The 56,876-nt window shown below is 65.2% G+C and carries 51 protein-coding genes and 2 pseudogenes (1 of these 53 running past the window's edge); 38 read left to right on the forward strand and 15 right to left on the reverse strand.

The genetic code is table 11. From position 1 onward, the window contains the following. The 5 genes and pseudogenes from ASD87_RS27470 to mnmE all read right to left on the reverse strand — a co-directional run. On the reverse strand, nt 1-464 hold a 464-nt coding region (locus tag ASD87_RS27470), incomplete at both ends, for a hypothetical protein (RefSeq protein WP_235512818.1). A gap of 1 nt (nt 465) precedes the next feature. After that, nucleotides 466-917: pseudogene (locus tag ASD87_RS27700) on the reverse strand (toxin VasX); the annotation flags it as partial. A 95-nt stretch (nt 918-1,012) separates the two neighbouring features. Further along, nucleotides 1,013-1,960 carry a hypothetical protein gene (locus ASD87_RS24895; RefSeq protein WP_056327631.1) on the reverse strand — a complete coding sequence of 316 codons (948 nt, stop codon included), beginning with the start codon at nt 1,958-1,960 and terminating at the stop codon, nt 1,013-1,015. Then, nucleotides 1,957-4,029, reverse strand: a pseudogene (locus ASD87_RS24900) (type VI secretion system Vgr family protein). The gene ASD87_RS24895 and the pseudogene ASD87_RS24900 overlap by 4 nt, the downstream one beginning before the upstream one ends. 153 nt (nt 4,030-4,182) lie before the next feature. Continuing rightward, nucleotides 4,183-5,535 (reverse strand): tRNA uridine-5-carboxymethylaminomethyl(34) synthesis GTPase MnmE, encoded by a 1,353-nt coding sequence (gene mnmE / locus ASD87_RS24905; protein ID WP_056327776.1) that lies wholly within the window; start codon nt 5,533-5,535, stop codon nt 4,183-4,185. A gap of 115 nt (nt 5,536-5,650) precedes the next feature. Here mnmE and ASD87_RS24910 point away from each other — a divergent pair, with 115 nt between their 5' ends. The 10 genes from ASD87_RS24910 (at nt 5,651) to ASD87_RS24955 (ending at nt 16,393) form a co-directional block, all read left to right on the forward strand. Continuing rightward, a complete protein-coding gene (locus ASD87_RS24910; RefSeq protein WP_056327632.1) occupies nt 5,651-7,237 on the forward strand; it encodes an ABC transporter substrate-binding protein in 1,587 nt (528 codons plus the stop codon). 19 nt (nt 7,238-7,256) lie between these two features. Next, entirely contained in the window at nt 7,257-8,231 is a 975-nt protein-coding gene (locus ASD87_RS24915; RefSeq protein WP_056327633.1) for an ABC transporter permease, read from the forward strand. After that, nucleotides 8,231-9,151, forward strand: a complete 921-nt coding sequence (locus tag ASD87_RS24920) for an ABC transporter permease (protein ID WP_056327777.1) — start codon at nt 8,231-8,233, stop codon at nt 9,149-9,151. The genes ASD87_RS24915 and ASD87_RS24920 overlap by 1 nt, the downstream gene beginning before the upstream one ends. 11 nt (nt 9,152-9,162) lie before the next feature. Continuing rightward, complete coding sequence (locus ASD87_RS24925; protein ID WP_056327634.1) at nt 9,163-10,173, forward strand: ABC transporter ATP-binding protein; 1,011 nt, start codon at nt 9,163-9,165, stop codon at nt 10,171-10,173. After that, entirely contained in the window at nt 10,170-11,186 is a 1,017-nt protein-coding gene (locus ASD87_RS24930; RefSeq protein ID WP_082586426.1) for an ABC transporter ATP-binding protein, read from the forward strand. The genes ASD87_RS24925 and ASD87_RS24930 overlap by 4 nt, the downstream gene beginning before the upstream one ends. 111 nt (nt 11,187-11,297) lie before the next feature. Then, nucleotides 11,298-12,497 carry a M20 aminoacylase family protein gene (locus ASD87_RS24935; protein WP_056327635.1) on the forward strand — a complete coding sequence of 400 codons (1,200 nt, stop codon included), beginning with the start codon at nt 11,298-11,300 and terminating at the stop codon, nt 12,495-12,497. A 178-nt stretch (nt 12,498-12,675) separates the two neighbouring features. Continuing rightward, complete coding sequence (locus tag ASD87_RS24940; RefSeq protein ID WP_056327636.1) at nt 12,676-13,584, forward strand: TauD/TfdA family dioxygenase; 909 nt, start codon at nt 12,676-12,678, stop codon at nt 13,582-13,584. Nucleotides 13,585-13,627: 43 nt separating this feature from the next. After that, nucleotides 13,628-14,671, forward strand: coding sequence for an ABC transporter substrate-binding protein (locus ASD87_RS24945; protein ID WP_056327637.1), 1,044 nt, complete (start codon nt 13,628-13,630; stop codon nt 14,669-14,671). Between the two features lies 1 nt (nt 14,672). After that, the gene (locus ASD87_RS24950; protein ID WP_056327638.1) at nt 14,673-15,503 is read left to right on the forward strand and encodes an ABC transporter ATP-binding protein; all 831 of its coding nucleotides are present in this window, start codon (nt 14,673-14,675) and stop codon (nt 15,501-15,503) included. Nucleotides 15,504-15,514: 11 nt separating this feature from the next. Continuing rightward, the gene (locus ASD87_RS24955; RefSeq protein WP_056327639.1) at nt 15,515-16,393 is read left to right on the forward strand and encodes an ABC transporter permease; all 879 of its coding nucleotides are present in this window, start codon (nt 15,515-15,517) and stop codon (nt 16,391-16,393) included. Between the two features lie 82 nt (nt 16,394-16,475). Here the strand turns inward: ASD87_RS24955 and ASD87_RS24960 are convergent, their stop codons facing one another. The 5 genes from ASD87_RS24960 to rpmH all read right to left on the reverse strand — a co-directional run bounded on the left by ASD87_RS24960 (nt 16,476) and on the right by rpmH (nt 20,812). After that, nucleotides 16,476-17,921, reverse strand: coding sequence for a catalase (locus ASD87_RS24960; protein ID WP_056327640.1), 1,446 nt, complete (start codon nt 17,919-17,921; stop codon nt 16,476-16,478). 283 nt (nt 17,922-18,204) lie between these two features. Continuing rightward, entirely contained in the window at nt 18,205-19,881 is a 1,677-nt protein-coding gene (yidC, locus tag ASD87_RS24965) for a membrane protein insertase YidC (RefSeq protein ID WP_056327641.1), read from the reverse strand. A gap of 48 nt (nt 19,882-19,929) precedes the next feature. Continuing rightward, on the reverse strand, nt 19,930-20,202 hold the full coding sequence (gene yidD / locus ASD87_RS24970) for a membrane protein insertion efficiency factor YidD (RefSeq protein WP_056327642.1): 273 nt from the start codon (nt 20,200-20,202) through the stop codon (nt 19,930-19,932). Beyond that, nucleotides 20,199-20,570 (reverse strand): ribonuclease P protein component, encoded by a 372-nt coding sequence (locus ASD87_RS24975; RefSeq protein WP_056327643.1) that lies wholly within the window; start codon nt 20,568-20,570, stop codon nt 20,199-20,201. The genes yidD and ASD87_RS24975 overlap by 4 nt, the downstream gene beginning before the upstream one ends. 107 nt (nt 20,571-20,677) lie before the next feature. Beyond that, nucleotides 20,678-20,812, reverse strand: a complete 135-nt coding sequence (gene rpmH / locus ASD87_RS24980) for a 50S ribosomal protein L34 (RefSeq protein WP_006228069.1) — start codon at nt 20,810-20,812, stop codon at nt 20,678-20,680. 390 nt (nt 20,813-21,202) lie between these two features. Between rpmH and dnaA the strand changes: the two genes are divergently transcribed. From dnaA to gyrB, 3 genes are all read left to right on the forward strand, one after another. Then, complete coding sequence (gene dnaA / locus ASD87_RS24985) at nt 21,203-22,663, forward strand: chromosomal replication initiator protein DnaA (RefSeq protein ID WP_056327644.1); 1,461 nt, start codon at nt 21,203-21,205, stop codon at nt 22,661-22,663. 2 nt (nt 22,664-22,665) lie between these two features. Continuing rightward, the gene (gene dnaN / locus ASD87_RS24990; RefSeq protein WP_056327779.1) at nt 22,666-23,775 is read left to right on the forward strand and encodes a DNA polymerase III subunit beta; all 1,110 of its coding nucleotides are present in this window, start codon (nt 22,666-22,668) and stop codon (nt 23,773-23,775) included. Nucleotides 23,776-23,872: 97 nt separating this feature from the next. After that, the gene (gene gyrB, locus ASD87_RS24995) at nt 23,873-26,320 is read left to right on the forward strand and encodes a DNA topoisomerase (ATP-hydrolyzing) subunit B (protein WP_056327645.1); all 2,448 of its coding nucleotides are present in this window, start codon (nt 23,873-23,875) and stop codon (nt 26,318-26,320) included. A gap of 208 nt (nt 26,321-26,528) precedes the next feature. On the opposite strand, the gene ASD87_RS25000 is transcribed toward gyrB, so the two are convergent. Continuing rightward, the gene (locus ASD87_RS25000) at nt 26,529-27,461 is read right to left on the reverse strand and encodes a LysR substrate-binding domain-containing protein (RefSeq protein WP_056327646.1); all 933 of its coding nucleotides are present in this window, start codon (nt 27,459-27,461) and stop codon (nt 26,529-26,531) included. Nucleotides 27,462-27,632: 171 nt separating this feature from the next. Between ASD87_RS25000 and ASD87_RS25005 the strand changes: the two genes are divergently transcribed. The 6 genes from ASD87_RS25005 (at nt 27,633) to ASD87_RS25030 (ending at nt 32,890) form a co-directional block, all read left to right on the forward strand. Continuing rightward, a complete protein-coding gene (locus ASD87_RS25005) occupies nt 27,633-28,544 on the forward strand; it encodes an amino acid ABC transporter substrate-binding protein (RefSeq protein WP_056327647.1) in 912 nt (303 codons plus the stop codon). A gap of 90 nt (nt 28,545-28,634) precedes the next feature. Then, on the forward strand, nt 28,635-29,399 hold the full coding sequence (locus ASD87_RS25010) for an amino acid ABC transporter permease (RefSeq protein ID WP_056327648.1): 765 nt from the start codon (nt 28,635-28,637) through the stop codon (nt 29,397-29,399). A 1-nt stretch (nt 29,400) separates the two neighbouring features. After that, nucleotides 29,401-30,090 carry an amino acid ABC transporter permease gene (locus ASD87_RS25015; RefSeq protein WP_056327649.1) on the forward strand — a complete coding sequence of 230 codons (690 nt, stop codon included), beginning with the start codon at nt 29,401-29,403 and terminating at the stop codon, nt 30,088-30,090. A gap of 52 nt (nt 30,091-30,142) precedes the next feature. Further along, a complete protein-coding gene (locus ASD87_RS25020; protein ID WP_056327650.1) occupies nt 30,143-30,877 on the forward strand; it encodes an amino acid ABC transporter ATP-binding protein in 735 nt (244 codons plus the stop codon). A 5-nt stretch (nt 30,878-30,882) separates the two neighbouring features. Continuing rightward, the gene (locus ASD87_RS25025; RefSeq protein WP_056327651.1) at nt 30,883-31,941 is read left to right on the forward strand and encodes a low specificity L-threonine aldolase; all 1,059 of its coding nucleotides are present in this window, start codon (nt 30,883-30,885) and stop codon (nt 31,939-31,941) included. Between the two features lie 40 nt (nt 31,942-31,981). Continuing rightward, nucleotides 31,982-32,890 (forward strand): EamA family transporter, encoded by a 909-nt coding sequence (locus ASD87_RS25030; RefSeq protein ID WP_056327652.1) that lies wholly within the window; start codon nt 31,982-31,984, stop codon nt 32,888-32,890. A 70-nt stretch (nt 32,891-32,960) separates the two neighbouring features. Here the strand turns inward: ASD87_RS25030 and ASD87_RS25035 are convergent, their stop codons facing one another. Next, nucleotides 32,961-33,257, reverse strand: a complete 297-nt coding sequence (locus tag ASD87_RS25035; RefSeq protein ID WP_056327653.1) for an acylphosphatase — start codon at nt 33,255-33,257, stop codon at nt 32,961-32,963. Nucleotides 33,258-33,421: 164 nt separating this feature from the next. Between ASD87_RS25035 and ASD87_RS25040 the strand changes: the two genes are divergently transcribed. Both ASD87_RS25040 and ASD87_RS25045 read left to right on the forward strand, forming a co-directional pair. Further along, nucleotides 33,422-34,318 (forward strand): phytanoyl-CoA dioxygenase family protein, encoded by an 897-nt coding sequence (locus ASD87_RS25040; RefSeq protein WP_056327654.1) that lies wholly within the window; start codon nt 33,422-33,424, stop codon nt 34,316-34,318. A 125-nt stretch (nt 34,319-34,443) separates the two neighbouring features. After that, on the forward strand, nt 34,444-35,607 hold the full coding sequence (locus ASD87_RS25045) for an alpha-hydroxy acid oxidase (RefSeq protein ID WP_056327655.1): 1,164 nt from the start codon (nt 34,444-34,446) through the stop codon (nt 35,605-35,607). 72 nt (nt 35,608-35,679) lie between these two features. On the opposite strand, the gene ASD87_RS25050 is transcribed toward ASD87_RS25045, so the two are convergent. Further along, nucleotides 35,680-36,522 carry an IclR family transcriptional regulator gene (locus ASD87_RS25050; protein WP_056327656.1) on the reverse strand — a complete coding sequence of 281 codons (843 nt, stop codon included), beginning with the start codon at nt 36,520-36,522 and terminating at the stop codon, nt 35,680-35,682. A gap of 209 nt (nt 36,523-36,731) precedes the next feature. Between ASD87_RS25050 and ASD87_RS25055 the strand changes: the two genes are divergently transcribed. From ASD87_RS25055 to ASD87_RS25095, 9 genes are all read left to right on the forward strand, one after another. Beyond that, the gene (locus ASD87_RS25055; protein WP_056327657.1) at nt 36,732-37,805 is read left to right on the forward strand and encodes an ABC transporter ATP-binding protein; all 1,074 of its coding nucleotides are present in this window, start codon (nt 36,732-36,734) and stop codon (nt 37,803-37,805) included. 1 nt (nt 37,806) lies between these two features. After that, a complete protein-coding gene (locus ASD87_RS25060; protein ID WP_056327658.1) occupies nt 37,807-38,697 on the forward strand; it encodes an ABC transporter permease in 891 nt (296 codons plus the stop codon). 19 nt (nt 38,698-38,716) lie between these two features. After that, a complete protein-coding gene (locus tag ASD87_RS25065; protein ID WP_056327659.1) occupies nt 38,717-39,511 on the forward strand; it encodes an ABC transporter permease in 795 nt (264 codons plus the stop codon). Nucleotides 39,512-39,548: 37 nt separating this feature from the next. Then, on the forward strand, nt 39,549-39,890 hold the full coding sequence (locus ASD87_RS25070) for a (2Fe-2S)-binding protein (RefSeq protein ID WP_056327660.1): 342 nt from the start codon (nt 39,549-39,551) through the stop codon (nt 39,888-39,890). Beyond that, nucleotides 39,887-41,272, forward strand: coding sequence for an NAD(P)/FAD-dependent oxidoreductase (locus ASD87_RS25075; RefSeq protein WP_056327661.1), 1,386 nt, complete (start codon nt 39,887-39,889; stop codon nt 41,270-41,272). Before ASD87_RS25070 ends, ASD87_RS25075 begins: the two co-directional genes overlap by 4 nt. A gap of 10 nt (nt 41,273-41,282) precedes the next feature. Beyond that, on the forward strand, nt 41,283-42,455 hold the full coding sequence (locus ASD87_RS25080) for an FAD-binding oxidoreductase (protein WP_056327662.1): 1,173 nt from the start codon (nt 41,283-41,285) through the stop codon (nt 42,453-42,455). Further along, nucleotides 42,452-43,522 carry an ABC transporter substrate-binding protein gene (locus ASD87_RS25085; protein WP_056327663.1) on the forward strand — a complete coding sequence of 357 codons (1,071 nt, stop codon included), beginning with the start codon at nt 42,452-42,454 and terminating at the stop codon, nt 43,520-43,522. The genes ASD87_RS25080 and ASD87_RS25085 overlap by 4 nt, the downstream gene beginning before the upstream one ends. Before the next feature lie 70 nt (nt 43,523-43,592). Next, complete coding sequence (locus ASD87_RS25090) at nt 43,593-44,528, forward strand: glyoxylate/hydroxypyruvate reductase A (protein WP_056327664.1); 936 nt, start codon at nt 43,593-43,595, stop codon at nt 44,526-44,528. Between the two features lie 505 nt (nt 44,529-45,033). Continuing rightward, nucleotides 45,034-45,867 (forward strand): GyrI-like domain-containing protein, encoded by an 834-nt coding sequence (locus ASD87_RS25095; RefSeq protein ID WP_056327665.1) that lies wholly within the window; start codon nt 45,034-45,036, stop codon nt 45,865-45,867. A gap of 16 nt (nt 45,868-45,883) precedes the next feature. On the opposite strand, the gene ASD87_RS25100 is transcribed toward ASD87_RS25095, so the two are convergent. Continuing rightward, nucleotides 45,884-46,780 (reverse strand): LysR family transcriptional regulator, encoded by an 897-nt coding sequence (locus ASD87_RS25100; protein WP_174245405.1) that lies wholly within the window; start codon nt 46,778-46,780, stop codon nt 45,884-45,886. 159 nt (nt 46,781-46,939) lie between these two features. Here ASD87_RS25100 and ASD87_RS25105 point away from each other — a divergent pair, with 159 nt between their 5' ends. Genes ASD87_RS25105 through ASD87_RS25115 form a run of 3 tightly spaced genes read left to right on the forward strand, consistent with a single transcriptional unit; the run spans nt 46,940 to nt 51,719 of the window. Continuing rightward, the gene (locus tag ASD87_RS25105) at nt 46,940-47,920 is read left to right on the forward strand and encodes a tripartite tricarboxylate transporter substrate binding protein (RefSeq protein WP_056327666.1); all 981 of its coding nucleotides are present in this window, start codon (nt 46,940-46,942) and stop codon (nt 47,918-47,920) included. Between the two features lie 24 nt (nt 47,921-47,944). Continuing rightward, nucleotides 47,945-50,008, forward strand: coding sequence for a hydantoinase/oxoprolinase family protein (locus tag ASD87_RS25110; RefSeq protein WP_056327667.1), 2,064 nt, complete (start codon nt 47,945-47,947; stop codon nt 50,006-50,008). After that, nucleotides 49,995-51,719 (forward strand): hydantoinase B/oxoprolinase family protein, encoded by a 1,725-nt coding sequence (locus tag ASD87_RS25115; RefSeq protein WP_056327668.1) that lies wholly within the window; start codon nt 49,995-49,997, stop codon nt 51,717-51,719. Before ASD87_RS25110 ends, ASD87_RS25115 begins: the two co-directional genes overlap by 14 nt. A 13-nt stretch (nt 51,720-51,732) precedes the next feature. Here ASD87_RS25115 and ASD87_RS25120 read toward each other — a convergent pair whose 3' ends face one another. Then, nucleotides 51,733-52,536, reverse strand: coding sequence for a GntR family transcriptional regulator (locus ASD87_RS25120; RefSeq protein ID WP_056327669.1), 804 nt, complete (start codon nt 52,534-52,536; stop codon nt 51,733-51,735). A gap of 183 nt (nt 52,537-52,719) precedes the next feature. On the opposite strand from ASD87_RS25120, the gene ASD87_RS25125 reads away from it, so the two are divergent. The 5 genes in view from ASD87_RS25125 to ASD87_RS25145 are tightly spaced (at most 46 nt apart) and all read left to right on the forward strand, a layout consistent with a single transcriptional unit that may run on beyond the window. After that, nucleotides 52,720-53,751: an ABC transporter substrate-binding protein gene (locus ASD87_RS25125; protein WP_056327670.1), complete on the forward strand. Its 1,032-nt coding sequence runs from the start codon at nt 52,720-52,722 to the stop codon at nt 53,749-53,751. Between the two features lie 46 nt (nt 53,752-53,797). Continuing rightward, the gene (locus ASD87_RS25130) at nt 53,798-54,865 is read left to right on the forward strand and encodes an ABC transporter ATP-binding protein (protein ID WP_056327671.1); all 1,068 of its coding nucleotides are present in this window, start codon (nt 53,798-53,800) and stop codon (nt 54,863-54,865) included. Then, the gene (locus tag ASD87_RS25135; protein ID WP_056327672.1) at nt 54,862-55,728 is read left to right on the forward strand and encodes an ABC transporter permease; all 867 of its coding nucleotides are present in this window, start codon (nt 54,862-54,864) and stop codon (nt 55,726-55,728) included. Before ASD87_RS25130 ends, ASD87_RS25135 begins: the two co-directional genes overlap by 4 nt. Nucleotide 55,729: 1 nt before the next feature. After that, entirely contained in the window at nt 55,730-56,530 is an 801-nt protein-coding gene (locus ASD87_RS25140) for an ABC transporter permease (RefSeq protein ID WP_056327673.1), read from the forward strand. Beyond that, nucleotides 56,530-56,876, forward strand: the 5' end (the start) of a protein-coding gene (locus ASD87_RS25145) for an FAD-binding oxidoreductase (RefSeq protein WP_056327674.1). The gene runs 811 nt beyond the window's last position; the window shows 347 of its 1,158 coding nt (coding positions 1-347); the start codon lies at nt 56,530-56,532; the stop codon falls past the right edge of the window. Before ASD87_RS25140 ends, ASD87_RS25145 begins: the two co-directional genes overlap by 1 nt.

Genomic DNA, 56,876 nt, shown 5'->3' on the forward strand with positions numbered 1-56,876 from the left:
GCTTCACGCCACCGCTGGCGCATCGTGTTGACAGAAAGACGCAGGCTGTTGAGCTCTGCGGCCATGCCCACCGGATCGGGCAGGATGAGTCCTGCCACCCCCTTCGCAAGCCCATGCTGCTTTTCGAGCATGCGCAATTGCGCCTGCATGGCTTCAAGGCGGGCATGACGGGGATGCCAGTCATGAACGCTACCGAAGTCGCGCGTGCCGATGGCGTACTCGGCGACATGCTGCGCAAGATCATCACCGTGCTCAAGGGCAAGCGCCTGGTCGCCACCTGTCGGATCCTGTTTGAGCGTGATCAGATTGATCACCCTGAACCGCTGCCGATAATCAGCGGGCAGTGCCTTTCCATCAGCGTGCTTGCCGGTGCGGTAGGCATCGAGTGTCGCCTTCGGCCAAGGGTCCTGTGAAAACGCGATCCAGGCCTGCTTGTGCGCTGCGGTGTCGATGTTGATGAATGCNCCGGTGCGGTAGGCATCGAGTGTCGCCTTCGGCCAAGGGTCCTGTGAAAACGCGATCCAGGCCTGCTTGTGCGCTGCGGTGTCGATGTTGATGAATGCMGAGCGCAGATCGTGTCCGGCGTCCAGGCAAGCTTTGGCTAGGGGCTCGGGCGCCGCCCGTGGCATGGAGAACGGATTGAACTGGCGCAGATAGCCTTCCGCGGTGACCTGATAGGCATGCCAGATTTCTTTGTCCAGCAGTACATAGGCATACCCCTGCCGCAGTACACGCAAAGCAGTCTGAATGGATTCGTGACTGAGTGCGCCATGTTGCTTGAGTCCGTCTGTCACCGGCATGATGGCAAGCCGTAGCGGCAGGATCGGTAAGCCGGTACGTTCACACGCGCTGCACGTGCCGGTGGGATTGGGCGCCGCCTGGCGCCGGGCCTGGGTCAGGGTCTTGCTGATGCTCATGTGTAGTTCGCGGCGGGAGGTAATGACGCAACGATGCGNGCCGGTGGGATTGGGCGCCGCCTGGCGCCGGGCCTGGGTCAGGGTCTTGCTGATGCTCATGTGTAGTTCGCGGCGGGAGGTAATGACGCAACGATGCGCTGCCACGCAAAGTCGTCGTAGTTGTCAAAACGCGCTTGCAATGTGGACTGCCCTGCGACGGCGGCTTGGATGTCGTCCTGTATTTCTGGATGCCGTGGCAGATGGGGATGAATGAAGACGCGATGCATGCACAGGTCGATGATGTCGGCGCTCAGGCGCAAGCGTGAGTTCTGTGCGTCACGGATCATCCGGAAAGCGTGCACGGCGGCCTGGGGCGGAAGAATCGTGGGGCCACGCCAGCGCATTGGGGCATACGTCACGGGGAATCGGAGCGCGGCGCGCCAGACATCCAGGAAATCGCTGACGAGCGGTGCAAGTTGCAGTGCCTGTCGAACGAGTGGAGGGGCATTCGAGCCGGCTTCGGTGGGGGAGCCGCGAAGTAAGGTGAAGGCGCCCCAGCTGGTCGGGCAAAGCCAACGTTTGACGGGCCACAGCAGAGCAGGAAAGGCGTGTTCCATTGATGCCGCGAGCAGTTCGAGCCGCAACGGCTCGAACCACGGCGTCATGCGTTTCCCAGCTATGGGCACGACGACATCCAGGCAGCGCGCAGCCAAGTGATCGGCGAGCGCAGCGAGGGATTGATCACTGGTCAGCCATCCGCACACATAGCGCTTTTTATAGCTGGCATCATCACGCGCGGAACGTTCGGCGGCTGCGAGCAGAGAAATGTCCGCGGCACCTTCTGGCGCGGCCAGCTGTATAAGCGCCGGGCACGCGTCGGGCGTATGGGCAAGGTCTGGCCGGATGACGCGTGCGATCGCCTGTTCGCCCAACGCGTGGGTTAGCGACCGAATGCTAAGGGGATCTTGTGGCTCGCACGGCGCGAGCGGGTCCAGCAAGAGGTAAAGATAGTCGCTGGGGGCGCGTTCGAGACGGGCAAACGCTTGTACGGCGTTCTGCATCATCTGGCGCGCTCCAGACAATCAGAAAGTGCGCCTTCCAGAACCTCGCAGCCCAGAGCCAGTTCATTTCCGCCGCCGCCCCCCTGCATCCTGAGCGGACCTTTAACCTGGATGGAGATAGCGTCAAGGGTTATGCCGGTGCTATCTATTCGAATGGTTCCGCCCGGCCCTTTAATGATGAGATCTTCTCCAGCATGCAGAGAGTAGTCCCTTGTCCGACGACGGATGGCCTGGCCCGCCCGCAGTTCCGCTCGCCCCTCCACGCTCTGCTCCTGGTGCCCGCCAATACTCACCCAGTGATTGGCCGCCGTCTTGTCGCGGCGGTTGTTGCCCACTTCCTCGGTGCGGTCCTTGCCGGTGTAGATGGTGTGATTACGTCCCACCGTCAGGAAGTCGTCCCGCCCAATGTCGTGCCGCCGGTCCTGGCCGATGTTCACCTGTTCGTCATTGCCCACGGTCTCCCTGCGGTCGTGGCCAATGGTGATGGTTTCGTCGTTCTCGACCTGCTCGCTGCGGTCGTGACCCACGAACGTCGACTCGTCGTGGTTAACGTGGATGTTCTGATCCTTCTGAGCGTGGACGTAGATTTCTTCCTGATCCTTCTCGTCCTCAAAGCGCAGTTCGTTGTATCCCTCGCCTTTGTGGGTCTTGGTCTTGATGGTCATCCGCGTCTTGTGGCGCGGCAGGTCGTAAGGCGGCAATTGCAGGCGGTTGTAGACGCGGCCGGTGATCACGGGCTGGTCGGGATCGCCGTCGAAGTACGAGACGATGACCTCTTGTCCGATGCGGGGAATGGCCATGTGGCCCCACGTGGCGCCAGCGATGTTCTGGGATACGCGTATCCAGCAGGAGCTGTGTTCGTCCTCCTTGCCTAGACGGTCCCAGGGGAACTGGACCTTCACGCGGCCGTATTCGTCGGTGTAGATCTCTTCATGGGGTGGGCCGACCACGACGGCGTTCTGCGGTCCGTCGATGCGGGGCCGGGGCAATGGCTCTGCGCGCCATTCGGCGTCGTCCGGTACCAATTCAGCCTCGTAGTGGTATCGAGTCCCTGACGCGGCATCGGCGCTTTCTTCGGCCTGGCTCGTGTGTTGGATGCCGCGGTGGACGATGCGGACCGGGCGCCATCCGCGATTCATGTCCTCGCGTGGGTGCCCGGCCAGCGTGAAGGAGATGCCAGGCTGCAAGCGCGGGTCATCGCCTTCGACCAAGGCGATGCGCGCGTCGCGCCGATGCCCGCGCAGGCGATTCTCGGCGAAGGGCTTGCCGGCCTCGTCGAACTTGGCGCGGGCGGGGTAGTCGTAGCGCTCGTAGCGGCGGCCTTGATGGTCCAGGTCGCGCCCATCGCGGCTGTGCTGATGGGTATAGCGCGGATGGTGAAAGGTGTAGTCGCGCTGCGTCTGGCGCGCGGTGCGAACGTTCTCGGTATAGGTGAAGCGACGCAGCGCAGGCTGCGGCTGATCGCCGCCGGGCATGGGGTTGTACTGCACCGGCCCGTCGCCGACGCGGCCGTGAATGAAGAGGCGATCGCTGTGGACAAGTTGATGTCCTTCGGCGCCATGACGGAAGGAATAGAAGAATCCTTCCTCACGCATGATGCGTTCGACGAAGTGGTAGTCCGTATCGCCGGCCTGCACGCAGTACTCGCGGGACTGGTGCTCGGTGGTGCTGCGCTGCTCCTAGTCCTGGGTGAGGCCATGCGCCTTGAGCACGGCCTCGGCGATCTGTGGAACGGTCAGCGCCTGGAAGATCCGCCAGTCAGAACTGAGCGCGAGCCGTGCCAGACGCGGTTCGACGACAGCCGAATAGCGCGTGCGCCGAAAGCCGGTTTCGCCCTGGACGAATGAAGACACCGCGCCGTGCACGTACCGGACAGGCGTGTCGCCGTGCCAGATGGTAAGCAGCGCAGCGCGGTCCAGCACCGCGCCGAAATCGATGGCGGGATTGGCGCTGGCCAGTTCCGCTTGCAGCACGAAAGGCTCGGACAAGCCTTCCTGGAGCGAGAACTCGACGACCTCGAAGGGCTCTTCGCCAATGGCGAACGTGAAGCGAAGATCGGATTGGGTAGGCATGGCGAGCTTCCGGTTGGGACAGACCGCTCGGGTCGTCCTTGGTGCCAAAGGGCACCACCGGTTGTAAAAGCCGCCGATATTTCGTGTAAATCAGAAGAGTCTTATTAATTAAGAAGATCGATGTGCGCAAGCATGTTGCGGGTGAAGACCTGACTACTTTCCGATGCAAAAACTGGAAAAAATCTCTCCCAGCAGGTCATCGCTGGTGAACTTGCCAGTGATACTCGACAAGCTGTCGTGCGCCAGCCGCAGTTCCTCGGCAAACAGGTCCAGCACCCGGTCATCCTGACTGGCATGCGCGGCGGCCAGTTCCAGATGTTCGGCAGCCTCCTGCAATGCATGCAGATGCCGTTCGCGCGCGAGCCATGGCGACTCGGCGCCAGGGTTCCATCCCGCGATTTGAAGCAGTTCGGCGCGAAGCGCGTCTAGCCCCGCGCCGCGTTTGGCCGAGATGCCTAGTTCGCCGGGACCGGGGACGAAAGGCTCGGGCAGCAGGTCGACCTTGTTGAATACCTTCAGCACCGGCGTGCGGGCGGGCAGGCGCGCGGTGATCTGCGCGTCGAGTTCGTCGCCCGGCTGGGTGGCATCCTGCAAATGGAGGATGACGTCGGCGCGTTCGATTTCCTGCCAGGTGCGCGCGATGCCGATGCTTTCGACAGTGTCTTCGGTTTCGCGCAGGCCGGCTGTGTCGACAATATGCAGCGGCACGCCATCAATATGGATTTCCTGCACCACTTTGTCGCGCGTGGTGCCGGCAATGGGGGTGACGATGGCGATGTCGTCGCCCGCCAGCGCGTTGAGCAGACTGGACTTGCCCACGTTGGGCTGGCCGGCCAACACCACATGCAGGCCTTCTCGCAGGATGACGCCCTGGCGTGCTTGCGCGATCAGCGCAGACAGGTCGCCGGCCAACGCGTCGAGGGTGGGACGCGCCTGATACTTTTCCAGGAAGTCGATCTCTTCTTCGGGAAAATCCAGCGTCGCTTCGACCAGCATGCGCAGGTGAATGATGCGGTCGGACAGGTCGTTGACGCGCGCCGAGAATTCGCCTGACAGCGACGCCATGGCGCCGCGCGCGGCCGCGACCGACGAGGCTTCGATCAGGTCTGCCACCGCTTCGGCCTGCGCCAGATCCATGCGGTCGTTCAGGAAGGCGCGGCGTGTGAATTCGCCGGGTTCGGCCAGTCGCACGCCCAGGTCGCGGCCGGCGGCAAGGCAGCTGTCCAGCACGCGGCGCAGCACGGCCGGACCGCCGTGGCCCTGCAGTTCCAGCACGTCTTCGCCGGTGTAGGAATGCGGCGCGCGAAAGTAGATGGCGATGCCTTCGTCCAGCAATTCGCCTTCGACGGTCTTGAAGGGAAGATAGTGCGCATGGCGGGGCGTGAGATCGCGCTGAAACAGGCGCCGCACCAATTCGGACAGGTCCGCACCAGAAATGCGCACGACGCCGATGCCGCCTCTTCCGGGAGCGGTGGCAATGGCGGCAATGGGGGCGTAAGCGGACATATCGGGGCAGATGACAAGGCGAAACAATAGGGGAATATAACTGTTGCGCGGCGCGTTGTTTGCTGGTTACTGTGGCCCCGAGGTTCAAAACCCGAAACAACTCTGGGAGATCACGATGGCATCTCGGTTTTCGCGTGTCTTGGCCTGCGGCGCTGCCGCGGTGGTGATGGCCTGTGGCACATTCAGTGCGGCCATGGCCCGCGACCTGGTGATAGGACTGAAGACCGAGCCGTCTTCGATGGATCCGCAATACCACGCGTTGACGCCGAACACGCAGATCTCCCAAACCATTTTCGATACGCTTGTCGCCACCGACGCGCAACTCAAGCCCCAGCCGTCGCTGGCGGAATCCTGGATGGTCGATGGCAAGGTCTGGACCTTCAAGCTGCGCCCGAACGTGAAGTTCTCCGATGGCACGCCATTCACCGCCGAGGACGTCGTCTTCACGTACGACCGCGTGCCGAAGGTGCCCAACAGCCCCTCGCCGTTCACGCTGTATCTGGGATCTGTCGCCAAGACCGAAGCGGTCGATCCGATGACGATCCGAATCACCACCAAGGACGTCGCGCCCAATCTGCTGGTGAACCTGGCGCAGTTGCCCATCATGTCGAAGAAGGCCGCGTCGGGTCCCGCCGCGGAAGGCAAGACGACGACTGAATTGAACAGCGGCGATGGCCTCATCGGGACGGGGCCCTACAAGTTCGTGTCCTGGAAGCGCGGCGCGGAGTTCGTGCTGGCGCGCAATGACAACTATTGGGGCAAGAAACCCGAATGGGATCGCGTAGTCTATCGTCCGATCAGTAACGCCGCCGCGCGCGTGGCCGCGCTGCTGGCGGGCGACGTGGACATGATCGAAGATCCTCCCACCGACGACCTGCCCAAGCTCAAGTCCGACAAGAAGCTCTTTGTCGAGGAAACGCCGTCGGTGCGCGTGGTGTACGTGGCGCTGGACCAGTATGCGGAGCCCTCGCCCGGCGTGCAGGGCACCGACAAGAATCCGATGAAGGACAAGCGCGTGCGCGAGGCCTTGTCGCTGGCGATCAATCGCGATGCGCTGGTCGAACGCGTGATGGGCGGCGTCGCCCTGCCCGCGGGCAACCTGCTGCCGTATCCGATGTTCGGCGCCAGCAAGGAACATTCGAAGGCCCCCAAGGCCGATGTCGAAAAGGCCAAGGCGCTGCTCAAGGAAGCGGGCTACCCCAACGGGTTTTCGATCACGTTGGGTTCGCCGTCCGGCCGCTATGTCAACGATTCGAAGGTGGCGCAGGCCATTGCTTCGATGTGGACGCGCATTGGCGTGAAGACCAGCGTGGATGCGATGGCGCCCCCGGTGTTCTTCAAGAACCGCGACAGCTACTCGTTCTCGGCTTATCTGGCGGGCTGGTCGGTGACCAGCGGTGAAATGTCGAACGCGCTGACGTCGCTGCTGATGACGCGCAACCCGGAAGCGGGCCAGGGCACGACGAACCGCAGCCGCTACTCCAACCCCAAGATGGATGAACTGGTGAAGCAGGCCTCGTCCACGATGGATGACGCCAAGCGCGCGGAGCTGCTGTCCACGGCAAGCAACATCGCCATGGATGATTTCGCGATGCTGCCCGTGCATTTCGAGCTGTCGGTCTGGGCGATGAAGAACGACATCCGCTATCAAGGCCGTCCGGACCAGGTCACCTTGGCGCAGAACGCTACGCTGAAGAAGTAAGCGCGCCGGGCGATATCTCGTGCTTGCAACCATTGTCAGAAGGCTGCTGCAGACCATCGTCGTCATGCTTGTCATGTCGGCGTTGGTCTTTGCCGGCATTTACATGGTCGGCGATCCGGTCTCGATGCTGGCCAGTCCGGAAGCGACCGAGGCGCAGCGCGCCGCGATCAGTGCATCGCTGGGGTTGGACCAGCCCTTGTGGCGGCAGTACCTGATCTTCATGAGCCAGGCCGTGCGCGGCGATTTCGGGAACAGTTTCCTGACCGGCGAGCCGGCCATGCACCTGATCCTGGAGCGCATGCCGGCGACGGTCGAGCTGGCCTGTGTGGCCATGCTGCTGTCGGTGCTGATCGGCGTGCCGCTCGGCATCCTGGCGGGTTTGAAACCCGCGGCGGTGGGCTCGCGCGCGATCATGACGGGCTCTGTGCTGGGATTTTCGCTGCCCAATTTCTGGGTGGGCCTGATGCTCATCATGGTTTTTGCGGTGATGCTGGGTTGGGTTCCGGCCGGCGGCCGCGGCGACACCGTCAGCATCGGCTCGCTGCAACTGAGCGTGCTGACGCTGGACGGCTGGCTGAGCCTGGCCCTGCCCGCCGCGACCATCGCGTTTGCCAAGTGCGCCATGATCATCCGCGTGACGCGGGCGGCCACGCGCGAGGCGCTGCCCATGGACTACATCAAGTTCGCGCGCGCCAAGGGCCTGGCTGAAAAGCGCGTCCTGGGTGTGCATCTGCTCAAGAACATCCTGATTCCCGTGGTGACGGTGGCCGGCCTGGAGTTCGGTCAGGTGATGGCATTTGCCGTCGTGACGGAGACCGTGTTTTCGTGGCCGGGCATGGGCAAGCTGCTGATCGATTCCATCATCAATCTGGATCGGCCGGTGGTGGTGGCGTATCTGCTGCTGATCGTTTTCTTCCTGGTCATGTTGAATCTGGTGGTGGACATCATCTACACGGTGCTGGACCCCCGCGTACGCCTGGATAGCCGCCGATGATGAATACGCCCGCCACCGCTGCCTCGCCCCCGGCGCCGACGAAAGAGCAGTCGCCCTGGCGCCGTTTCGTATCGGACTTCTTTGCCAGCAAGCTGGCCACGCTGGGTCTGGTGATGCTGGTCGTGATCGTGGGGGCGGCGCTGCTGGCGCCGTGGATCGCGCCGCAGAATCCCTATGATCTGGCCAGCCTGGACATCATGGATTCGAAGCTCAAGCCGGGCAGCGAAAGCGGGGATGGTTCGATGCGGCATTGGCTGGGCACCGACGGCCAGGCGCGCGATCTTTTTTCGGCGATTCTCTACGGCATGCGCACGAGCCTGATGGTGGCGACCGTGTCGGTGCTGGCCGCCTTTGGCATCGGCGCCACCGTGGGGCTGATTGCCGCGTACTTTGGCGGACGCATCGACGCCCTGCTGATGCGGGTTGTGGATATCCAGTTGTCGTTCCCGGCGATCCTGGTGGCGCTGATGCTGCTGGCCATTTTGGGCAAGGGTGTGGACAAGGTGATCATCGCGCTCATCGTCGTGCAATGGGCGTACTTTGCGCGGGCCGCGCGTGGCGCGGCGCTGGTCGAGCGCGGCAAGGAATACGTGGAGGCGGCGCGGTGCATGTCGCTGTCGTGGTCGCGCGTGTTGTTCCGGCACGTGCTGCCGAACTGCATGCCGCCGCTCATCGTGATCGCCACGATCGACCTGGCGCACGCGATTGCGCTGGAGGCAACGCTGTCGTTCCTGGGCGTGGGCGTGCCGGTCACCGAGCCGTCGCTGGGCATGCTGATCTACAACGGCTTCGAGTACCTGCTTTCCGGCCAGTATTGGATTTCGTTCTTTCCCGGCATTGCGCTGGCGCTGGCCATCATCGCCATCAACCTGGTGGGCGACCACTTGCGCGATGTGCTCAACCCGCGGCACGCGAATTGAGGACAGGGGCGATGCAGACGAACGCCGCGCAGCGATCCGTTCCGGGCCCGGCCCGAGTGCTTGAGGTGCATGGCCTGAAGACGCATTTCTTCACGCGCAATGGCGTGGTCAAGGCCGTGGATGGCGTGGACCTGACGCTGGCCGAAGGAGAGATCCTGGGGTTGGTGGGCGAGTCCGGATCGGGCAAGAGCATCACGGGGTTTTCGTTGATGGGCCTGCTGGATGAGCCCGGGCGCATCGTCGACGGCGATCTTAGGCTGAACGGCGAGGACCTGCGCGCGGCCACGCCTGCGCGATGGCGTCAGTTGCGGGGACAGGAGATCGCGATGATCTTCCAGGATCCGATGATGACGCTCAATCCGGTGCTGCGGGTGGACACGCAGATGATCGAGGCGGTGCAGGCGCATGCCAAGGTCTCGCGCGAAGCGGCGCGAAAGCGCGCGCTGCAGACGCTGGCGATGGTGGGCATTCCCTCTCCAGAAGAGCGCCTGCGCACGTATCCGCATCAGCTGTCCGGCGGCATGCGCCAGCGGGTGGCGATCGCCATTGCGCTTCTGAATTCGCCGCGCCTCATCATTGCGGACGAGCCCACGACGGCGCTGGACGTCACGATACAAGGGCAGATTCTGTTCGAGGTGCAGAAGCTCTGCCGCGAAACGGGCACGGGCCTCATCTGGATCACGCATGACCTGGCCGTGGTGGCGGGCCTGGCCGACCGTGTGTCGGTGATGTATGCGGGCCGTGTCGTGGAAACGGGCAGCACCGAGGCGGTCATCAGCCATCCGATGCATCCGTATACGCACGGGTTGATCGCGTCGATTCCGACGCCGGCGTCGCGGGGCAAGCCGCTGGTGCCGATTCCCGGCATGACGCCGTCGCTCTTGAACCTGCCGCAGGGCTGTGCATTCCGGGGGCGCTGTCCGCGCGCGACGGACGCGTGTCTTACCGAACCGCCGCCCGTCGAAGTCCGCCCGGCGCAATGGGTGCGCTGCTGGCATGCCGGAGCGCCGGACACGTTATGACCGAAGCTGCAATCAACCCCACGCCGATCCTCGCGCTGAACGAAGTCGAACTGCGCTTCGTGCAACCGGTGGATCTGGCCGGCCGCATTGCCAACCTGCTGGGTGCGGGCCTGAAGACGCAGGTGGTGCATGCCGTGGCGGGCGTCGACCTGGCGGTCAAACCCGGCGAAGTGATCGGCATCGTTGGCGAATCGGGCTGTGGAAAATCCACATTGGGCCGCATCGTGTCGGGCATTCTGCCGCCCACTGCGGGCCAGGTGCACTATCAGGGCAGGCCCGTGCATGCCATGAAGGGCGCCGAGCGGCGCGCGTACGAACTGGGCGTGCAGATGATCTTTCAGGATCCGTACGCGTCCCTGAATCCGCGCATGCGGGTGCGCGACATCATCGGCGAAGCGCCTGCGGCGCACGGCCTGATTGCCTCGCGCGACAAGCTGGAGTACGTGGCTGGGCTGATGCGTCAGGTGGGCCTGGATCCGAGCTTTGCACAGCGTTATCCCCATCAGTTCTCGGGCGGCCAGCGCCAGCGCATCGGCATTGCGCGGGCGCTGGCGCTCAAGCCTTCAGTGATCGTCTGCGACGAGGCCGTGGCGGCGCTGGATGTGTCGATCCAGGCGCAGGTGCTGAACCTGTTCGAGCAACTGCGCGCGGACCTGGACCTGACGTATCTGTTCATCAGCCACAATCTCAGCGTCGTGAGCCACATTTCGGACCGCGTGGCGATCATGTATCTGGGACGCATCGTCGAACTGGCCGATACCGATACGGTCTTCGCGCGCGCCAACCATCCTTACACGCAGGCGCTGCTCAAGGAGCTGCCCACGCTGACGCCCGGGCGACGGGCGTATCAACCCATTCGCGGCGAGCTGCCCTCGCCGCTGGATCCGCCCCCTGGTTGCGCGTTTCACCCCAGATGCCCCCATGCGATGCCGCGCTGCAAGGCGGAACGCCCGCTCCTGCGGGAAATCGCGCCAGGGCAGTTCAGCGCCTGCCATTTGAACGATGGCGCCTGACCTGCGCCGAAAAAGGGCTGGACGCGGGGCGCGGGGCGGCGCGAGAATTCCCGCACCAGCAAGCCATTTGCGCATGCGTCATCCATCCACCCAGACAGCTTATCCACAGCCATGAAAACCATTGCCGAAATCGAACGCGTACACGGGGACCTGACTGCGCTGCGGCGCGATATCCATGCCCATCCCGAACTGGCGTTTCAGGAAACGCGCACTTCCAACCTGGTGGCCGAGCGCCTGCGCGGCTGGGGACTGGAAGTCCACACGGGGCTGGGGAAAACCGGGGTGGTGGGCATTCTGCGCGCCGGCAGCGGCGGCAAGACCATCGGCCTGCGCGCCGACATGGATGCGCTGCCGATGCCGGAGCACAACCGGTTTGCCCACAAGTCCACGATCAGCGGGCGCATGCATGGCTGTGGCCACGATGGGCACACGACGATGCTGCTGGGCGCCGCGCAGTATCTGTCGACGCATCGCAATTTTGACGGCACCGTGGTGTTCATCTTCCAGCCGGCCGAGGAAGGCGGCAACGCCGGCGCGCGCGCCATGATGCAGGATGGGCTGTTCGACAAGTTTCCCTGCGATGCGGTCTTCGGCATTCACAACATGCCCGGCATGCCGGTGAATCAGTTCGGGTTCCGGTCCGGCCCCACGATGGCGTCGAGCAACCGCTGGGACATCGTCATCAAGGGTGTTGGCGGCCACGCCGCGCAGCCGCATTCGTCGGTCGACCCCATCATCGTGGCCGCCGACATGGTGCATGCGCTGCAGACGGTCATTTCGCGCAGCAAGAATCCGCTGGAGCAGGCGGTGCTGTCGATCACGCAGATCCACGCAGGCGATGCCTACAACGTGATTCCCGGCGAAGCCGTGCTGCGCGGCACGGTGCGCACGTATTCGGTGGACACGCTGGACAAGATCGAAGCCGACATGCGGCGCATCGCGACCACCTTGCCGCAGGTGTATGGCGGCACGGGCGAGCTGGATTTCGTGCGTGCGTATCCGCCGCTGGTGAACTGGGAAAAGGAAACCGCCTTTGCGGCGAAGGTCGCCGAAGACGCCTTTGGCGCGGAGAACGTACTGCGCGACATGCCGCCGTTCATGGGGGCGGAAGACTTTTCGTTCTTCCTGGAATCCGTGCCGGGCTCGTATCTGTTCCTGGGCAATGGCGACGGCGACCACCGCATGGAAACCTATCACGGCATGGGTCCGTGCCAGCTGCACAATCCCAACTACGACTTCAACGACGCGTTGCTGCCGGTGGGCGCGACGTACTGGGTGAAGCTGGTCGAAGCGTTCTTGCCGGCCCGGTAACGACCGATCCGCTATTTGTTTATATGCGGTTGGCCATGAAGCCGCGGGGCGCCCCCGCGGCTTTTTGCTATATGACGTAAAGCTTTGATCAAACGCCGATAACTTCGTTTGAGATGGATGGCGGCGTTTTCATAATCGGTCGTTCCTGCCATGCCGATAAGGCGAACCGGAGCGACCGATGTCCCAGAGCAATGCCTTGCGGCGCGAAGCGCACGCCGCCTCCCAACCTGACACGCAAACGTTTGACGTGCGCCCCCTGCCCGGTCCGCTGGGCGCGGAGGTCATCGGCCTGGACCTGTCGCGTGAACTGGCGCCTGCGGATTTTGCCCGCGTGCACAAGGCCCACCTGGACCATCACCTGCTGGTGTTTCGCGACCAGCGCATCACGCCGCAGCAGCACATCGATTTCAGCCGCCGCTTCGGCCGCCTGATGATCCACGTGCTGCACCAATTCCATCTGCCCGGTCATCCGGAGATCCTGACGGTCTCGAACATTGTGGAAGACGGCAAGCCCATCGGTCTGGGCGACGCGGGCAAATACTGGCATTCGGATATCTCGTACAAGGAACTGCCCAGCCTGGGTTCGCTGCTGCACGCGCAGGAACTGCCTGCCGAAGGCGGAGACACCTTGTTCGCGAACATGCACCTGGCCTACGACACGCTGCCGCAGGCGCTCAAGAACGCCATCGACGGCAAGCGCGGCGTGCATTCCTATCTGGCGCAATACGGCCAACTGCAGAAGGAAGGCAACTGGCGGCCGAATCTGAGTGCAGCGCAGATTGCGCAGGTGCAGGAGGTGGTGCATCCGGTGGTCCGCACGCACCCCGAGAACGGCCGGCGCGCGCTGTTTGTGAGCGAAGGCTTCACCACCCGGATCGAGGGCCTGCCGGACGACGAAAGCCGCGCGCTGCTGAACGAGTTGTTTATCCACAGCGTGCGGCCAGAACATATCTACCGCCACCAGTGGCAGCCGCATGACCTGGTGTTCTGGGACAACCGGTCGCTGATCCACCTGGCCGGCGGCACGCCCGATCACCTGCGCCGCAAGCTCTACCGCACGACGATCGAAGGCGATGCGCCCTTCTGACGCCGCGTTCATGACCTCACCCCACTTATCCACAAGGAACGCCATGCGTTTGACCTCCACGCTACGGGATCGACTGGTCCAGACCGCCACGGGCGCCGGCCTGGCGCTGATGCTGGCCGTGCTGGCGCTGGCTTCGCCCACGCCCGCCCAGGCCGAAGGACGCATCCGCATTGCCGAGCAATACGGCATCGTGTATCTGCTGCTGAATGTCGCGCGAGACCAGCAGCTGATCGAAAAGCATGGCAAGGCCGAAGGTGTGGATATCTCGGTCGAATGGGCCAAGCTGTCCGGCGGCTCGGCCGTGAACGATGCGCTGCTGTCCGGGGCTGTGGATATCGCGGGGGCGGGCGTGGGACCGCTGTTGACGATCTGGGATCGCACGCACGGCAAGCAGAACGTGAAGGGCGTGGCGTCGCTGGGCAACTTCCCGTACTACCTGGTGACCAACAATCCGAACGTGAAGACGATTGCCGACTTCACAGACAAGGATCGCATCGCCGTGCCCGCGGTCGGGGTGTCGGTGCAGTCGCGCGTGTTGCAACTGGCATCGGCCAAGCTGTGGGGCGATGCGCAGTACAACAAGCTGGACAAAATCTCGGTGGCACTGCCGCACCCTGACGCGGCGGCGGCCATCATCGCCGGCGGCACGGAAATCACGGGCCATTTCGGCAACCCGCCCTTCCAGGAGCAGGAACTGGCCGAAAACCCGAAGGCGCGCATCGTGCTCAATTCGTACGACGTGCTGGGCGGGCCCAGTTCGTCCACCGTGCTCTTTGCCACCGAGAAATTCCGCCGCGAGAATCCCAAGACCTACAAGGCCTTCCAGGAAGCATTGAAAGAGGCGGCCGGTTTTGCGGCGGCCCATCCGGAACAGGCGGCGGACATCTATCTGCGGGTCACGGGCGCCAAGCAGGATCGCGACTTCCTCATCAAGGTCATCAAGAATCCCGATGTGCAGTTCAAGCTGGCGCCGCAGAACACTTACGCGCTGGCGCAGTTCATGCACAAGGTCGGCGCGATCAAGCATGCGCCGGCAAGCTGGCGCGACTACTTCTTCGACGATCCCGTCACGGCGCAGGGAAGCTGACATGGCCGTGAGCCGCGCCACCCCTGTGGATAACGTTGATCGGCCCTCGCCTTTGCTGGCTGTGGATAAGGTGTCGATCGAATATAAGACGCGCGAACGGCGCGTGCGGGCGACGCATCAGGTCAGCTTCGACGTGCATGGCGCCGAGCGATTCATCCTTTTGGGGCCGTCCGGCTGCGGGAAATCGACGCTGCTCAAGGCGATCGCCGGATTCATCGAACCGACCGAGGGACGGATCGCGATCGACGGCAAGACGGTTCAGGGGCCGGGCCCGGACCGCATCGTGGTGTTCCAGGAATTCGACCAGCTGCCGCCGTGGAAGACGCTGCGCCAGAACGTGGCGTTTCCGCTGGTGGCGTCTCGCAAGCTCAATCGGCGCGAGGCCGACGAACGGGCGATGCACTACCTGAACAAGGTCGGGCTGGCGGCGTTTGCCGATGCGTATCCCCATACGCTTTCCGGCGGCATGAAGCAGCGCGTGGCCATTGCGCGGGCGCTGGCCATGCAGCCGCGCGTGCTGCTGATGGATGAGCCGTTTGCCGCGCTGGATGCGCTGACGCGGCGGCGCATGCAGGAAGAACTGATGGCGCTGTGGGACGACGTGCGGTTCACGCTGCTGTTTGTCACCCATTCCATCGAAGAGGCGCTGGTGCTGGGCAGCCGCATTCTGTTGCTGTCGCCCCACCCGGGCCGTGTGCGCGCCGAACTGAACGCGCACGGCTTTGACCTGCACAGCCAGGGATCGGCCGCCTTCCAGGCAGCGTCGCGCCGCATTCATGACCTGTTGTTCGATACCCCGCCGCTGGCTCAGGCCGAGCGTGCGGCGGCATGAAAGGAGCGCGCATGAGCATCGGCCATGCCGGATCGGCGTTCATCCGCCCCGAAGTGGAATACGACCTGCCCCCCCTGCCCCCGCAAGCCGCCGAGACGCCGCTGCCGTGGCACGAACGGCTGTGGCAGCACGCCGCCCTGCGCAAGGGCGTGATCCTTGCCCTGTTGGCGGTGGTGTGGGAACTAGCGGCGCGCTATACCGACAACGACCTGCTGTTGCCTGGCGCCTGGCAGACCGCCCAGGCCTTTGTCGAGGGCGTGACCAGCGGTGAGCTGCTGGCGCGCGCCGGTCAGTCGATGCGCGTGCTGGTGCAGGGCTACCTGGCGGGTGTCGTGCTGGCCTTTGTGTTGACGACGCTGGCGGTGTCCACGCGGTTCGGGCGTGATCTGCTGTCCACGCTGACGGCGATGTTCAATCCCCTGCCGGCGATCGCCCTGCTGCCGCTGGCGTTGCTGTGGTTTGGGCTGGGCGAAGGCAGCCTGGTGTTCGTGCTGATTCACTCGGTGCTATGGGCGTTGGCGCTGAACATGTATGCGGGCTTTCTGGGGGTGTCTGACACCCTGCGGATGGCGGGGCGCAATTACGGGCTGACCGGGTTGCGCTATGTGCTGCAGATTCTGGTGCCGGCTGCCCTGCCCGCCATTCTGGCCGGACTGAAGATCGGCTGGGCGTTTGCCTGGCGCACGCTGATCGCCGCCGAACTGGTGTTTGGCGCGTCCAGCGGCAAGGGCGGACTGGGCTGGTACATCTTTCAGAACCGGAACGAGTTATACACAGACCGGGTGTTCGCAGGCCTGGCCGCGGTGGTCATGATTGGCCTGCTTGTGGAAAACCTGGCGTTCGACACGCTGGAACGGCTGACGGTGCGGCGTTGGGGGATGCAGCGGTGATTGTTGAAGCGATCGAGCGATCAGAATGAAAAAGGGGGCGGCCATGATGCCGCCCCTTTTTTTCATGGTTGGCGCGTAACGTTTACAGCTTCAGCCCCAGCGCCTTGGCCACGCCTTCGGCATAGGCCGGGTCGGCCTTCTTGAAGTGATCCAGCTGGCGGCGTTGGATGACTTCCGGCACGCCCGCCATGTGGCGGCCGATGTTGCCAAAGAGCTGTTCCTGCTGCGCCGGCGTCATCAGGCGGAACAACGCGCCCGGCTGCGAGTAGTAGTCGTCGTCGACGCGATGGTTCCAGCGGGCCGCGGCCTGGCCGTCCAGCGCCAGCGGCGGTTCGGCGGCAGACGGGGTTTCCTTCCACTCGCCCGCGCTGTTGGGCTCGTAGTTGATGGTGGCCCCGGCGTTGCCGTCCACGCGGCCCGCGCCGTCGCGATGGAAGCTGTGGAACGGGCACTTGGGTGCGTTCACCGGGATCTGGTGATGGTTGATGCCCAGGCGATAGCGGTGCGTGTCGCCATACGAGAACAGGCGGCCCTGCAGCATCTTGTCCGGCGAGAAGCCGATGCCCGGCACCACGTTGGCCGGCGTGAACGCGGCCTGCTCGACCTCGGCAAAGTAGTTTTCGGGGTTGCGGTTCAGTTCCAGCACGCCGACCTCGATCAGCGGATAGTCGCCATGCGGCCAGACCTTGGTCAGGTCGAAGGGGTTGATGTGATACGTCGCCGCTTCGGCCTCGGGCATGATCTGCACCTTCAGCGTCCACTTCGGGAAGTTGCCCTCTTCGATGTTCTGGAACAGGTCGCGCTGCGAGCTTTCGCGGTCATGGGCGACGACCTGCGCGGCTTCCTCGTCCGTCAGACAGGCGATGCCCTGCTGCGACTTGAAATGGAACTTCACGTAGAAGCGCTCGTTGTTGGCGTTGATGAAGCTGAACGTGTGCGAGCCGAATCCGTGCTGCTGGCGCAGGTTGGCGGGGATGCCGCGATCGCTCATCAGCGTGGTGACCTGATGCAGCGATTCGGGGTTGAGCGACCAGAAATCCCAGGCGGCCGTGGCGTTGCGCAGGTTGGTCTTCGGATCGCGCTTCTGGGTGTGGATAAAGTCGGGGAACTTCAGGGGGTCGCGGATGAAGAAGACCGGCGTGTTGTTGCCCACCAGGTCCCAGTTGCCTTCCTCGGTGTAGAACTTGATCGCAAATCCGCGCACGTCGCGTTCGGCGTCGGCGGCGCCGCGTTCGCCGGCGACCGTCGAAAAGCGCAGAAACAGCGGCGTCTGCTTGCCGACCTGGGAAAAGATCTTGGCGCGGGTGTAGCGGCTGATGTCGTGGGTGACGGTAAAGGTGCCGTAGGCGCCGGAGCCCTTGGCATGGACGACGCGCTCGGGGATGCGTTCGCGGTCGAAGTGGGCAAGTTTTTCAATGAGCCAGAAATCTTCCAGCAGGGCGGGACCGCGGGGGCCGGCGGTCAAGGTGTTGTTGTTGTCCGGCACTGGGGCGCCCGAGGCGGTGGTCAAAGGCTTCTTGTCGGTCATGGCACACTCCCTAAGTCATTCCTGGATGTCGCGGATCCGCCTTGCGGGCCGCGCGCGTTGCAGCAAAAACTCCGGCGAGCAGGACGCCGGAGGGCAAATTCAGAGCCATCATAGGTGCCATGGTTGGCTGTGTGAAGTTGATTGATCCTGCTTTGCCGATAAGTAATACCTATGTATAGGCCTCATGGGCATGGAAAGTGCTGAACGAGCCTTCCGCGTTTCAATCGCAACGGGCGAAAAAAAACCGGCCTCGAAAGGCCGGTTTCTTGTTTCTGAAGGGCGATCAGCGATTGGCCGCCACTTCCGACTTCTTCTGGATGGCGCGGGTGATGGACCACTGCTGCGCAATCGACAGGATGTTGTTGACGCACCAGTACAGCACCAGGCCGGCCGGGAAGAAGAACATCATCCCGCCGAACACCAGCGGCATGATCATCATGACCTTGGCCTGGATGGGATCCGGCGGCGTCGGGTTCAGTTTGATCTGCAGGAACATGGTCGCCATCATGATGGCGGGCAGAATGAAGAACGGATCGCGGACGGACAGGTCGTGCACCCACAGGATCCACGGCGCGCCGCGCATTTCCACGCTGGCCAGCAGCACCCAGTACAGCGAGATGAACACCGGAATCTGAACCACCATCGGCAAGCAGCCGCCCAGCGGGTTGATCTTCTCGGTGCGGTACATCTCCATCATGGCCGCATTGAGCTTCTGCTTGTCGTCGCCGTACTTTTCCTTCAGGGCCTGCAGGCGCGGAGCCACCTGCTTCATGCGGGCCATCGAGCGGTAGCTGGCGGCGGCCAGGGGGTAGAACACGGCCTTGATCAGCACGGTCAGCGCGACGATCGTCCAGCCCCAGTTGCCCAGGATGGAATGCAGCCAGGTCATCAGCGTGAAGAGCGGCTTGGCGATGATGGTCAGCCAGCCGTAGTCGACGACCAGTTCCAGGCCCGGGGCCAGCGCGGCCATGGCCTTCTGGTCTTGCGGACCGACCCACAGGTGCGAGTCGACACGTGCGGCGGCGCCCGGGGCGATCTCGCCGACGGCTTCGATGCTGCGGCCGGCGTACAGGTTCGGCTGGACTTCGAGCAGTTCGTTCGTGCGCGGCTTGCCTTGCGGGGGCACCCAGGCCGTGGCGAAGTAGTGCTGGACCACGGCGATCCAGCCGTTGTCCGCCTGCTTGATGTAGCTGGCCTTCTTCTTCTGGATGTCGCTGAACGTGCTCTTCTGGAACTTGTCTTGTTCCGAGTAGACGGCAAAGCCCGTGAACGTGTGATAGAAGCTGGACGTATCGGCCGGATCGTTGCCGTCGCGCTCGATCTGCAGATACAGGGACGGGGCGACGGGGGCGGCGCCGACGTTGGCCAGGTCATGGCGCACGTCGATGTCGTAGCGGCCGCGATGCAGGGTGAACGTCTTGGTGACCTTCACGCCGCCGGATTCGCCTTCGAACGTGACGACCAGGTTGTCGCCGGTCAGTTCGCGTTCTTGCGAGACCAGGCGGAACGGCGTCTGGTGCGTGGGGAAGCTCTGGCCGCTGGGTGCGCCGACCACGCCGGTCTGCACCACGTAGTTCAGGCCCGCCGAGCGGTCCAGAAGCACCGTGGGCTTGTCGGGCTGGCCGGTGGCCGGATACTTCAGCAGCTCGGCGCGCACCAGCTGGGCGCCCATCGTGTCGAAGGTCAGGCGCAGCACGTCGGTGGTGATGACGACTTCTTCGGAACGCGTGGGGATGGGGGTAGCGGCGCCAGGCACCGTGGAGGCCGGTGCGGCGGTCGCGGTCGGCGCGCTGGGCACGGACGGCGTCGCATTGTTGGCGGCAGCCGGAGACTCGGTCGTGCTGGCCGCGGGCGGGGCCCCGAACAGCGACGGCTTGCCGTTATGGATTTGCCAGTTGTTCCAAAGGAGCAACAGCGAAAAGGAAAAAATCATCCAGAGGACGGTTCGTCGGATATCCATGGTGCCTACTGAAGTGAATACGGGCCAGCAAAGCCCGCCAGTTTAGCGTCAATCGTGCTCGATGCGGTGGCTGTGGGAGCAGCACCGGGCGTCGTTGGTTCCCTTGGCCGGCGGAACCGGATCCAGCCCGCCGGGCGACCAGGGATGGCACCGGCCTATGCGCCGGACCGCCATCCAGAAGCCGCGCCATGCGCCGTGGCGCTCGATCGCTTCGATCGCGTACGCCGAGCAGGTCGGAGTAAAACGGCACTGCCTGCCGATCCAGGGACTCAGGAAAAACCTGTAGAACCGGATCGGGGCAATGAGTAGAGCCTTGATCATCGCGCGATGCGCTCAAAGTGAGCGTCCACTTCGGCTCTGGCGGCGCGTTTCAGCGCCGTGAGCGTGGCGGGAGCGACCTTGCTGTGCAGGCGCACGACGTAATCTTTCGCCGGCAGCGCCAGGCGCCGATGGCGGAACGCTTCGCGGATGACCCGCTTCAAGGCGTTGCGCGTGGTGGCGTGGGCGGCAAACCGCTTGGCGATGACGAGCCCCAGGCGAGCACAGGCGTCCTGGCCGGGAGGCAGATCATTGGGAGCCGCGCTCACAATGAAGAATGCCCCTCGGGCAAGACGCCGGCCTTTGAGGGCGGCGGCAAACTCGGAGGGGCGATGCAGCCGCGCCTCCGGAGGAAGCGTGGAGCGCGGCATGGACTGCGGGTCAGGCGGTTGCGCGGAACCGGGACAGGATTGCGAGAGGTCTTGCAATATGGTCGGTCCGTGCGAAAGTCAGATTCCGGAAAACCGGAAAACTGGACTTAGACGGCCAGACGCTTGCGGCCCTTGGCGCGACGGGCGCTCAGGATCGCGCGGCCAGCGCGGGTTTTCATGCGCACGCGAAAGCCATGGGTGCGCTTGCGGCGGGTAACGGAAGGTTGGTAGGTGCGTTTCATGGACGATCCACAAAAAGAACAAAGTCAGAAGGGACCTGCCCGGAGGGTTCCACGTCGCGCTAAGCAGAAGCGGGTATCTAGGAGCATTTTTGCAACGGGTTTCGCAACCGGTGCGAAAAACGACTCTAAGACGGGGCTCTGTACCGAGAATTTCATCTCGGGCGACCTATTCAGCAAAGCTAAAAACCGGACAAATTGCTCTTGTAGGAGCGTGTCCGGCCAGCTTTCTGCGAAACCTTCTGACAGACAGAATTCGGAAAAGCCCACCATTTCAGCAAGTTTTCCCTGTCTTGTCAAACAGTTAAGGGGGCGCCATGTAGACGCTTATGGCCCTCCCTGTGGATAACCCCAGCCCAGGCAAGGTAGAATCGAGGTTTGAATAAGAGCGACATGAAAGAATTCTGGCAGACCTGCGTCAGTCGTCTTGAGCAGGAACTCCCCCCCCAACAAATCAGCGCGTGGATACGACCGCTGGTCCCGCTTGCGTACGACGAAACGCAGGCGGTGCTGCGCGTTGCCGCGCCCAACCGCTTCAAGCTGGATTGGGTGCGCAAGAACTTTTCCCACCAGATCGAAGCGTTGGCCGCGGAGTGGTTCAAGCGTCCGGTGCAGGTTCTGTTCGAGCTGCCTTCGCACGGCGCCGCGCCGCGCATGCCGGTCGCGCCCGTGCGCGCCCAGCAGCCCGCCCAGCAACCGCACCTGTCCGCTGCTCCCCCTGCCGGCGCCGCGCCGCCAGTGACCGTCACCGTTACGACCGCGCCGCCGGCGCCCGCCACGACCGCCGCTGCGCAGGCCGTGAACGCGGACGCCGCCAACATCGTGTACGAGCGTTCGCGCCTGAACACCGACCTCACGTTCGAGAACTTCGTGACCGGTAAGGCCAACCAGCTCGCGCGCGCCGCCGCGCTGCAGGTCGCCGAAAACCCGGGCACCTCGTACAACCCGCTGTTCCTGTATGGGGGCGTCGGCCTGGGCAAGACCCACCTGATCCACGCCATCGGCAACGCCATGGTCGCGGCAGGCACCGGGGTGCGCGTGCGCTACGTGCATGCGGACCAGTATGTGTCCGACGTGGTGAAGGCCTACCAGCGCAAGGCGTTCGACGACTTCAAGCGTTACTACCATTCGCTCGATCTGCTGCTGATCGACGATATCCAGTTCTTCTCCGGCAAGAACCGCACGCAGGAAGAATTCTTCTACGCGTTCGAGGCGATGGTTGCGCAGCGCAAGCAGATCATCATCACCAGCGATACGTATCCGAAGGAACTGTCGGGCATCGACAGCCGCCTGATCTCGCGCTTCGACTCGGGCCTGACGGTGGCCATCGAGCCGCCGGAACTGGAGATGCGCGTGGCGATCCTGCTGCGCAAGGCCGAGTCCGAAGGCGTGCCCATGCCCGAGGAAGTGGCGTTCTTCATCGCCAAGCATCTGCGCAGCAACGTGCGCGAGCTGGAAGGCGCGCTGCGCAAGGTGCTTGCCTATGCGCGTTTCCACGGCCGCGACGTGCTGACGGTCGATGTCTGCAAGGAAGCGCTGAAGGACCTGCTGTCGGTGTCCAACGGCCAGATCACCGTCGAAAACATCCAGAAGACGGTGGCGGACTTCTACAAGATCAAGGTCGCCGACATGTACTCGAAACGCCGGCCGGCCAATATCGCCTTGCCGCGCCAGGTCGCGATGTACCTGGCCAAGGAGCTGACCCAGAAAAGCCTGCCGGAAATCGGCGATTTATTCGGCGGCCGTGATCACACCACGGTGCTGCACGCCGTTCGCAAGATTTCCGATGCCCGCGCCAAGCAAGCGGAGCTCAACCATACCCTGCACGTGTTGGAACAAACTCTAAAAGGATGAACATGCAACTCGTACAAACCACACGCGATGCATTGCTGAAACCGCTGTCGACTGTGGCGGGCATCGTCGAAAGACGCCATACCCTGCCCATTCTTGCGAACATCCTGATGCGCAAGGAAGGCAACAAGGTTGCCTTCATTGCGACCGACCTGGAAGTGCAGATCACCACGCACGCCGACTTTGGTGTCGGCCAGGACAACGAGTCCACCACGGTGGCCGCGCGCAAGCTGCTGGACATCCTGAAAGCCCTGCCCGATACCGGCGACGTGCGCCTGGCCCTGGCCAGCAACAAGTTGTCGGTGCAGTCCGCCAAGAGCCGCTTTGCGCTGCAGACGCTGGCCGCCAGCGAATTCCCCACCGTCGCTCAGCCCGAGCAGTGGGACGTGTCGCTGACCATGCCGCAGCGCACCCTGCGCCACCTGTTCAACATGGTGCATTTCGCCATGGCCCAGCAGGACATCCGCTACTACCTGAATGGCATGCTGCTGGTGTTTGAACCGGGCCGTGTGCGCGCCGTGGCCACCGACGGCCACCGCCTGGCGCATTGCTCGACCGAAGCCGACGGCATCGCCGAGCGCCACGAAGTCATCGTGCCGCGCAAGACCGTGCTGGAAATGCAGCGCCTGCTGGAAGACTCCGACGAGACCGTCTCCATCGACGTGGCGCCGGGCCAGATCCGTTTCCGTTTTGGCGACGTCGAGCTGGTGTCCAAGCTGGTCGAAGGCAAGTTCCCCGATTTCACGCGCGTGATTCCCACGAACTACACGCGCCATTTCCTCGTCGGCCGCGAAGCGCTTCAGGGCAGCCTGCAGCGCGCCGCCATCCTGACCACGGACAAGTTCAAGGGCGTGCGCCTGCAACTGGCGCAGAACCAGATGAAGATCTCGTCCTCGAACGCCGAGCAGGAAGAGGCGCAGGAAGAAATCGACATCGACTACAGCCATGAGGCGCTGGACGTGGGCTTTAACGTCGGCTACCTGCTCGACGTGCTGTCCAACGTGAAGGTCGACAACATCCAGTGGTCGGTCATGCCCGATGCCAACGCGTCGGCGCTCATCACCCTGCCCGAAGACGACCAGTTCAAGTACGTCGTCATGCCCATGCGGATCTGATCCGCACTCCCCCCGTGGGTTTGTGCCGCTTGCGGACCGGTTGGTCCGCGGGCGGTCCGGCCGCCAGGCCGTTCTTTAAAGCGTTATCGATACAGACATGTCAGATCAGCAGAACACCACTCCCGAGACCAGCGGCTACGGCGCTGACTCGATCAAGATGCTCAAGGGGCTGGAGGCCGTGCGCAAGCGCCCCGGCATGTACATCGGCGACACGTCCGACGGCACGGGCCTGCACCACATGGTGTTTGAGGTCGTCGATAACGCCATCGACGAAGCCCTGGCCGGCTATTGCGACGACATCGTCGTAACTATCCACACCGACAATTCCATTTCCGTCACGGACAACGGCCGCGGCATCCCGACCGATATCCACAAGGACGACGAGTTCCACCGCAGCGCGGCCGAAATCGTCATGACCGAACTGCACGCCGGCGGCAAGTTCGACCAGAACTCGTACAAGGTGTCCGGCGGCCTGCACGGCGTGGGCGTGTCCTGCGTGAACGCACTGTCCGAATGGCTGCGTCTCACCATCCGCCGCAACGGCCAGGTGCACCAGATGGAATTCCGCCAGGGCGAGCGCGTGGCGCCCCTGGCCGTGACCGGCACGACCGACAAGCGCGGCACCGAAGTGCGCTTCTTGGCCGATCCGATCATCTTCAACAACATCGAATACCACTACGAGATCCTCTCCAAGCGCCTGCGCGAGCTCTCGTTCCTGAACAACGGCGTCAAGATCCGCCTGATCGACCAGCGCCAGGGCAAGGAAGAGAACTTTGCCTTTTCGGGCGGCGTGAAGGGGTTCGTCGAATACATCAACCGCGCCAAGACCGTGCTGCATCCGAACGTGTTTTCGGTCAGCACCGAGTCCGCGGCCGGCGGCGTGTCCGTGGGCGTGGAAGTGGCGATGCAGTGGAACGACAGCTACAGCGAAAGCGTGCTGTGCTTCACGAACAACATCCCGCAGCGCGACGGCGGTTCGCACCTGACCGGCCTGCGCGCCGCGATGACGCGCATCATCAACAAGTACATCACCGACAACGAACTGGCCAAGAAGGCCAAGGTCGAGACGTCCGGCGATGACATGCGCGAAGGCCTGGCCTGCGTGTTGTCGGTGAAGGTGCCCGAGCCCAAGTTCAGCAGCCAGACCAAGGACAAGCTGGTGTCCAGCGAAGTGCGTCCGGCCGTTGAAGAAGCCGTTGCCCGCACGCTGGAAACCTGGCTGCTCGAACACCCGAACGACGCCAAGGCCCTGTGCAACAAGATCGTCGAGGCCGCCCGTGCCCGCGAAGCCGCGCGCAAGGCGCGCGAGATGACGCGCCGCAAGAGCGTGCTGGAAGGCGCCGGCCTGCCCGGCAAGCTGGCCGACTGCCAGGAGAAGGACCCCGCGCTGTGCGAGCTGTACATCGTCGAGGGCGACTCCGCAGGCGGCTCGGCCAAGCAAGGCCGCGACCGCAAGTTCCAGGCCATCCTGCCGCTGCGCGGCAAGGTGCTGAACGTCGAGAAGGCGCGCTTTGACCGCCTGATCGCCAGCGAACAGATCGCCACGCTGATCACGGCGCTGGGCACCAGCATCGGCCCGGACTTCAACGTGGACAAGCTGCGCTACCACCGCCTCATCATCATGACCGACGCGGACGTGGACGGCGCGCACATCCGCACCCTGCTGCTCACGCTGCTGTACCGGCAGATGCCCGAGCTGGTGCAGCGCGGCTATGTGTACATCGCCCAGCCGCCGCTCTACAAGGTCAAGGTTGGCCGCGAAGAGCGCTATCTGAAGGATGACCAGGAAGAAGCGCAGTTCATGCTGACGCTGGCCCTGAAGGACGCCGAGATCATCTCGGGCGGCAACATCATCCGCGGCGAAGAGCTGAGCGACCTGGCCCGCCAGTACGTGGCGGCCGACGGCGTCATCGCCCGCCTGTCGCGCGTCTTCGACGTGGGCGCGCTGTCGGCCATGGCCGAAGGCGTGGAGATCAACCTGGAGACGGCCGAATCCACCGCGGACTCCGCCAAGCGGTTGGCCGACGCCATGCGCGATCCCATCAACGGCAACGGCGTCGAAGTCGTACCGCAGTTCGACGAGGCCACCGAACGCCATCGCCTGTCCGTGCAGCGCATGCACCACGGCAACGTGCGCGTCAGCATCATCGACGCCGACTTCATCAATGGCTCGGATTACGCCATCCTGTCCAAGGCCGCCAAGAGCTTCCTGGGCAAGGTCGGTCCGCGCTCGCTGGCCGCTCGCGGCGAAGGCGACAAGCGCAAGGAGCAGCCGGTGTCCGACTTCCGCGAGGCCATGCAATGGCTGCGCAGCGAAGCCGACCGCAGCATCTCCAAGCAGCGCTACAAGGGTCTGGGTGAAATGAACCCCGAGCAGCTGTGGGAAACCACGATGGACCCGAAGGTGCGCCGCTTGCTGCGCGTGCAGATCGAGGACGCCATCGCGGCCGACGAAGTCTTCACCACGCTGATGGGCGACGACGTCGAACCGCGCCGCAACTTCATCGAAACGCACGCGCTGTCGGCGGGCAATATCGACGCCTGATCGCACGCCTGCTTGGGTCACCAAAGGCCAGCCCGAGAGGGCTGGCCTTTGGTTTTGTGGGCCCGGGAGTATTTCGGAGTTGCCGCAACGGTGTCTGACACCCTGGGGAGACCGTCGTTGGTTTGCGGCAGTGCCTCAGCGGGTGTCAGACACCTGGCCTACCTGTCACCTGGCTTACCTGGCCCTGGCGTCCCGCCGTAGCGCCCTTCTACCTGGGCGGCCGCGCCTTCAGGTCTCCCATCTCTTCCAGCATGAGCTGATGCGCGTAGCGTGAAAATACGCTGACCAGACGGGTGCGCGTGTGATACGGCGGATACAGCAGCGCCACTGTGACCGGCACCGCCGGACTGAAGGGCCGGACTTCCACGCCGTTGGCTTCGTATTCCTCGCGTGCGGCCAACGGGTTGATCAGCGCCACGCCCAGGCCCGCGCCCACCAGCGCGCAGACCGACGAACCCAGTCCGGCCTCGGCCACCGTGTGGCGCTCGACCTTGGCGGATTTGAAGACGGCGTCGATCTTTTCGCGCAGCGGCGTGCCGCTGGGAAAGGCGATGAAGGGCTCGCCCGCGAAGTCGGCGGGCTTGAGCTTTTTCAGTTTGGTCAGGCGGTGTCCGCGCGGTAGCACGGCCACGCAGCTCATCGTGAGGACGGGTTCGACCTGGATGCCGGGGGTTTCACCCGACAGCATGGCCAGGCCGGTGTCGCAGAAGCCCGAACTGATCCAGTTGTGGACCGTGCTGGCGTTCCCCGAGTGGATCGCCACCATGACCTCCGGGTACTCGGTCTTGAAGGCGGCCACGATGCGTGCCAAGAGGCCGCCCGCCAGGCGCGGCATGGCGGCCACGCTCAGGCGGCTGGCGCTGAACGAGCGGATGCTGGCCGCCGCCGACTCCAGGCCGGCCAGGCCGATGAAGGTCTTTTCCACCTCCTGAAAGAAGCGCGACCCGTCCTGGGTTGGACTGAGCCGGCTGCCGTTGCGGTCGAAAAGGGGAAACTGGGTGATGGCTTCCAATTGCGCAATTAAGCGGCTAACGTGCGGCTGCGAGGTATGCACTCGACGAGCTGCTGCCGTCATGGAACCGGTCATCATGACGGCGCGGAACGCCTCGATGTGTCGCAAGCCCATCCGGGGAATAGCCATGTCAAATCCGTATAGAGGAATACTTGATTGGAACTGGATAAAACCATACTGCTAGTTGATACTTTTTGCCAGCCGCGGGGCTCATCGCGGGACGCGGCGGTCACCAGCAAGCCTGGATCCGCCGATCGTGAACATAAACACGCGCCGCACGCACGGCGCCAAGGGAATCAGATGAAAGCACTTGCCGCGATCTCCGTCGCCGCCACCCTTCTGGGCAGCGCCGCGACGGCACATGCCGAAGGTCCCAGCCGTCTGGACAAGATCCGGGAAACCGGCGTCATCACGCTCGGCCACCCCGAGACGTCGGTGCCGTTCGCGTACCTGGACGGCAATCAGAAGCCCATTGGCTACACGGTCGAGATCTGCCAGGAAGTTGCCAAGTACGTGCAAGCGGCGCTGAAGCTGCCCAAGCTGGAAGTGCGCTACAACCCGACGACGTCGGCCACGCGCATCCCGCTGCTGGCCAACGGCACGATCGATCTGGAATGCGGCAACACCACCAACAACGAAGCGCGCCACAAGCTGGTGTCGTTCGCGCCCACGACCTTCGTGGCGCAAGTGGTGCTGGTGGCACGCAAGGACGGCGGCGTGGACCCCAATGACCTGTCCTCGTTCCGCGGCAAGACCATCGCGGCGCAGGCCGGCGGCCAGACGTTCAAGCTGATCTCGCAACTGAATGCGCAGGGCAACCTGGGCATTTCGATGGCGCCCACCAAGGACACCGCCGAAACCATCCTGATGGTGGAATCGGGTCGCGCGGCCGGTTCGGCCAACGACGACGGCATCGCCTACGGCGCGGTCGCGTCGTCCAAGAACCCGGATGCGTTCGTGATTGGCAAGAAGGGCCTGGAAATGGCGCCCTACGGCATCATGCAGCCCAAGGACGATCCGAAGTTCAAGAAGGTCGTCGACGACGCCGTGATCGATCTCATGAAGACCGGAAAGGTCGCCGCGCTGTACGACAAGTACTTCAATTCGCCGATCCCGCCCAAGCAGATCAACCTGAAGTACCCCATGAGCGACGCGCTCAAGCGCGCGTTGGCCAACCCCACCGACTCCGGCGATCCCAAAGCCTACGAGTAAGCAGCATGCCGCGGGGCGCAGCGCGCGCCCGCGGCGCATGAAGGGGCAAGGACGCCGGCAACGACCGGCGCCGCGATCAAGGGCGAGTGCATGAATTACAACTGGAGTTGGAGCGTCTTCCTGGAGATGTCGCCGGACGGCGTGCATACCTTCCTGGAGACGATCCTGATCGGCGTGGGCTGGACGCTTGCGCTGGCGTTGACGGCGTGGGTGTTTTCGCTGCTGCTGGGATCCTGGCTGGGCGTGATGCGCACGGTGCAGTCGCGCCTGATGAATGCCATCGGCGCCACCTACGTGGAACTGTTTCGCAACGTCCCGCTGCTGGTGCAGATGTTCCTGTGGTATTTCGTGCTGCCCGAATTGCTGCCGCATGCCTGGGGCCTGGCGATGAAGCAGATGCCGCAGCCCTGGGGGCAGTTCGTGCCCGCGGTGCTGTGCCTGGGTTTTTACGGATCGGCGCGCGTGGCCGAGCAATTGCGTGCCGGCATCCAGTCGCTGCCGCGCGGCCAGTTTCAGGCGGGGACCGCCCTGGGCCTGACCGAGGCGCAGGTCTATCGCCACATCATCCTGCCCGAGGCCTATCGCATCGTGCTGCCGCCGCTGACCTCGGAGTTCATGGGCACGATCAAGTATTCGTCGGTGGCGCTGACCATCGGCCTGCTGGAGCTCACCGGACAGGCGCGCTCGATGGCGGAGTTCAGCTTTCATATCTTCGAGGCGTTTTCGGCCGCGACGGTGATCTACCTGATTCTGAACGGCATCGTCGTGCTGGGGATGCGCACGCTCGAGCGCCGCGTGGCGGTGCCCGGCCTGATCGGCACGGCGGCAAAGTCGCCTGCGGGATTGGGGCGCTAGCATGGGCAAATTCGATTTCGATGTGATCTGGGGCGCGCTGCCGTACCTGTTCCAGACTGGCATGACGTTCACGCTGACCCTGACCGTGCTGGCGGCGGTGATGGGGCTGGCGTTGGGCACGCTTCTGGCGATGATGCGGCTGTCGCGCTACAAGATCCTGTCGGTGCCGGCGGGCATCTACGTGAACGTGATGCGCTCGATCCCGCTTCTCTTGGTGATCTTCTGGTTCTACTTCCTGATGCCGTACATCGCGGCATGGGTCGTGGGATCGCCCACGCCGCTGCGCGTGGGGGCGTTCAATTCGGCGGTGATCACGTTCACGCTGTTCGAGGCCGCGTACTTCTGCGAGATCATGCGCGCCGGCATCCAGTCCATTGCACGCGGCCAGGTGTCGGCCAGCATGGCGCTGGGCCTGAACCATTGGCAAGGCATGCGGTATGTGGTGCTGCCGCAGGCGCTGCGCAATATGGTGCCGGCGCTGCTCACGCGCGTCATCATCCTGTTTCAGGACACCTCGCTGGTCTACGTGCTGTCGCTGACCGACTTCCTGGGCGCGGCGTCCAAGATCGGCCAGCGCGACGGACGGCTGGTCGAACTCTATCTCTTCGTGGCGGTGGTGTATTTCGTGATTTGCTTCACGGCATCGCGTCTGGTCAAGCATCTGGAAAAGCGCACGCGCGTGCTGCGCTGAGCCGTCCAGGTTATCCACAGGTTCAACGATGCAACTCTCTTCCAATCCTCCGATGATCGAGATCCGCCAGGTCAGCAAGTGGTACGGCGACTTCCAGGTGCTGGACGAATGCTCGACCACGGTGCGCCGCGGCGAGGTCGTGGTGGTGTGCGGTCCGTCGGGATCGGGCAAGTCGACGCTCATCAAGACCGTGAACGCGCTCGAGCCCTTCCAGAAGGGCGAGATCGTGGTTAACGGCGTGTCCGTGGGCGACCCGCGCACCAACCTGCCCAAGTTGCGCGCCGTGGCCGGCATGGTGTTCCAGCACTTCGAGCTGTTCCCCCACCTGTCGGTGACCGAAAACCTGTGCCTGGGCCAAATCAAGGTGCTCAAGCGCGGCAAGGACGAAGCGCGCCAGCGTGCGCTTGCCCTGCTCGAGCGCGTGGGCCTGTCGGCGCACAAGGACAAGCATCCTGGCGAACTGTCAGGCGGCCAGCAGCAGCGCGTGGCGATTGCGCGCGCGCTGTCGATGGACCCGGTCGTGATGCTGTTTGACGAACCCACGTCGGCGCTGGACCCGGAGATGGTCAACGAGGTGCTGGACGTGATGACCGACCTGGCGGGCGAAGGCATGACCATGATGGTGGTGACCCACGAGATGGGATTCGCGCGCCGCGTCGCCGACCGTGTGATCTTCATGGACGGCGGCAAGATCGTCGAGGACTGCCAGAAGGAGCAGTTCTTCGGCAACGTCGAGGAACGTGCCCCGCGCACGCGCCAGTTTCTTTCCAAAATTCTGCAGCACTGAACGCCATGACCCAGCGGACTCCCGCCGAACCTCCCCCACCGCCCGTCGACCTGCGCAGCGACACGGTCACCCACCCGACCGCGGCCATGTACGAGCGGATGCGCACCGCCCCCATCGGCGATGACGGCCTGGACGGCGACCCCACCGTGCGCGAGCTGGAAGCCTGTGTGGCGGCCAGCCTGGGCAAGGAAGCGGGCCTGTTCGTGCCAAGCTGCACGATGGCCAACCTGCTGGCCGTGCTGGCGCAGACGCAGCGCAGCGAGCAGGTGGCGCTGGAATCGACCGCTCACATGTACACGTCCGAACGCGGCGCGGCCACGTTCACGGGACTGTTCTATCAAGGCGTGCCGGGCACCGCGGGCGCGATGGACCTGAACCGGCTCGAGGACGCCCTGCTGACCGGCGGGCACCGGCTCAAGACCGCGCTGGTGGCGATGGAGACGTCCCACAACAACGCGGGCGGCACCGTGCTGCCGCTGGACCACATGCAGGCTGTGTACGGCATGGCGCGCGCGGGCGGCGTGCCGGTGCACCTGGACGGGGCGCGGCTGTTCAACGCGGCCGTGGCGCTGGGCGTGCCGGCCAGCGAGATCACCCGCCACACCGATACGGTGTCCCTGTGCCTGTCCAAGGGCCTGAGCGCGCCGGTGGGCGCGGTGCTGGCCGGCAGCCAGGCGGTGGTGGCCAAGGCGCGCTCGCTGCGCCGCATGCTGGGCGGCACACAGCGCCAATCCGGCATCATGGCCGCCGCGGGCCTGGAGGGCGTGCAGCACATGAGCGGCCGGCTGGCCGAAGACCACGTGCGGGCACGCCGCCTGAGCGACGGCATCAACAAACTGGCCCCGGCGCTGACAGCCACGGTGCCGCAGACCAACATCGTGCAGGTCGAGACCGCGGATACCGGCATGACCAACGCGCAGTGGGTCTCGGCCCTGCAGGCGCAAGGTGTGCTGACGCGCCCCTGGGGCCGCACGCGGCTGCGTTGCGTCACGCATCGGCATATCGGCGATGCCGATATCGATGCGGCCGTCCAGGCGTTTGCCGCGGTGCTGAACGCGCGCTGATTCAGCCGGCTTTGGGGTGGGCGATGCGATAATGCCCCGCATGTCCACCCCCACTCATCTTTCCCGAAAAGACTATTTCTGCGCCCTTGCGGTGGTGGTCATCTGGGGCCTGAATTTCGTCGTCATGAAGGTCGGCATGCGGGGCCTGTCTCCCATGATGCTGGGCGCGTTGCGATTCGCGCTGGCGGCCTTCCCCCTGATCCTTTTCGTGCGCATGCCGCGGCTGCCGTGGCACTGGGTCGCGGCCTACGGGCTGGTCCAGGGGCTGGGCCAGTTTGGCCTGCTGTTTACCGCGCTCAATTTCGGCATGCCGGCGGGCATGGCCTCGCTCGTCATCCAGACCCAGGCGTTCTTCACGCTGCTGCTGGCCGCGCCGGTCCTGCATGAACGGGCGCGGCGGCATCACTGGTTCGGCCTTGGCGTGGCGGCGATGGGTCTGGCCGTCATTGCCGGGGGGCGCGGCGAAGGGCCCGGGCAGATGACGATGCTGGGCTTTGTGCTGACGCTTGGCGCCGCGTTCATGTGGGCGGTGTCGAACATGATCGTGCGGCTGGCCAGCCGCAAGGCGCCCGGCTACGACCCCTTCGCATTCATTGCCTGGAGCAGCGCCGCGCCGGTGCTGCCCTTCCTGGCGCTGGCCGTGCTGATCGACGGCTGGGAGCCGGTGGTGGGCATGGTGACCGGCATCGGCTGGGGCGAGGCACTATCGGTGCTGTACCTGGCGGTGCTGGCGACCCTGCTGGCCTACACGTTGTGGACGCAGCTGCTGTCGCGCCACCCCGCGGCAAAGGTTGCGCCGTTCTCGCTGCTGGTGCCGGTGGTGGGGCTGTGGGCCGCGTCCATGGCCTTCGGCGAGCGCCTGCAACCGCTGCAATGGCTGGGCGCTGCCTGCGTGCTGGCCGGGCTGGTCATCAACCAGGTCGGCGGACGCTGGATGCGCTCGCGCTGACGCCGTCAGCCCTTGCGGCGTGGCCGCCTCGTCCGGCCGGATTACATCGTGCCGGCTAGGGCGGCGACGATCAAAGTTGCTCGAAGCGGATGTAACGCTTATCGGTGTACTCCCGTCGCGTGATGATTTCCTGCACGGACGCGCCGGGCGGACCGCGCCGCAGCCATTCCAGCATATGGTCCACCTGGTCGGGCGTGCCCTGAACCAGCGCCTCGACCGTGCCGTCCAGCATGTTCTGCACCCAACCCTTCGCGCCCAGCATGTGGGCGCGCCGCACCGTCGCGTGACGGTATCCCACGCCTTGGACCGTGCCGCTGACGGTGACGTGGACGGTTTCGATATGGGAATCGGCCTTAGGGTCTTGCATGGTTTTTCCTTCGGATGATGCGCCGCCACGCACGAGATACGTAGGCGGAATCGGCTACAGCGGATGGTCTATAGGCCCGGCGGGCTTCGAAGCGATACGTTAGAGCACATGTCAAAACGTGCCAGCTTAGAAATACCCATTACCGAGAGCTTGGAGAAGCCATTATGGAAGAGACCAGTTTGTTGTCGGATGCCGAGACAGCGCGCTACAGGGATCAGGGCTACCTGGCCTTGAAGGACATGTGCCCTCAGGATGAGGTCGGCTACATCCGCAGGACGCTGCTGGACTTGTTCGCGAACAAGACGGGTTACAACGAGGGCGCGCAGTATGACTTCGTCAGCCGCGACGACCCGACCAAGCCCGCCAAGTTTCCCAGTCTGCATGATCCGCGCCATTATGCCCCGGGCCTGTTGAAGACGGTTTACCACGAACGCACGCTGGAACTGGCGCGGCAGCTGTTGGGCCCGCAGGCGGCGCTCTATGGCGAGCACGCGTTGCTCAAGCCCGGTCCGCACGGACCAGAGACGCCGTGGCACCAGGACGAAGCGTTCCGTTCGCCGGACTTCGTCTACAACGAATTGAGCATCTGGCTGGCGCTGCAGCCGGCCACCGTCGAGAACGGTTGCATGCAGTTCCTGCCGGGTTCGAACAAGTGGGACGTGCTGGAGCACCGTTCGCCGGGGGGCGACAAGAGCCTGCATCCGCTGGAATGCTGCGGCGATTTTCCGCGTGAACAGGCCGTGGCCGAGCCGCTCGATCCGGGCGGCATCACGGTGCACGACGCGCGCACGCTGCACTTCACGGGGCCCAACACCTCGCAGACGCCGCGGCTGGCGTACATCCTGATCTACAACACGCCGCCGGTCTATAAGCCGGGGCGTCGCGAATTCCCGTGGCTGGAGGGCCGCTGGACCGACAGCCAGACGCGCAAGAAGCAATGGCACAAGCGCGGCGGGCTGGCGGTGGACGTGATGCGCCGGTTGCCAGGCGCGCGGCTGACCAGCCCGCGCTGGGTCGCATGGGCGACCATCCGCGCGGTCAGCAAGGTGTGGCCGCGCTAAGGCTGGGCGTGCAGGGACCGTAGAGTCTTTGCGCAGGGGGGCGAACGGGGCCGGCAAGCGACGCTTGCCGGCCTCGGCGCGTATACTGGGCGGCGCTGGCGCCCCCCTATCACTTCACAGACACTATGACCGCTAACCTTTCTACGATCACCTGCATCGAAGATTTGCGCGTCGTCGCGCAGAAGCGCGTGCCGCGCATGTTCTATGACTACGCCGATTCCGGCGCCTGGACAGAAGGCACCTACCGCGCGAATGAAAGCGACTTTCACAAGATCAAGCTGCGCCAGCGCGTGGCGGTGAACATGGAAGGCCGGTCGCTGCGCACCACGATGGTGGGCCAGGATGTGGTGATGCCGCTGGCGATTTCTCCCACAGGCCTGACCGGCATGCAGCACGCCGACGGCGAGATCCTGGCTGCCAAGGCCGCCGCCGATTTCGGCGTGCCCTTCACGCTGTCCACGATGAGCATCTGCTCGCTGGAAGACGTGGCGCAGGCCACCGGCAAACCGTTCTGGTTCCAGCTGTACGTGATGCGCGACCGCGAGTTCGTCGGCAACCTGATCGACCGCGCCAAGGCCGCCGGCTGCTCGGCGCTGGTGCTGACGCTGGACCTGCAGATCCTGGGCCAACGCCACAAGGACATCAAGAACGGCCTGTCGACGCCGCCCAAGCCCACGCTGCGCAACCTCATCAACCTGGCGACCAAGCCGCGCTGGTGCATGGGCATGCTGGGCACCAAACGCCGCACCTTCGGCAACATCGTCGGCCACGCCAAGGGCGTGAGCGACCTGTCGTCGCTGTCGTCGTGGACGGCCGAGCAATTCGATCCCCGCCTGAGCTGGGACGACGTGGAATGGATCAAGCAGCGTTGGGGCGGCAAGCTCATCATCAAGGGCATTCTTGACGTCGAAGACGCGCAGCTCGCCGCCAACAGCGGCGCCGACGCGCTCATCGTCAGCAATCACGGCGGACGCCAGCTGGACGGCGCCATGTCGTCCATCGCGGCCTTGCCTGCCATTGCCGATGCCGTGGGTTCGAAGATCGAGGTGTGGATGGACGGCGGCATCCGCTCCGGCCAGGACATCCTGAAGGCCGTGGCGCTGGGCGCACGCGGCACGATGATCGGCCGCGCCTTCCTGTATGGCCTGGGCGCCTACGGCCAGGCCGGCGTGACCCGCGTGCTGGAGATCCTGTACAAGGAAATGGACACGACGATGGCGCTGTGCGGCCGCCGCACGATCGAGCCGGGCGACCGCAGCATCCTGCTGCCGGGCACGTACCCGACCTGATTGCAGACGCGCATGACAAGAACCCGGACCGCCAGCGTGTCCGGGTTTTTTATGCGCCGATGCCGACGGCGGCTATGCCCCGTTGCCGGTGCCCAGAAACTGGCTGGGGCGGCGCAGCGCCGGGTCGAAGGGATTGATCTGCGCGCCCACCGCATCGGCCTCGCGGCGCAGCATTTCCACGATCAGCGGCAGGCGTTCATCGCTGATGCGTTCGATGGGCGCCGCCACGCTCAGCGCCGCGACCGTGACGCCGTTGGGATCGTAGACCGGCACCGCCAACCCGGCGATATTGGGAAACACGCCCTGCCCCTGGCTGCGCGCGTAGCGCAGTTCCAGGCATTCCTTGATGCGCACGCGCATCGAGATCTCGTCCACGAAGCCCAGATGATGCAGGCGCGGGATGTTGAAGCGCATGACCTCTTCGCGCTCGGCCTCGGGCAGGCTGGCCAGCAGCACCAGGCCGCCCTGTCCCATGCCGAGCGGCACGCGCCCGCCGATGTCGCCCGTGTGCGAGCGCACCGGAAATGCGCCATCCACGCGGTCGACGCAGACGGCGTCAAAGCCGCTGCGCACCAGCAGAAAAATGGTGTCGTTGAGCATGCCGGACAGCCGCAGCATGGCGGGGCGGTACAGGGTGCGCAGGCTGGACTGGTGGGTGCCGGCGGCTGCGGCCAGCGAAAAGAAGGCGACGCTGAGCTGATACCCCTTGCTTTGCGCCGGCTGCTCCACCACGCCCTCCTGCAAGAGCCCTTGCAGCACCCGATGCACCGTGGCCTGCGCCTGCCCCGTGCGGGCGGCGATATCCGTCAGGCGCAGCTTTTCGCCCTTGGCGTCGGCCAGCACGCGCAGCACCGCGAACGCCCGCTGCAGCACGCCCTGGCCTGCGGAATCCTCCGAAGCTTCTGATTTCTTCATTCTTCAGTTCCGACAATCAAAATAGTCAGATGCATTTTTATCAAGAAATTCAGTCTAATGGAATTATTAGATAAAAAATTCGATTCTTCGGAAAACCCTAATTGCCCTGCATTTTTGCGGCTCCTAGACTGCCCCCATCGATCAAGCAGCTGGGGTGAAGTCAAATCCCCCGGCGGCGCAAGGCCCGGATGGGTCACGGGGTGTGGAACATGGCATTTCTGCGGCTGGACAACGTCTCCAAGAACTATGGCGACCTGCGTGTCGTCTCGGACCTGAACCTGTCGGTCGACAAGGGCGAGTTCGTCTCCCTGCTTGGCCCCTCCGGCTGCGGCAAGACCACCACGCTGCAGATGATTGCAGGCTTTGCCGACGTGACCTGCGGCACGATCACGCTGGACGGGCGCGACATCACGCACGCCAAACCCAACACGCGCGGCCTGGGCATCGTCTTCCAGAGCTATGCGCTGTTCCCGCACCTGACCGTGACCGACAACGTCGCCTTCGGCCTGAAGATGCGCAAGGTCGAGCGCGCCGAGCGCCAGGACCGCGTGCGCGAGGCGCTGGCGCTGGTCAAGCTGGACAAGCATGCGAACCGGTTCCCGCGCGAACTGTCGGGCGGCCAGCGGCAACGCGTGGCGCTGGCGCGCGCGCTGGTGATCCGCCCGCCCGTGCTGCTGCTGGACGAGCCGCTGTCCAACCTGGACGCCAAGCTGCGCGAGGACATGCAGTTCGAACTGCGCAGCATCCAGCGCAAGATCGGCACCACGACCGTCATGGTCACGCACGACCAGGCCGAAGCCCTGTCCATCAGCGATCGCGTCGTGGTCATGCAGGACGGCCGCGCCACGCAGGTGGACGCGCCCTATCGCATGTACGAGCACCCGCAAACCGAGTTCATCTCGCGCTTCGTGGGCAAGACCAATCTGCTCGCCGGGCGCGTGACGCGCTGCGGCGCGCAGGCAGAAGTCCAGACCGGCGCGTTGAGTCTCCTGGTCGACGGCGAAGGCCTGCGCCACGGCGACAGCGTGCAGTTGTCGCTGCGGCCCGAAAAGCTGGTGCCGGTGCCGTCCGGGCAAGGCAAGCTTGCCTGTGTGGTCAACACGCGCTACTTCCTGGGCAGCCAGTGGATGTACGACCTGGATTCGCCCGTGGGGGCGCTGACCATCCTGACGCCCAACGACGGCCGCCGTCCGCACGACGACGGCGAAGCCATCGGGCTGGACTGGGCGGACGGCGTGCTGCGTGTGCTGCGCGCGCCCGCCGCAGCGGTGGCGGCCGACTGACATGGCAACGCTCACGCAACGCGGCGCTGCCGCCAGCCTGCCCAAGCCGCGCAACGACGGCCTGCTCGCCATCCTGGGATCGATCCCGCTGGCGCTCGTGTTCCTGACGCTGGTGCTCACGCCGCTGGCGCTGACGTTCGCCTTGTCCTTCCGGCCGTTCGATTACGCCGCGGGCATCCAGCCCGGCCACACGTTCGAACATTACCTGGCCGTGGTCACGGACAGCTATTTCATCGAGATCTTCTGGCGCACCTTCTGGATCGCCGGCGTCACCACGCTGATCTGCGTGCTGATCGGCGCGCCCGAAGCCTACATCCTCTCGCGCATGGGCAAGCCCTGGCGCTCGATCTTCCTTCTGGTGGTGCTGTCGCCGCTGCTGATCTCGCTGGTGGTGCGCGCGTTCGGCTGGAGCATGCTGCTGGGCCCGGGCGGACCGCTGGGCAAGGCGGCCGCCGCGCTGGGGCTGGGAACGCTGCTCTACACGCCCACCGCCGTCATCATCGGCCTGGTGCACGTCATGCTGCCCTTCATGGTGATCCCCGTCTGGACGTCGCTGCAGAAGCTGGACCCCACCGTCGAGCATGCGGCGCTGTCGCTGAACGCCTCGCGCTTTCAGACGCTCACGCGCATCGTGCTACCGCAGGCAATGCCAGGCATCCTGTCGGGCAGCCTCATCGTCTTCGGCCTGTCGGCCAGCTCATTTGCGATTCCCGCGCTGCTGGGCGGACGTCGCCTGAAGATGGTGGCCACCGTCGTGTACGACGAGTTCCTGACCGAGCTGAACTGGCCGCTGGGCGCGGCCATCGCGATCGTGCTGCTGATCGTGAACGTGATCGTCATGATGGCGTACAACCGCGTCGTCGAACGCTCTTACCGCCGCAGCCTCGGCTGAGCCGCGCAAGGAATCGAACATGCAGAAGAACGGTCCTTTCGCGCTGGCGTTCAACTTCCTGGTGGTGGCTTTCGTGCTGGCGCCGCTGGTCATCGTGTGCCTGGTGGCGTTCACGCCGGACTCGACGCTTACCGTGCCCACCACAAGCTTCTCGCTGCGCTGGTTTTACGCGGTATTCGAGCATCCCAACTTCATGCAGGCGTTCAAGAACAGCCTGTGGCTGGCGTTCCTGTCGGCCAGCATTGCCGTGTGCTTGGCCGTGCCTGCGGCCATCGCCATCACGCGCTACCGCTTTCCGGGGCGCGACGTGCTCAACGGCCTGTTTCTGTCGCCGCTCATGATCCCGCACCTGGTGCTGGGCGTGGCGCTCTTGCGTTTCTTTGCGCTGATGGGCATGGCCGGCAGCTTTCCGTGGCTGGTCGCCAGCCACGTGGTCGTCATCACGCCATACGTGATGCGCCTGGTGATCGGCGCGCTGGTCGGCTTTGACCGGTCCATCGAGCACGCCGCGCTGTCGCTGGGTGCCAGCCGCGCCACGGTGTTCTTTACGGTGACCCTGCCGCTCATCATTCCCGGGGTATCCGGCGGCTGGCTGCTGGCATTCATCAACAGCTTCGACGAACTGACCATGTCGGTGTTCATCACGGCGCCGTCGACCATCACGCTGCCCGTGCGCATGTACATGTACGCCACCGAATCCATCGATCCCATGATGGCCGCCGTGTCCGCGCTGGTGATCGCGCTGACGGCCGTGACCATGCTGCTGCTGGACCGGGTGTACGGACTGGACCGCGTCCTGGTGGGCCAGAAATGAAATCGCTGCCGACAGCCGCAAAGGAGCCGCGCGCGCCATGGCAATTCTGAAACGCCTGGCCGAAACCGGCCGGCCCGCGTTGACCTTCACATTCGACGGACAGCCCTGCACGGCGCTTGCCGGCGACACGGTCCTGACCGCCGTCCTGACGCAGGGCGAGCGCCTGCGCGTCTCGGAATTCGGGGGCGGGCCGCGCGCCGGCTTCTGCATGATGGGCGCCTGCCAGGACTGCTGGGTGCAGCTTGAACACGGCGAGCGCGTGCGCGCCTGTTCCACGTATATCGAGCCCGGCATGCGGCTGCAGAGCGCCGCGCTGGCGCCGGCAGCCGCGCCCGGCACGCTGTCGGCCGCCGCCTGGCCCGAGGACGACACGCCATGACCGCCGTGATGCCCGTGATCGTCGGCGCGGGTCCGGCCGGCATCCGCGCGGCCCAGACGCTGGCCGCGCAAGGCCTGCGGCCCGTGATCCTGGACGAAGGCCTGCGGCCCGGCGGCCAGATCTACCGGCAGCCGCCGCCCGGCTTCTCGCGGCCCAAGTCCGCGCTGTACGGCTTCGAACACCGCAAGGCCGACGCCGTGCACCGGACCATGCAGGCGTTGCAGGGCAGTGTGGAATACCGCCCCGGCTGTCTCGTCTGGAGCGCCGAAGGCAGGACGCTGGACGTGCTGCGAGACGGCGTCAGCACCACCGTGCCCTACACCCACCTCATCCTCGCCACCGGCGCCACCGACCGCGTGCTGCCGTTTCCCGGCTGGCTGACGCCCGGCGTCTACACGCTGGGCGGATCGCAGGTGGCGCTCAAGCACCAGGGATGCGGCATCGGTTCGCGCGTCGCGTTCATGGGCACCGGCCCCCTGCTGTATCTGGTGGCCTACCAATACGCCAAGGCGGGCGCGCAAGTCGCAGCCGTGCTGGACACGTCCCGCTTTGCCGACCGCGCCGCCGCGCTGCCCGGCATGCTGCGCGCGCCCGCGCTGCTGGCCAAGGGCCTTTACTACATGGCGTGGCTGCGCGCGCACGGTGTGCCGCTGCGCAGCGGCGTGCGGCCCGTGGCCGTCGCGGGCACGGGCCGAGTCACGGGTCTGTCGTACCGGCAGGGTGAACGCACGCACACGCTGGATTGCGATGCGGTTGGCTTTGGCCTGTCGCTGCGGCCCGAAACCCAGCTTGCCAGCCTGATCGGCTGCGACTTTGAATTCAACGAACGTGACCGCAACTGGATCCCGCGGCGCGACGCCGCTGGCCGCAGCAGCGTGACGGGCGTCTACGTCGCCGGCGATGGCGCAGGCATCGGCGGCGCCGACGCCGCCGAACTGGCGGGCGAACGCGCGGCGCTGGCGCTGCTTGAAGACACCGGGCATCCGCACGACGCGCGCCGCGCGCGCGTGCTGGAATTGCAACTGGCGGCCAACGGCCGCGTGCGCGACGCGCTGGAACGCGCCTTCCCGTTTCCCGAGGACTGGGCCGCCGGCATCGCCGACGACACCGTCGTCTGCCGCTGCGAGGAAGTCACCGCCGGCACCATCCGCCAGGCCGTGCACGAGAACGGCGTGCGCGAGATGAATCGCCTGAAAGCGCTGACGCGCGTGGGCATGGGCCGTTGCCAGGGCCGCATGTGCGGCGTCGCAGGCGCGGAAGTCCTGGCTCACGCCGTGGGCTGCGCGCCGCGCGCCGTGGGCCGGCTGCGCAACCAGCCGCCGGTCAAACCCATCCCGGTCAACGTGGTGTGCCTGGAACGGCCCGCGAAAAGGGCCGCATGATGGAGGCCGCATGACGGAACGCATCGACACCGAAGTCGCGATCATCGGCGGCGGCATCGTCGGCGGCAGCGCCGCGCTGTTCCTGCGCCGCCAGGGCGTGCCCGTGGTGCTGCTGGAAGCGGCGCTGTGCGGCGCCAAGGCCAGCGGCGTCAACTACGGCGGCGTGCGGCGGCAGGGCCGCGGCGTTGAACAGCTGCCGCTCGCGCGGCGCGCGCACGAACTGTGGGGCAAGCTGCCCGAGCTGATCGGCATCGACGGCGAGTACGTGCGCTCCGGACATTTGAAGCTGGCCTGCTCCGACGCCGACCTGGCGTTGCTGCACGCCTATCGCGACAGCACGCGCGGCTTTGGCATGGATCTTCAAATCCTGGACCGCCGCGCGCTGGCGCGGCGTTTCGGCTGGCTGGGCCAGGGCGTGGTGGGCGGCTCGTTCTGCCCGCAGGACGGCCACGCCAACCCTCGGCTCGTGTCCCCGGCGTTCGCGCGTGCCGCGGCCGCGCTGGGCGCCGATGTGCGCGAAGGCGTGCGCGTCACATCAGCCACGCACGACGGCACGCGTTTCATCGTGCGCGCCGGCGACACGCTTGAAGTGCGCGCGCGCGTGCTGCTCAATTGCGCGGGAGCCTGGGCCGGCCGCTTCGCCGAAGGCTTTGGCGAACCCGTGCCCGAAACCTCCATTCATCCCCTCATGATGGTGACCGAACCCCTGCCGCTGTTCATGAACGTCAGCCTGGGCATGCAGGGCGGCGGCATCTACGCGCGCCAGGTCGCGCGCGGCAACTGCGTCATCGGCGGCGGGCGCGGCGTCTCGGCAGACCCTGACCATGCCCGCCCGGGGCGCGACAACCTAGGCGCGCTGATGGCCAATGCGGCAACGCTGCTGCCTGTGCTGCGCGGCGCGCAGGTCATCCGCTTCTGGACAGGGGTGGAAGGCAACATGCCCGACCACAATCCCGTGCTCGGACCCAGCGCCATCGTGCCCGGTCTCTTTCATGCCTTCGGCCTGTCCGGCGCGGGCTTTCAGATCGGCCCGGCCGTCGGCGAAGTGCTGTCCGAGCTGGTCGTGCACGGCCGATCCTCCATTCCCATCGATGCCTTCCGCATTGAACGGTACGCGCCCGCCGCTCACGGCGCCGCGGCCCGGCCTGAGAGTCTTCGTGAGCAAACGCTGGAGTCACCATGATGCACAAGAAACAGGGCGCGCAGCGCCTGACCAAGGGGAAGCGCCTGCTGGGCGCGGCGGTGCTGGCATTGCTGTCCGCCGGCGCAATGGCGCAGCAAAAGACGTTGTACGTCGGCATGAACGGCGGCGACATGGAACGCGCCTTCACGCAGCACGTGTTCCCGGACTTCGAGAAGGCCAACAACGTCAAGATCGTCGTCGTGCCCGGCACCTCGACAGACGTGCTGGCCAAGGCGCAGGCCTACAAGGACAATCCGCAGATGCACGTCATGTTCCTGGATGACGGCATCATGGCCCGCGCGATCTCGATGGGCCTGTGCGAACAGCTCAACGACGACCCCGTCCTGAAAGAGCTGTATCCCACCGCCCTGATGAAAGACCGCATGGCCGCCGGCATCGACATCGGCATGACCGGCCTGGGCTACAACACCCGCCTCTTCCAGAAGAACGGCTGGACGCCGCCGACCTCGTGGCTGGACCTGGCCGATCCCAAGTACAAGGGCAAGGTCGTCTTCCAGTCTGCTTCCGGCAGCACCTTCGGCCTGCATGGCTTCCTGATGTTCAACCGTATCGAAGGCGGCAACGACCAGAACTACGAGCCCGGCTTCAAGAAGTGGCCCTCCACCATCGGCCCCAACGTGCTCGAGTACATCCCCAACTCCGCCAAGCTGGCCGAGATGATCCAGTCCGACGAGGCCGCCATCTTCCCGCTCACCCCCACCGCCATCGCCCGCCTGAAAAAGCGCGACATCCCGGTGGAATACGCCCAGCCCAAGGAAGGCTCCGTCATCCTCATGGTCGGCGAATGCGTCATCGCCAAGAACAGCGAACCCGAACTCGCGCAAAAGCTCGCGCTGTACCTCTTGTCCGCCAAGGCCCAGGCCAAGGCGCTGGAAATGGGCGGCCACTTCCCGTCCAACAAGAACGTCCAGGCGTCCGCCGACAACGCCGAGACGCTCAAGCGCTTCCAAGGCTACATGGCCAACGCTAAGATCCTGGACTGGGACCAGATCAACGCGGCCCGGCCCGCCTTCAACGCCCGCTGGAACCGCACGGTCGAACGTTGAGGCCAACGCGCGGCGTCCTGTGGACAACCCGCAGGCGCGCCGCGCCGGCCTTCCAGCAGCAAGGACACGCATGCGCCTCATCATCAATTCCGGCGGCCCACAGGCGACAGAAGAATGGCGCGCGCATTTCCGCGCGTTCGCGCCGGAACTGGACGTCGTCGGCTGGCACGAAGACCCCGACCCCGCCACCATCGACTACGCCCTCGTCTGGGCCCCCGACGCCGGCCGCCTGGCCACCTTCCCCAACCTGAAACTCATCGTCAGCGCCGGCGCCGGCGTCGACCACATCCTCGCCGATCCCGCCCTGCCGCGCCACCTGCCCATCGCCCGCATGGTCACCGCGCGCACGCAGACCGAAATGGCCGAGTACGTGCTCACCAGCGCCCTCATGATCACGCGCAACGTCAAACGCATCACCGACAACCAGGCCCGCCGCCACTGGGAATTCTTCGACTCCCTGCGCGTCGCCGCCGACGTGCGCGTCGGCATCATGGGCCTCGGCCACCTTGGCGTCGCCTCAGCGCAACTCCTGTCCCGCGCAGGCTTTCCCGTCAGCGGCTGGTCCCGCGGCGCCAGCAAGCTCCCCGGCATGCCGTCCTACGCAGGCCAGGACCAGTTCGCCGACTTCCTCGCCAACACCGACCTCCTCGTCTGCCTCCTGCCCGCCACCGAAACGACGCGCGGCATCCTCAACCGCACGACGCTCTCCCAGCTCCCAAAAGGCGCCAGCCTCATCAACGCCGGCCGCGGCGCCCACATGGTCACCCAGGACATCCTGGACGCGCTGGACAGCGGCCATCTGGACCAGGCCATCCTGGACGTCTTCGAACAAGAACCCTTGCAAGAAGACTCCCCGCTGTGGACCCACCCAAAAATCACCATCACCCCCCACTGCGCGGCGATCCCCGACCGCAAGGAGCGAGCGCGTCACACCGCCCTGCTGATCGCAGCCAACGAGCGCGGCGAGGCGCTTCCCAACATCTACGACCCTCAGCGCGGCTACTGACACTGCGAACCCGTGAAAGGCTCATAGCCTCTTAAAGCGCAAGGCGCCACAAGCGAGACGCCGCACAGCAATCCAGAGCGAAGCGCGCAGCGCCAACGCGTGCCGCAAGACACCGCGTAAGCTCCGCCAGGCCGCCCGCGCGGCCGCCGCGGAGCGGGCCCCGCAAGACCTTCCGCCACACCCCACCGCTTGCCAGAACGCCAAGCAAACAACTCGCCCCAGCAATGCCGGAACCCTAATCACCTGAGCACGGCGTGGCGGTGGCCTTGGGGCGCGGGGCGTGTAGATGCGCCCGAGGGAATCGGAAGGCAGTCGCCGGAGGTGACAACGACGATGACGAAGGGGCAGTCCGGAGCGAAGGCTCCGGACCGCAATCGTAGCCCCGCGCCCCAAGGCCGCCGCCGCGCCGTGCGTCTAAAGAACCGAACCGGCGCAACCCAGAGAAAAAAACCGCAAAATCTGCAAACCCCCAAAAGCTAAATTGCCCCTACCAAGGAGCAACCCATTGAAACCCGCAACGCGATCCCTCCACGCCCAACGCCTGGACCCCGTCCTACGCTGGCTAGCCGCCAACCCGGACGCCCCGCCAGACCTGCACCACCTGGCCGACCTGGCCTGCCTATCCCCCTACCACTTCCACCGCGTCTACCGCGCCATGATGGGAGAAACGGTCAACGCCACCGTCCAGCGCATCCGCATGCACCGCGCGGCTGCCGCCTTGGCCGGCTCCGAAACCCCATTGAGAGACATCGCCCAACGCGCCGGCTACGAATCCGACGCCGCCTTCAACCGCGCCTTCGGCGCCCTCTTCGGCACCCCGCCCGGCCGGTATCGCGCCGCCCGCGCCCAGTCTTCCACCCCCAAGGAGCTGACCATGTACCCCGTCGTCATCGAGAACTTCCCTGGAACCATCCTGGCCGTCCTGCCCCACCGCGGCAGCTACCAGGACATCGGCCCCGTCTTCTCAAGGGCCTTCATGCTCGCCATCGGCCGCGGCATCGCCACCCCCGACACCATCGGCTACGGCATCTATTTCGATGACCCCGAGCAGGTCCCCGAAAGCCAGTTGCGATCGCTTGCCGGCATGCCCGTCGCGCCCGATGCCGACATCGGCCAGGAACTCGAACGCTTCGAAATTCCCGCCGGCCGCTGCGCCATCCTCACGTACACCGGCCCCTACAACGAAATGCGCAAGCCCTACGACTGGCTCTTTGCCGAATGGCTGCCGTCCAGCGGCATGGCCCCCGCGGACTTCCCCATGTTCGAGCAATACCTGAACGACCCGCGCACCACCCCGCCCGCGCAATTGCAGACCCGTATCTGCCTGCCGCTGCAATAGCAGACAGCGCCTCCCGCTACCCGAGCACGCCTGCCAGATATTGCCGCAGCCAGGCGTGCGCCGGATCGTCCTGATAGCGCTCGTGCCAGTACAACGACACCGCAATGGGCGGCAACGTCAGCGGCACCTTCTGCGTCACGATGCGCGCGCTGCCCGACATCGCCTTTGCAATGCTCACCGGCATCGTCGCGATCAGGTCAGATCCCTCCACGATGAACGGACACACCAGATAGCTGGACAGCGTCGCCACGATCTTGCGGCTGCGGTTCTGGCCCATCAGGATGCGATCGATCGCCGTGCTGAAGTAGCGCGTGTGCGCGGCCAGATCCAGATGTCCGTAGCTCAGGTAGGCGTCCAGGTTCCAGCGCTTGCGCAAACACGGATGTCCTTCGCGCACGATGCACACCGCCGGCTCCTGGTACAGAAAGCGCGTGCGCAGATCCGGCGCCGGGTCCGGAAAATAGCCCGCGATCAACTCCACATGATTGGTGTCCAGCATGCTCAGCCCGTGCTGCGGCCGCGCCGGCACGATCTGCAACTGGAAGTGCGGCGCGTCCACCGCAAGCCGCGGAATCAGCTTGGGCAGCAGCGTGTACTGCACATAATCGGTCGCATACAGCGACAGCGTGCGCGACGAATGCGCCGGGTCGAACGCCTCGCGGGTGCGCGTCGCGCGGTGCCAGCCCTCCAATAGCGGCTTGAAATGCTGGTGTAGTTCCAGCGCCCGCAGCGTCGGCTGCCACGTGCCGCCCTCGCGCACCAGCAGCGGATCGCCGAACAACTGGCGCAGCCGGTTCATCGCCGCGCTCATGGCCGGCTGGCTGATGTTCATCGCCTCGGCCGCGCGCGACACATTGCGGCATGCCATCAGCGCATCGAAGTGCAGAAGCAGATTCAGGTCCGGATTCTTCATCGCAGCGCGTCCATAAATGGCATCTATACAAATATAAACCTGTAGGACTGCTGTCATCGCGGCGCCAGGCCTAGCATGACTTCGTTGTTGCAGCGAACCAAGGTCGGACACGCATGATCCGGCCATAAGGAAGTTCTATCAACAAGGGGAAACCAAGCCATGAAAACAGGGCTACTTCGCAGTTGCTGTCGCATTGCCGCCGGCGTCGCGCTCTTTGCCGCCGCCGGAACCGCCACCGCCGCCTGGCCTGACAAGGTCATCCGCATCGTCGTGCCGTTCGCGGCCGGCGGCTCCACCGACCTGGTAGCGCGCAAGATCGCCGAAGGACTGAGCCAGCGCCTGGGCGCCAACGTCATCGTCGAAAACCGGCCCGGCGCGGGCGGCACCGTCGGCACCGAGTACGTCGCGCGCCAACCCGCCGACGGCTACACCATCCTCATGGGATCGGTCAGCACGCACGGCAGCGCGCCCTGCGTCTATTCCAAGTTGCCGTACGACGCGGTCAAGGACTTCACGCCGCTGACGGTCGTGGCCACGATCCCCAACGTCATGTCGGTGAACCAGTCCGTCCCCGCCAACAACCTGCAGGAGTTTGTGGCCCTGCTGAAGAAAGAGCCCGAGAAGTATTCCTTCGCCTCCAACGGCCAGGGCACGTCCAACCACCTGGCCGCCGAACTCTTCAAGTCCACCGCCGGGGTGTCGATGGTGCATGTGCCTTACCGCGGCTCCGGCCCCGCGCTCATCGACCTGGTGGGCGGACAGATCAACATGATGATGGACGTCGTGATGACGTCGTACCCCTACATCAAGGACGGAAAGATCAAGGCGCTGGCGGTGACCTCGCCGCAGCGCTCGGCCATGTTGCCCGACGTGCCCACTGTCGCCGAGTCCGGCTACCCCGGTTACGAGGCCATGGTGTGGTTCGGCATGCTGGCGCCCGCCAACATGCCCGAACCCTTGCGCACCAAGCTGACCGACGGCCTGGTGCAGACCCTGCACGCGCCTGCCATGAAGACCTATCTCGAGCAGCAGGGCGCTCAGGTGTCGGACGTTGCGGGCCCGGCGTTCGGCTCGATGATCAAGGACGAAATCAGCAAGTGGTGCCAGGTGGTGAAGAAAGCCGGCATTCGTCTGGACTGACCCTCATTTTTTGGAAAGAACGATATGTATCGCATAGGGATAGACGTCGGAGGCACGTTTACCGATTTCACGATGATCGACGAGGACGCCGGCGTGGTGCACTTTCACAAGGTGCCCTCCACGCCGCACGATCCCTCCGAGGCCATCGCCACGGGCATCGGTCAGATGCTTGCGGATCATGGCGTCGCGCCGTCGCAGGTGTCGCACGTGGGCCATGGCACCACGGTGGCCACCAACCTCATCATCGAACGCAAAGGCGCGCGCGTCGGCCTGATCACCACACGGGGCTTTCGCGACGTGCTGGAGATTGGCCGCCAGACGCGCCCGCACCTGTACGACTACAGCGTGGGCAAGCCGCCCGTCGCGGTGCCGCGCGAATTTCGCGCCGAAGTCGACGAGCGCGTCAACGCGGCGGGCGAGGTCCTGACGGCGCTGGACGAAGCGCAGGTGCGCGATGCGGCGCGGCGCTTCGCCAAGGCCGGCATCGAGGCCGTGACGATCTGCTTTCTGCATGCTTACCGCAACCCGGCGCACGAGCGGCGCGCGGCCAGCATCGTCCAGGAAGAAATGCCGGATGCGTACATCAGCCAGTCGTCCGAGGTGTTGCCCGAGTTCCGCGAATACGAGCGCCTGTCCACCACCGTGCTCAATGCGGCGGTCGGGCCGAAGATGGCGCGCTACCTGGAGCGTTTCCTGAAGCGGGTGCGGGAACTGGACATCGGACATGAGCCGCACACCATTCATTCCAACGGCGGCCTGATGTCGATCGCCACGGTGCGCCAGTATCCGGTGCGCACCTGCCTGTCCGGCCCCGCCGCCGGCGTGGTCGGCGCCGCGGCCGTGGGACGCGCCATCGGCAGCCTGAACCTCGTGACGTTCGACGTGGGCGGCACCAGCACGGACGTGTCGCTGGTGTGCGAAGGCAGGCCGCTCTTCACCTCGCACCGCCATGTCGCCGGCTATCCGGTCAAAACGCCGATGGTCGACATCCATGTCATCGGCGCGGGTGGCGGCAGCATCGCGTGGCTGGACGATGCTGGCGCGCTGAAGGTGGGTCCGCACAGCGCGGGCGCGGTGCCGGGCCCGGTGGGCTACGGCCGTGGCGGCCAGGAGCCCACCATCACCGACGCCGAAATCGCGTTGCAGCGGCTCAACCCCGTGGCGCTCTTGAACGGCCGCATGCCGGTGTACGCCGATGCGGCGCGCGAGGTCATCCGCGGCCGCGTCGCCGAACCGCTGGGCCTGTCCATGGAGGCGGCTGCCGAGGGCATCCTGCGCATCGCCGCCGCCAACATGAGCCGCGCGATCCGGGCGGTTTCCACCGAGCGGGGCTACGACCTGTCGCGCTTTGCGCTGTATGCCTACGGCGGCGCGGGTCCGCTGCACGCCGTGGAAGTGGCCGAGGAATGCGGCATCCCCGTCGTCATCGTGCCGCAGGAACCCGGCACGATGTGCGCGCGCGGCATTTTGCTCAGCGACATCTCGTTCGACTTCGTGCAAAGCGAGATATCGCTCGCCAGCGAGGACACGTGGCCCGCCATCACCGCCATCTTCGAAGGGCTTGCCGCGCAGGCGCGCGACTGGCTCGCGTCCGAACGCGTCGATCCCGCGCTGCGCGTGTGCCACAGCGCGATCGACGCGCGCTACGAGGGGCAGAACTTCGAGGTGCAGGTCAGCCTGGACGACACGGGCCCGGGCGGCTACGCGCAATTTGCGCGGCGCTTTGCAGAGGCCCATGAGCGCGAATACGGCTACACGGTGGACGATCGCAAGGTGCAGATCATCAATTGCCGCATGCAGGCGGTCGGACAGGTAGTGAAGGCGCCGCTCGCGCCACGCCATGTGGGCGGCACGCTGCAGGACGCACGGCTAGGTGAGCGCAAGGCGTACTTCGGGCCGGCGCATGGCTGGCTGCAAACGCCCGTGTACGACCGCGACCGCGTGCCGACCGGCGCGCGCTTTCAGGGCCCGGCGCTGCTCGAGGAAATGAGCTCGACCACGGTGGTCGGCGTGGGCCACGAGGCCAGCGTCGACGAATTCGGCAACCTGATCATCCGTTTGCAAGGAGGCTCGCATGAACAAGCCTGATTCCATTGAACCGCGCGAGGCGGACAGCGCCTCGGTCCTGGCGGATCCGATCGGCATGGAGGTGTTCTGCAACCGCCTGCTGTCGATCACCGAAGACATGAACAACACGCTGGTGCGCGCCTCGTTCTCGACCAACATCAAGGAGCGCAAGGATTGCTCGGTGGCGCTCTTTGACGCGGCGGGGCGGCTGGTCGCGCAGGGCACGCAGATTCCGCTGCACCTCGGATCGCTGGACGGCGCCATGCGCGCCATCCAGCGCACGTTTGCCGAAGACCAGATCCGCGACGGCGACGTGTTCATCTGCAACGATCCGTACCTGGCCGACGGCAGCCACCTGCCCGACATCAACATCATCACGCCGGTGTTCTGGGAAGGCACGCTGCGATTTTTTGCCGCCAACATCGCGCACCACTCCGACGTGGGCGGCGCCGTGCCTGGCTCTATCGCCGGAGGGCTGAAGTCGATCTTCGAGGAAGGCATCCGCATCCCCGCCTGCCGCCTGGCCCGCGCGGGCGAGACCGACGAGGACCTGCTGCGTCTGATCTGCGCGAACACCCGCGATCCGGAAGAGCGCGTGCTCGACCTGCGCGTGCAGATGGCGACCAACCGCCGCGGCGCGGCCGCGGTGCAGGGATTGATCCGCCAGATGGGGCTGCAGGCTGTGCTGCGCTCGGTGGACGACGTGATCGCCTACACGCGCAAGCGCCTCTTGAACCGCATCGCCGAGCTGCGCCCCGGCAGCTACACCTTCCGCAGCGATCTTGACGACGACGGCATGGGCGGCGATCCGGTGCCCATCCAGGTGACGCTGACCGTCGGCCCGGACAATCTGCATTTCGACTTCGACGGATCGGGCAAGCAGGCGCGCGGCGCCATGAACCTGCCGTTCAATGCCTTGCGCGCCTGCGTGTACTACGCGGTGAAGGCGCTGCTGGATCCGGACCTGGCGCCCAATGCCGGGCTGTTCGATCCGATCACGCTGTCCGCGCCCGTGGGCACCATCACCAATCCCGAGCATCCGGCCGCGGTGGGCGCGCGGTCCATCACCGCGCAGAAGGTGGCTGGCGCAATTTTCGGTGCATTCCGGGGCCTGCTGCCCCCGGAAAAGACCATGGCTTCCAGCAACGACTGCTGCCCCGCCATCGTGTTCTCGGGCCGGTGGCGCGAGCGCGCGGGACACTTCGTGTACCTGGAAACCTTGGGCGGCGGCGCGGGGGCGCGCTTCGATGCGGACGGCATGGATGCGGTGCATGTGCACATGACCAACACTTCTAACCTGCCGGTCGAAGCGCTGGAGAACGAGTATCCCCTGCTGATGGACGAGTACGCGATGATTCAGGACTCGGGCGGCGCGGGCCGCACGCGCGGCGGCATGGGCATCGCCAAGCAGATACGCGCGGTGGGACCAGGCATCGTGTTCTCGGCGCGCTCGGACAGTCACACGGTCGGCGTGGCCGCGGGCGTTGACGGCGGTGGAGATGGCCGCCGCGCGCGCCTGATCCGCAACTTCGGGACGCCGCAGGCCGAGGAGCTTTTCTCCAAGACCGCCAACATTGCGCTTACGGCCGGCGAAAGCGTGCGCATCGAAACGCCGGGGGCCGGCGGTTATGGCGCGCCGTCGGAGCGGCTGCGGGCGCGCGTGGAACAGGACCTGGCTGACGGCAAGATCAGCCCTCACGCGGCGCGTGCGGACTATGGGCTGTCCGCGTAGACCGAGCCGCGCGTCAACTGACGTTCAGGGTCATCGAATACTTCATCTTGTCGTGCGGAAACGTGGTGATGGTGGCAAGCAGCAGCACGCCGCCGTCGCCGTAGTAACGGCGGGTGATGACAAAGCCCGGCGTGCCGGTATCGACTTGAAGTTGCCTGGCGATCGCCGCGCCGATGGGCGTGGCGGAGAACTCCTGGTTGACCTCGGTGATGCGGTCGCCGAAATGGTCCTCGATCAGCCGCAGCAGCGAGATCCGCGACTTCACATCCACCTGCACGTTCGAATGCGCCGGGTTCGTGTAGATGAGCGTGCTGGCGGCCGGCACGTCGGGATCGTCCAGCGTCTTGATCGAGTTGATGTGCAGCCATTCTTGCCCGGCTTCGCAGCCCAGCGTTTCGGCAAGGCGCTTGGTCAGCTTGACGGTGCGAACGTCCTGCACCAGCAGCGCCGCGTTGCGTGCGTACTGCAGCAGATCGGGAAACTGCGAGATGCGCTGCGTGAAGCGGGTCGTCGCGCGGGCGGTTTCGACACGCGTGCCCACGCCCGGCCGGCGCGACACCACGCCCGCCACCGTCAGCATGCGGATCGCTTCGCGGATGGTGTGGCGGCTGGCGCCGAATTGTTCGCACAGTTCGTGCTCGGTGGGAAGCAGCGTCATGACGGGGTAGCGCCCGGAGCTGATGTCCTGCGAGAGCGACTGGTAGATGCTCTTGTAGCGGGGGCCACCCGACATGTCTGCCGGGAGCGCCGCGCCGGGCCGGCCGCGGGCCTGCCGCTCCCCGCCGGGGCTGGCAGCGCGCTCGGAGGATCGGGTCATGAGGTTGGCTCCTTGATTGGTTTTATAGGGTTTGTCCGGACAATAACCGATTGACAAGGCAGTCATGCGGGATTCATTATTTGTCCGGACATTCATGTACGGACAAATTGTACGGCGGACATGAGGTCGCCGGGCAACAAATCAGTCGGTTCTTGCAGTTCTCTTCCAAAATTCGGGGGTTCTATGAGCAAGGTACTTGCAGTGCTCGCGGCGGCGGCGGTAGCGGCCGGGCTGGGCGCAAACGCACAGGCGCAGCAGAAACTGGTGGTGGCCGGCTACGGCGGCTCGTTCGAAGACATCATGCGCAAGGACATCTTCCCGCCCTTCGCCAAGCAGCATGGCGTCGAGCTGGATTACGTGGCCGGCAATTCCACCAACACCGTGGCGCGCTTGCAGGCGCAAAAGAGCAACCAGCAGATCGACGTCGCCATCATCGATGACGGCCCCATGTACCAGGCCATTGCGCTGGGTTTTTGCGAACCCATCAAGAACCTGCCCGCCGACGACATCTACACCACCGCGCGCTACAAGGACGACAAGGCGGTCGCCATCGGCATCGTGGCCACGGGCATCATGTACAACAAGAAGGTCTTCGACGAGAAGAAGTGGGCCCCGCCCACGTCCTGGAAGGACCTGAAGGATCCCAAGTACAAGAAGCAACTGGTCATTCCGCCGCTGAACAACACCTATGGCCTGCACACGCTGGTGGAATATGCCCGCGAAGGCGGCGGCGGCGAAAAGAAGATCGATCCGGGCTTCACCACGTTCAAGAACGAGGTCGGTCCCAACGTGCTGGTCTATGAGCCGTCGCCCGGCAAGATGACCGAGCTCTTCTCCAGCGGGCAGGCCACCATCGCGGTCTGGGGCAGCGGCCGCGTCAAGGCGTTTGCCGACACGGGCTTCCCCGTCGGATTCGTCTATCCGCAGGAAGGCGCGTACGCGCTGCTGTCTTCCGTGTGTCCGATCGCCAAACCCAATGCCAACCCGAAGGCGCAGGCCTTCGTCGAATACCTGGTGTCGCCCGAGGTCCAGGAAAAGCTCGCTTCCGCGTACGGCTATGGTCCGGTCAACAAGAAGGCCAAGGTCACGGACGATCCCCGTGTGCCGCTGCCCATCGGCAAGCGCGCCGCCGATCTCATCGTGATCGACTGGGACACGGTCAACCAGAACCGGGACGACTGGAACAAGCGCTGGACGCGGGAAATCGAGCGCTGACGCGTGGGCATACGGGCGGCGCCACTGCCGCCCACCGGGAGCATTCATGACCTATCTTGTGCTTGACCGCCTGAGCAAGCGCTACGGCGACACCACGGCCGTCGAAAACCTGAGCCTGTCGGTAAACAAAGGCGAATTCATTTCGCTGCTGGGGCCGTCCGGCTGCGGCAAGACGACGACCCTGCAGATGATTGCCGGCTTTGTCGAACCGTCCGGCGGCAGCATCGTGCTGAACGGCAAGGACGTCAGCAAGGTGCCCGCCAACAAGCGCGGGCTGGGCATGGTGTTCCAGAACTATGCGCTCTTTCCGCACATGACCGCGGCCGAGAACGTGTCGTTCGGCCTGGAGATGCAGCGCGTGAAAAAGGACGAGCGCCTGGCCCGCGTGGCTGACGCGCTCAAGCTCGTGGGCCTGTCGCATCTGGCCGACCGGCACCCGGCGCGCATGTCCGGCGGCCAGCAGCAGCGCGTGGCGCTGGCGCGTGCGCTGGTCATCCGGCCCAGCGTGCTGCTGCTGGACGAACCGCTCTCCAACCTGGACGCCAAGCTGCGCGAAGAGATGCAGCTGGAATTGCGCAGCATCCAGCGCACGGTCGGCACCACGACTATTCTCGTCACGCACGATCAGTCCGAGGCGCTGGCGCTGTCGGACCGCATCGTGGTGATGAACCAGGGCCGCGTCGAACAGGTGGCCGAACCCTTTGCCGCGTACGAAGGGCCCGCCAGCCATTTCGTGGGCGGGTTCCTGGGCAAGGCCAACGTTTTCACGCCGCAGGCCGAGCAGTACGAGGGCGAGACCCGCGCGCGCATCGGCGAGGCCCACATTGGTCTGGCGGGCGCACCGGTGCCGCAGGGCGCGGTGATCGTGCGGCCCGAAAAGATCCTGTTTTCCGAGCCCGCGGCCTGTGCATTGCCGGGCCGCATGAAGACGCGTGTCTTCCAGGGCAACCATTGGTTGTGCCAGGTGGAAACGTCGGTCGGTGAAGTGATGGTGATCCGGCAGAACGACGGCGTGCCGGTGCCCGCCGAAGGCCAGACCGTGCATCTGCGCTGGCGCGCGCAGGACATGTGCGCCGTCGATCCGGCGGCCGCGCCGCAAGGCAACGCGTCATGAGCGCGCGCACCAATCCGTGGGTGCTGAGCGCCCCGGCGCTGGTGGTGTATGCCACGTTCCTCGTGGTGCCGATGGCGCTGGTGTTTCTGATCAGCTTCTTCGACTTCCAGTTCTACGGCGGCATCGAGGCCACCTTTACCTGGAAGAACTACATCGAGATCTTCTCGGACGGCTACTACTACGAGATCTACGCGCGCACGTTTGGCGTGGCCGCGGCCGTGACTGTGGCGTGCCTGGTGCTGGGCACGGCCGAAGCCTACGTGCTGTCGCGCATGGCCAACCCGTGGAAGGGCCTTTTTCTGATGGTGGTGCTTGGCCCGCTGCTGATTTCGGTGGTGGTGCGCACGCTGGGCTGGGCGTTGCTGTTCGGGTCTACAGGCCTCATCAACAAGGCGCTGATGGGCATCGGCCTGATCTCCACTCCCATCGACCTCATGTACAGCAACCTGGGCGTGGGCATTGCGCTGACGCACGTGCTGGTGCCCTTCATGGTGATCTCGGTGTGGGCCTCGTTGCAGCGGATCAATCCCGCTACCGAGGCGGCCGCGCTGTCGCTGGGCGCCAGCCAGTTCACCGTCATCCGGCGCGTGATCGTGCCGCAGGTGATGCCCGGCATCCTCTCGGGCGCAATCATGGTGTTTGCGATGGCCGCCAGCTCGTTCGCCACGCCAGCCATCATCGGCGGACGGCGCTTGAAGAACGTGGCCACCGCCGCCTACGACGAGTTCCTGAACACCCTGAACTGGCCGCTGGGCGCGGCGCTGGCCGTGGTGCTGCTGGTGGCGACCGTGGTCGTGCTGCTGTCGGCCAACCGCATCATCGAGCGCCGCTACGGGGCCGTGTTCAACCAGGCCGGAGGCTGACATGCAATTTCGCAACGGCCCCATCGGCCTCGTCTTTCACACGCTGTTCATCCTGTTCATCCTGGCGCCCATCGTCATGGTGTGCGCGGTGGCGTTCACGTCCGAAGGCTTCATTTCGCTGCCCTCGGGCGGGCTGTCGCTGCGCTGGTTCCGCGCCATCCTGGACAACCCGCGCTTTGTCGATGCGTTCTGGTTCAGTTTGGGCTTGGGCACGCTGTCGGCCACGCTGGCCATCGGACTGGCCGTGCCCAGCGCATTGGCGATCGCGCGCAACCGCTTCACGGGCCGCGAAGCGCTGGTGGCGTTCTTTCTGTCGCCGCTGATGATTCCGCACGTGGTGCTGGGCCTGGCGTTCCTGAAGTTCTTCACGACCGTGGACCTGGCCGGCACGTACTTCGGCCTGGTCGTGGCGCACGTGATTCTCGTCATGCCGTATGCGCTGCGGCTGGTGCTGGCCTCGGCAACGGGCATCGATCCGGCGCTGGAGCGGGCGGCGCAGTCGCTGGGCGCGTCCAACTGGACGGCATTCCGGCGCGTGGTGCTGCCGCTCTTGCTGCCGGGCGTGGTCAGCGGCTGGGTGATCGCGTTCATCACCAGCTTTGACGAACTGACGATGTCGATCTTCATCGCCTCGCCGTCCACCACGACGCTGCCGGTGCGCATCTTCCTGCATATCGAAGACACCATCGATCCGCTGGTGACGGCGGTGTCGGCGGTGCTGATCTACGTGACGATCATTGCCATATTCATCCTGGACCGCGCGGTCGGCCTGGAGAAGCTGTTTGTAGGAAAGGGACGCTGATGACGGAAGAGAAAGAACTGGCGCCGCGCGCGCCCGTGCACCGCGGCATCTACGATGCGGCGGTGATCGGGGGCGGTCTGGTCGGATCGGCCGTGGCCTACGGGCTGCGCCGCGAACTGGACCACGTGGCCGTGCTGGACGAAGGCGACGTGGCCTACCGGGCTTCGCGCGGAAACTTCGGCCTGGTGTGGGTGCAGAGCAAGGGCATGGGCCTGCCGCGCTACGGCGTGTGGACCATGACGTCGGCCACCGGCTGGCCCCGGCTTGCCGCCCTGCTGCAGGAAGAGACCGGGGTCGACGTGCACCTGGAGCAGCGCGGCGGCCTGCACGCGCTCCTGAGCGACGA

Origin of the sequence: Achromobacter sp. Root170, from assembly GCF_001428165.1 — a bacterium.
In the GTDB taxonomy this organism is placed as follows: Bacteria; Pseudomonadota; Gammaproteobacteria; order Burkholderiales; family Burkholderiaceae_B; genus Achromobacter; species Achromobacter mucicolens.

Coding starts and splice junctions, on each gene's coding strand:
- yidD (WP_056327642.1), bottom strand. CDS start 20,202: ATGATCAAGGCTCTACTCATTGCCCCGATCCGGTTCTACAGGTTTTTC.
- ASD87_RS24955 (WP_056327639.1), top strand. CDS start 15,515: ATGAGCATCGGCCATGCCGGATCGGCGTTCATCCGCCCCGAAGTGGAA.
- ASD87_RS25035 (WP_056327653.1), bottom strand. CDS start 33,257: ATGCAAGACCCTAAGGCCGATTCCCATATCGAAACCGTCCACGTCACC.
- ASD87_RS24945 (WP_056327637.1), top strand. CDS start 13,628: ATGCGTTTGACCTCCACGCTACGGGATCGACTGGTCCAGACCGCCACG.
- ASD87_RS25135 (WP_056327672.1), top strand. CDS start 54,862: ATGAGCGCGCGCACCAATCCGTGGGTGCTGAGCGCCCCGGCGCTGGTG.
- ASD87_RS25140 (WP_056327673.1), top strand. CDS start 55,730: ATGCAATTTCGCAACGGCCCCATCGGCCTCGTCTTTCACACGCTGTTC.
- dnaN (WP_056327779.1), top strand. CDS start 22,666: ATGCAACTCGTACAAACCACACGCGATGCATTGCTGAAACCGCTGTCG.
- mnmE (WP_056327776.1), bottom strand. CDS start 5,535: ATGTCCGCTTACGCCCCCATTGCCGCCATTGCCACCGCTCCCGGAAGA.
- ASD87_RS25010 (WP_056327648.1), top strand. CDS start 28,635: ATGAATTACAACTGGAGTTGGAGCGTCTTCCTGGAGATGTCGCCGGAC.
- ASD87_RS25045 (WP_056327655.1), top strand. CDS start 34,444: ATGACCGCTAACCTTTCTACGATCACCTGCATCGAAGATTTGCGCGTC.
- ASD87_RS25130 (WP_056327671.1), top strand. CDS start 53,798: ATGACCTATCTTGTGCTTGACCGCCTGAGCAAGCGCTACGGCGACACC.
- ASD87_RS24975 (WP_056327643.1), bottom strand. CDS start 20,570: ATGCCGCGCTCCACGCTTCCTCCGGAGGCGCGGCTGCATCGCCCCTCC.
- ASD87_RS25105 (WP_056327666.1), top strand. CDS start 46,940: ATGAAAACAGGGCTACTTCGCAGTTGCTGTCGCATTGCCGCCGGCGTC.
- ASD87_RS25025 (WP_056327651.1), top strand. CDS start 30,883: ATGACCCAGCGGACTCCCGCCGAACCTCCCCCACCGCCCGTCGACCTG.
- ASD87_RS25060 (WP_056327658.1), top strand. CDS start 37,807: ATGGCAACGCTCACGCAACGCGGCGCTGCCGCCAGCCTGCCCAAGCCG.
- ASD87_RS24930 (WP_082586426.1), top strand. CDS start 10,170: ATGACCGAAGCTGCAATCAACCCCACGCCGATCCTCGCGCTGAACGAA.
- ASD87_RS25040 (WP_056327654.1), top strand. CDS start 33,422: ATGGAAGAGACCAGTTTGTTGTCGGATGCCGAGACAGCGCGCTACAGG.
- ASD87_RS25015 (WP_056327649.1), top strand. CDS start 29,401: ATGGGCAAATTCGATTTCGATGTGATCTGGGGCGCGCTGCCGTACCTG.
- ASD87_RS24925 (WP_056327634.1), top strand. CDS start 9,163: ATGCAGACGAACGCCGCGCAGCGATCCGTTCCGGGCCCGGCCCGAGTG.
- ASD87_RS25050 (WP_056327656.1), bottom strand. CDS start 36,522: ATGAAGAAATCAGAAGCTTCGGAGGATTCCGCAGGCCAGGGCGTGCTG.
- ASD87_RS25075 (WP_056327661.1), top strand. CDS start 39,887: ATGACCGCCGTGATGCCCGTGATCGTCGGCGCGGGTCCGGCCGGCATC.
- ASD87_RS24910 (WP_056327632.1), top strand. CDS start 5,651: ATGGCATCTCGGTTTTCGCGTGTCTTGGCCTGCGGCGCTGCCGCGGTG.
- ASD87_RS25100 (WP_174245405.1), bottom strand. CDS start 46,780: ATGAAGAATCCGGACCTGAATCTGCTTCTGCACTTCGATGCGCTGATG.
- ASD87_RS24950 (WP_056327638.1), top strand. CDS start 14,673: ATGGCCGTGAGCCGCGCCACCCCTGTGGATAACGTTGATCGGCCCTCG.
- ASD87_RS25090 (WP_056327664.1), top strand. CDS start 43,593: ATGCGCCTCATCATCAATTCCGGCGGCCCACAGGCGACAGAAGAATGG.
- ASD87_RS25070 (WP_056327660.1), top strand. CDS start 39,549: ATGGCAATTCTGAAACGCCTGGCCGAAACCGGCCGGCCCGCGTTGACC.
- ASD87_RS25110 (WP_056327667.1), top strand. CDS start 47,945: ATGTATCGCATAGGGATAGACGTCGGAGGCACGTTTACCGATTTCACG.
- ASD87_RS25005 (WP_056327647.1), top strand. CDS start 27,633: ATGAAAGCACTTGCCGCGATCTCCGTCGCCGCCACCCTTCTGGGCAGC.
- ASD87_RS24940 (WP_056327636.1), top strand. CDS start 12,676: ATGTCCCAGAGCAATGCCTTGCGGCGCGAAGCGCACGCCGCCTCCCAA.
- gyrB (WP_056327645.1), top strand. CDS start 23,873: ATGTCAGATCAGCAGAACACCACTCCCGAGACCAGCGGCTACGGCGCT.
- ASD87_RS25055 (WP_056327657.1), top strand. CDS start 36,732: ATGGCATTTCTGCGGCTGGACAACGTCTCCAAGAACTATGGCGACCTG.
- ASD87_RS25020 (WP_056327650.1), top strand. CDS start 30,143: ATGATCGAGATCCGCCAGGTCAGCAAGTGGTACGGCGACTTCCAGGTG.
- ASD87_RS25065 (WP_056327659.1), top strand. CDS start 38,717: ATGCAGAAGAACGGTCCTTTCGCGCTGGCGTTCAACTTCCTGGTGGTG.
- yidC (WP_056327641.1), bottom strand. CDS start 19,881: ATGGATATCCGACGAACCGTCCTCTGGATGATTTTTTCCTTTTCGCTG.
- ASD87_RS25085 (WP_056327663.1), top strand. CDS start 42,452: ATGATGCACAAGAAACAGGGCGCGCAGCGCCTGACCAAGGGGAAGCGC.
- rpmH (WP_006228069.1), bottom strand. CDS start 20,812: ATGAAACGCACCTACCAACCTTCCGTTACCCGCCGCAAGCGCACCCAT.
- ASD87_RS25115 (WP_056327668.1), top strand. CDS start 49,995: ATGAACAAGCCTGATTCCATTGAACCGCGCGAGGCGGACAGCGCCTCG.
- ASD87_RS25030 (WP_056327652.1), top strand. CDS start 31,982: ATGTCCACCCCCACTCATCTTTCCCGAAAAGACTATTTCTGCGCCCTT.
- ASD87_RS24935 (WP_056327635.1), top strand. CDS start 11,298: ATGAAAACCATTGCCGAAATCGAACGCGTACACGGGGACCTGACTGCG.
- ASD87_RS24920 (WP_056327777.1), top strand. CDS start 8,231: ATGAATACGCCCGCCACCGCTGCCTCGCCCCCGGCGCCGACGAAAGAG.
- dnaA (WP_056327644.1), top strand. CDS start 21,203: ATGAAAGAATTCTGGCAGACCTGCGTCAGTCGTCTTGAGCAGGAACTC.
- ASD87_RS25125 (WP_056327670.1), top strand. CDS start 52,720: ATGAGCAAGGTACTTGCAGTGCTCGCGGCGGCGGCGGTAGCGGCCGGG.
- ASD87_RS25080 (WP_056327662.1), top strand. CDS start 41,283: ATGACGGAACGCATCGACACCGAAGTCGCGATCATCGGCGGCGGCATC.
- ASD87_RS24895 (WP_056327631.1), bottom strand. CDS start 1,960: ATGATGCAGAACGCCGTACAAGCGTTTGCCCGTCTCGAACGCGCCCCC.
- ASD87_RS25000 (WP_056327646.1), bottom strand. CDS start 27,461: ATGGCTATTCCCCGGATGGGCTTGCGACACATCGAGGCGTTCCGCGCC.
- ASD87_RS25120 (WP_056327669.1), bottom strand. CDS start 52,536: ATGACCCGATCCTCCGAGCGCGCTGCCAGCCCCGGCGGGGAGCGGCAG.
- ASD87_RS24960 (WP_056327640.1), bottom strand. CDS start 17,921: ATGACCGACAAGAAGCCTTTGACCACCGCCTCGGGCGCCCCAGTGCCG.